We start from the raw sequence: 56,970 nt of genomic DNA, 5'->3' as shown, positions 1-56,970 counted from the left end.
GGCATAGTCAAACTTGCGGAATGCCTTATCTAAGGGCTCAATGAACGAAATTCCCTGATTTCTGTACTCTTCGTCATTGGGCCGCATCCTGATGGTAGAATTAAGAGTAAAGACTTTCCCCGACAGGAGGCCTTCGAATGTTCTTAAGGCAAGACATGGGTATTGATTTGGGAACTGCCAACACCCTGGTTTATGTGAAGGGACAGGGTGTGGTAACAAATGAACCTTCGGTTGTTGCTATTGACGTGAATTCAGGCAAGATCCTTCAGGTAGGCCTGGAGGCAAAGAGAATGGTGGGAAAGACACCTGCAAGCATTGTGGCGACCCGCCCGTTGAAAGACGGAGTCATTGCCGATTATGATATCGCTCTCGCAATGTTGAAGTATTTCATGGGCAGAGCAACGGGCAGACGGCGCTTCGTCAAACCCAGAATAGTTGTCGGAGTTCCTTCGGGTGCGACCGAAGTCGAAAGAAAGGCGATCGTCGATGCCGGTATTGAAGCGGGAGCCAAGAAGGTCTTCCTCATTGAAGAGCCGATGGCAAGTTCAATAGGCGCCGGGCTGAATGTTGAAGAGCCGACAGGAAATATGATTGTCGATATTGGCGGCGGCACAACCGAAATCGCCGTAATATCTCTTGGGAGTATCGTTTTGAGCCAGTCTATAAGGGTCGCCGGTGATGAGATGGATGACTATATTGTCCAGTATATCAAGGAGAAATACCGGCTCTTGATTGGTGAAAAGACTGCCGAGAGAATAAAGATGGAGGTTGGTAATGTTGTTGAGGCAGAAGAGGCCGATAGCTCTTATTCAGAAATCGTAGGTCTCGATCTCAATTCCGGATTGCCGAGAAAGATCTCCGTTTCAGGCGCAGAAGTACGCGAAGCCATTGTAGAACCGGTGGCGAGAATCGTCGAGGCGGTTAAACTCACTGTTGAAAACACGCCTCCAGAACTCATCTCGGATATTGTTCAGAGCGGTATAGTCATTGCGGGCGGAGGGTCGCTCCTCAGTGGCATGAAGGAACTAATACAGGGTGAGACTGGAATCACGGTTGTTGTTGCCGAAGACCCCCTAACCTGTGTAGCCAGAGGCGCCGGTCAGGTTCTTGAGAGAGTCCCCATTCTTGAACGACTCGAAAAAGGCAACCTTAGATAGGAGGAGCTTCGCAGGTGAAGTTCGCCGAGGCGGCAGTAGTGATTCTTATGATCTTTCTCATCCTTCTGACACTTTCAGAAGTATCTGGAGTGAACAGAAAGATGAGTGATTTGCTTGAAACCCTTGCCCTGCCGCTGATAAATATCAGAGTAGACATAGAGAACTTCTTCAGATCGGTATTTCAACTCAGGAGTATCGATCGAGTCATCAGAGACCTGAACAGGTATGCTGAATCTTTCAGCAACAGGTTTCCTTATCCTCTGCCAATGAGAGTCGCATTCTTCAGCTTCGAGCGAAACAACACCGCCATCATGACTACTGATAGAAGCGCGGCTCAGGGAGTTCCTGTTGTTTCGGTCTTTTCTTCGACCATCTATGGTGTTGTGAAGAGCTCGCATGACGGATATGTTATGGTCTCACCATTAACGGCTCCTGGTGTGAGGATTTCCGCCGTAGTACAGAGGGATAACAGAACAGTTGAAGGAGCTGTCTACTCGAGTGGAGGTAAGCTGTACTTCTCTACTTTCGACCCCTATTATCTGGAGAGCGGTGATCAAGTAAGAATCGCTTCGACGGTTCAGGGTTATGGGTACTACAAGACCATGAAGATTGATCTAATCGGCGAAATCGCCGGACTCCACGGAAGCGACTATCTAGTAAATACTCCAGATGTTTTTGGTGATTACTTCGTCTATCTGGAGTGGCAGGAATGACCTGGTTATTACTGATAGTCCCTGCTCTGTACTTTGATCTCGGATTTGGAGATCTCATACCTCTATATCCTGCATATTTGACATTGCTCGTCTTCCTTCCAACCAGAAACATCGCTTTTGTTCTCTCTGTTGCGCTGGTCATTTCATGGATAGTGGGGATGGCTCTGTCTGGAATCAGCATGGTTATAGTGCTCTCATTGATCGTTACATTATCGGCGTTGGCGATTCACGGGAGATATCGGACGCTCAGTTTCGGAGCGCTCACATCGGCAGCTATTGGTCTTGCTGGAGTGTTTTTTTCGGGTACGAGCTTTGGTGTCCTGGTTCCTTTTCTGGCAACATTCTGCATCCTGAGGAGGTTGAGCATTGAAGACTAAGAGTGCCAAGAGGTTTGACCTCTTCTTCGTGCTTTTCCTTCTAGTGATGGGATTGTTTGTATATAAGCTCTACGATTACCAGATAGTCAACCAAGAGAAGTATGCGAAACAGGTAGAGAGTATAAGCCGTAGATCCATTTCCATCCTTCCTCCCAGAGGCATGATTATTGATCGCAACGGAATCCCTCTTGCTTGGGACGCACCTTATTACAGGATTACGAAGAAAGTCGTCTTTCTTCCTGAAGATCTGAAGAGTATGATGGTTGACGCTTCAGAAAACAGAGAGAAAATGGAAAAGCTGATTCGGCGTCTCGAGGTTTTTGGCAGCGTTGAGACAGTCCTACCAGCTTCGGTCGCAGAGAGACTGAATGACTTTCCCGAGTTGGAAGTCTCGGAAAGGATCATTAGGCATTACCAGGATAATCCTGGAATCTCTCACGTAGTGGGTTACATAAAGTCTGATGGGGAACCGGTTATGGGGATAGAGAAGCAATACAACGAACTCCTCAGAGGAACTCCCGGTGAACAGCTCATTCGTGTCGATGCTTTAGGAAGGCAGATTAGCCTCGAAGGCGAAATACCCCCTTTGCCGGGAGATGATCTGAAGATCACAATAGATTCTAAAATGAGTGAATATATCTATAACCTCATAAACGAAACCGGAAAGACCGGCGCAGCTGCTGTAATGAAGACCGACGGAGAGGTTCTCGCTCTTGTTTCAGTGCCAAGCTTTGAAAGCATGTTTTTCACAACGGGGATTTCAAACAGGGATTGGGACCGTCTTAATCTCGATCCTTCGAGACCTCTGGTAAATAGAGCTTTGAGCCCCTTCTCACCAGGCTCTGCGATCAAACCGTTCATTGCCATGGTGGCTCTGGCAGAAGGGAAAGACAGCACAAAGGAGATCGACTGCGGAGGGGTTTTTCAGTACAAAGACAGTCGAGGCGTGGTTCAGGGAGTGTACAGAGATTGGAACCTTTACGGCCACGGAAAGACCGATCTTGCCAAAGCTATAACAGTATCTTGCAACGTTTATTTCTATCAGCTCGGTCTAGAACTGGGAATCAACACGATCAACAGATACGCAGAACTGTGGGAGGTCTTTAAACCTACCGGAATCGATCTTCCCGAGGAGTCAGTCGGCTTGATGCCCTCCCCCACTTGGAAACGTGAGAGGCTTGAGGAAAGCTGGTTCCCTGGCGACACGATTCAGATATCAATAGGCCAGGGTTATCTCAGCATGACTCCGCTGCAGCTGGCAAAGTTAACAGGCGAAATCGCGACTAGAGGGATCGAGATCATTCCTTTTATCGGTTCAAAGAAAGAGAGTAGCAGAGAAGCAATCAATCTGAAAGACAGCGATTGGGATCTTCTCATCAATGCATTGGGAGATGTCATAAGCAAGGGTGGAAGTGCCGCCGATGCGGGAACCGCATACTCTGCATTCAGAGGTTTTGAAGAGACGGCCGCCGGAAAGACCGGTACTGCGGAACAAGGAGGTTCGAAACCGGCTCACTCCTGGTTTACAGGTTTCATGCCTCTTCATGAACCGGAGATAGTTGTTACGGTGTTCGTTCACGAAGGCGGCTACGGATCGGGCCTGGCTTCACAAATCTCAAGAAAGATTATGGATTATTATGTGACAGAATACGCCCGGTAGAATCATTCCACCGGGCTCACAAAACTCAACTCATCTCCCATCTCGAAGAGAATCCTTCTCTCTTCGAAGAAGTAGCCGACCCTATCGATATTCTCTTTTCTGACCGCAAGCGTTGAAATAACCCTATCAGAGTAGTCTACATTTCGAACGGAGAAGTCTCTTCCTTCCACGAACAATCTGCTGAAGTCGTTCCACTGACTGTAGCTCATCTCGGCAGCTAGCTCAACTCCCGGGCAAAACAGAGCTGGCTTTCCTGACCTCAAGGCCTTCAGGGCCGTTTCACCATAGGCGTCTATCAGTCCTCGTATTCCCAGCTTAACTCCTCCGAAGTACCTTATGACTGCCACTGCAACATCGGTCAACTCGAGTCGACAGATCGATCCAAGTATTGGCTGCCCTGCAGAACCATGAGGCTCTCCACCGTCGGAGTAATTAGCCACTTCCCTTCCTGGAAGCGAAATACGATACGCCCAGCAAAAGTGGTCGGCACCTGCGTGATCCTGCGAGACAGCCTTTATTAGTGACTTTGCTTCATCCTCGTTCTCACACCTCTTACTGAAGCCGATGAACTTTGACTTCTTGATGTTTATCTCACTGCTTCCGGTTTCGAGCAGTGATTTCGTACAATCCATTACTCTCCTCTTGAAAACTTATCTATGAAATCCATAGCAGGTCCGAGAATGTAATTGGCATCGGCAAGTGTCTTTTCGTAGACTTCCAGCCTCTTCATGAACTCGTAGAATTCCGGATCTCTGTTGAATGCATCTGCATAAATGGTGAGAGCTTGAGCGTCTCCCATCCCAATTATGATATCTGCTTCCTTCTGTGCAGTTGCCATCATTATCTGCGCTTCTTTGTCGGCCTCCGCCCTAAGCTTCTGAGCCTCTCTATTCCCTTCGGCTCTAATCAATGAAGCTTCCTGCATTCTCTCGGACTTCATTCTTTCGAAGACAGCATTTCTGTTTTCGTCGGGCAAGTCGGCCCTCTTAACACGTACAGATATTATCTCGATCCCAAAGTCCTTCATGTCGTTTGCGGCAAGTTTGGTTATCTCGTCGAGGACATCGGTTCTTTGGCCGGAGATGATGTCATCGTAATCAAGTTTCCCAAAAGTATTTCTTACGTGAGAGTACACAATGTCGTCTATCCGTGTGAGTGCGATCTGTTCTGACTTCATTGTCTCTACGAAACTCCTGGGATCTACTATCCTCCATAGCGCGAAGGTGTCTGTAAGAATCGTCTTTTTATCCCTAGAGTAGATCCTCTCAGCATCAACATCGTAGATCTGAATTCGCTTGTCGAACTTCCTTACAGAGTCGATGAACGGAGTCTTGGTGTAAAGACCGGCCTCGGTAACTGACTCGCGTATTTCGCCAAATCGAAGGACCACGGCCTGTTCAGTCTCGTCAAGTATGAAGAAGAAGCTAGGCAGCATAACTGCCGCAACTATTACCACAATAGCAATCGGAATGATGAATTTATACTTCATTATCTCTCGCTCCCTTCAAGATCAAGGAGTTTAAGGACGCTGCTCTGGTCAAGAACAACGGTCTTACTGGCCTCTCCAAGTACTTTACCAAGCGTTTCCAGATACATCCTGGTTCGAGTAACCTCCGCAGCCTTTTCGTACTCCTGGAGAATCGCAAGGAATCTATCCGCCTCTCCTTCTGCATTGAGAATCCTCTCCTGTGCGTAGCCTTCCGCGACTCTAGTCAATTGAGCCGCCTCTCCTTCTGCCTTGGGAATGAGGTCGTTCTTGTATTTCTCGGCCTCATATATGAGTTTCTCTTTGTCCTGCTTGGCACTGTTCACATCGTCGAATGCGGCGATAACCTGTTTTGGAGGCGCCACCTCTTGCAGGAACACGTTTTTCACCAATATGCCTGTACCGAGCCTCTCAAGTTCGGCCTGGACTCTCTCTGCGGTCCGAATTGAGATTGTGTCTCTCTCGGTTGTGAGAATTGAGTCTATAGTGCTGGAAGCTACTTCCTCCCTAAGCACCGACTCTGTTGTGAACTTCACGATGTCGCCATCATCCACGATATTGAAGGCGAGTTTTGCCGGATCCCCAACATAATACTGGATAACCATTTCCACGGAGACGATGTTTCCATCTCCGGTGAGCATGAGAGACTCATTTGCCAGGGTCTGGTAAGTACCTGTTCTAACGGTTCTAAAACCGATTTCCTGCTTTCTCAAATTCGAAGTATCTACAACGACTACGCTCTCAAACGGAAATGGCAGATGGTATCCAAGTCCTGGACCGACGGTATTTGTATACTTTCCGAATCTCTTGATCAGTCCGACCTGATCGGGCCCAACCAGGAAAAACCCGCTCAAGAAATACACGGCAACGATTGCGACAATAACCAGCAGCACAAAAAGCCCGGACCATAAAAAGCTCTTCTTAGGGCCTCCACCGCCTGTGAAATTATCTTCAGGTTCCTCAATTCTTACGTCAACCATTATCCAACCTCCTTCCAGATTTCTATCTCTGTTCCAAGATCGACGCCTGCAGCCTCTCTTACTTTTCGCTTGATCACTTCAATTAAACTCAAAACGTCTTCCTGGCTGGCGTCTCCTTTATTGACTATAAACCCTGCGTGCTTTTCGGATACTTCAGCGTCCCCGACCCTAAAACCCTTCAAACCTAACTTTTCGATGAAGGAACCTACATAGAAGTCAGGCCTCGGTCTCATAAAAACGCTCCCTGCACTGGGATACTGAAGCGGCTGCTTCTCAAGCCTTTTCGCCAGGATCTCAGACATCCTTCTACTGATCTCAAGCTTCTCTCCTCTTCTAAGAGCGAACTCGGCTCCGAGGATGATTTTGTTGCTGGATCTGAAAATACTGCTTCTGTAAGAAAAACCAGCGGCCTTCCCGTCGATTTCTCTTGCCCTGTTGCTTTCATCCAGATAAGTCACTCTGGCAACGCGATTCCCGAGTTCGCCACCGAAGGCACCCGCGTTCATGAGAATCGCCCCCCCGACAGAACCGGGCAGTCCGGTGAGAAATTCAAGGCCAGTCAACCCCTCAGATAAACAGTGCCAGATTAGAGTATTGACACTGGTCCCGGCCTGAACGAAGACCCTCTCTCCTTCGGACTTCATCAAGTTCAGATTCTTGGTCGAGACTACAACTCCTTCAAAGCGGGCGGGACAGATGATATTTGAACCTCCTCCGATGATTCTGAATTCAATCGCCTCAGATTTCAGAAAGCTCACGATTTCCGCAAGCGACTCAACGGAATACGGCTGAACAAAGACTCTTGCAGGACCTCCTACCCTGATCGTCGTATGCCACTTCAGAGGCTCATTAAGCCTTACATCCGCCCCCAAAGAATAGAGGATATCAAAACAGTCTGTCAGTTCTCTTTTTGCCATTGATAAAGCCTTTCAGTGATCTCCCTACCATTGTGAAGGCTTTGGAGATAGTTCTTCAATTCATACCTCCTTGAGAGAATTGAGTGAACTGCTTCAAGAATGAAGGCCTTCGTAGACTTGTCGGTCGTCTCTCTCCCATACAACTCAGCAAGCGCCTTGACAGCCATTGAGGAATTAGTGCTGCTTAGAGCCATTATGACTTGGTCTCGGAGTTCCGAGTCATTGTTCTCACTAAGCATCAAAGAGAGAAGACCCACTACCTTCTCTCCTTCACCCAGGCGCGCAAGAGCCTCGTAGATAACGACTTGAGACCTCTCGTCACTGAAATCTTTCAGCATCTCATAAAGGTTTGTAACGGTTCTCCTGTCACCTATTTCACCTGCGAGGTCCGCAAGGTACAGCCTGGAGACGGGGTCGATATTCGTTATTCGCATCTTCTCTATGAGAAGCGGAACAACTGCCTCTCCCATCTGCAAGAGCGCATCAAAGCAAATGTGCGCAGTTTCGCTGTCTTCATTGACCAGAAGGTCAAGAAGAGCAGGAATCGCCTCCGTTCCCTTTTCTTCAACTATCCTGTTTATTAGCTCTTCTCTATTCACTAGACGCACCTCATTTCTCAATCTGGAATCTGGCCGCTCATTTCCTCGATCTCTCTTTCTTTAGAGCAGCCATGAAGCTCTTCTATACTCGAAATGGTGTTGGAACCGAACTGCTCTTTTCTGACGACAAAGTGCTTGTCTGCATTCTGAGCAATTTGGGGAAGATGGGTTATAACTATAGTCTGTATCTCCTGCGAGATCTCTCGCAGTTTGTCCGCCACTACCGCTCCCAGCCTCTGCCCAACACCAGAGTCAACCTCGTCAAACACAATCGTTCTAAGATCCAGCTGCTCTCTCAAAGCAGACTCAAGCGCCAGTAAGAACCTTGAGAGTTCCCCTCCGGAGGCCACCTTACCTATCTCCATAAATTTCATTCCGGGATTTGTCTTCACAATCATCGTCACTCTGGAAGTACCGTAGTTTCTCGGTATCTCTTCCTGGCGCAAATGAAACTTCAGTTCTGCACCTTTCATCCTAAGGCTTTCAAGATGAACTCTTATTTGCTCTTCTATCTCCCTGGCCCTGGCCAATCTCTTTTGGTCGAGAATCTCTCCGGTCTTCTTCAATTTGTCAAGCAGATCCTCTTCACGCCTCTTCAGCCTCTCTTTTCTCTCCTCAAGCTCTTGCAGAGACCTCAACTCTTCTTTGAACGTCTCGAGCTTAGAGAGTATTGCATCTGCAGAATCACCGTATTTTCTCTTCAGCCCCTGGATTAAGGTCATTCTGTTCTCAATCGATGTAAACTCTTCATCGTCGATGTCAAGGGAACCTCTCTCCTCTTCGACCTTCGAGTACAGGGAGTCGAGCTCTTCTAGTGCAACTTGGAGATTTTCTCGCCACTCACCATATCCAAAGCTTTCAATTCTCTCGACTATAGTAACTGCATCGTTAAGCGAGTTATAAACAGACAAATCGCCGTCCTTAAGAAGCTCTCGCAGCTCATGAAACGTATCTAAGAGGGCTTGAGCGTTTCTATATCTTGTATACTTCATCTCTACGATTTCATCCTCGCCCGGCTGCAGTCCCGCCTCTTCTATCTCGCTAATCTGGAAACTCAAGAAGTCCTTCTCTCTCTCTATGTGAGCAGGGTCTACACTGAACGATTCGAACTCGCGCTTGACCTTCAAAAACTCTCCATATAGCTCTCTGTAATTTGTAAGGCTCTCTTCGCCTTTCAGCGCATGATCCAAAATTTCGTGGTGCTTAGACTCGTCTAGAAGACTAACACTGCTGTGCTGAGAGTGAACCTCTACCCTGTCGCTGAAGGCAGTCTGAACAATCTGCCTTGGCACCATCCTCCCGTTTATCCTGTAAATCGTCCGTTGCCCAGTGAAACTTACCGTTACAAGGAGGTGATCTTCTTGAATCTCGATTCCCGTTTCTCTCAGTTTCGAGCTCAAAGAATCGTCGACCACAAAGTTTCCTTCAATACTTCCGGCATTAAAGTTATCCCATTGGGGAGGGAATCCTAACACTGTCAAGAGCGCCTTAAGAAAGATAGTCTTCCCTGCTCCGGATTCACCGGTTATTGCGTTCATTCCTTCAGAGAATTCAACGTAGAACTCCCTGAATGTAAGAAAATCCCTTCCTGCCAGCGATAGCAGCATATTTTCCTCCAACTTAGTGTATAGTCCAAGTGGAACTCATACATCAATCTATTATACTATCGATCAACAGTACCTTCAGTGACTCTGCTTTCGGTCCGGCAAGACACCGGCATATCGGCGCCTTGACAGTCCCTGCCACACTCCGTATAATGTTCACTGTGACGAATTCACTGGAGGTTGTTTATAATGAAAAGAACATATCAACCATCAAGAGTTAAGAGGAACAGAACACATGGTTTTCTTGTTAGATCCCGAACGGTTGGCGGCCGAAAAGTGCTGGCAAGTAGACGAAGAAAGGGAAGAAAGAGACTGTCTGTGTGAATCTGAAGGATCAGTCCCTTAGTAAAACAGAAAGACTAAGAAGAAAGGCAGACTTCGACAGAGTCTTCAAAAAGGGAAAGTCAATTGTTGACCCTTTTTTTGTTGTATTGTATGTTAAGAATAGTCTGCCTTTTTCTCGTATTGGAGTATCGATAAAACGGAAATTTGGCAAGGCGCACGTGAGAAACCGACTCAGAAGATTGGTGAAAGAGGTTTACAGGACTAATAAATCAGTCTTCCCCGCGGGGTATGATATACTTTTCATTGCTAGAAAGGATTTATCTGACCTGTTTAAAGAGAGAGAAGTTGGGTACTTTGGCATTATGCTCGTTATCAAACGAATCGCTGAGAAAATTGGAGAAACGTCCGATGAAAAAGATACTACTGTTTCTAATAGATTTCTACAGAAGAAAGATCTCACCTAGAACCCGCCCAAGATGCAGGTTTTGTCCCACGTGTTCAACATACACATATGAAGCTATAGAGAGATTTGGAGCTTTCAAGGGGCTCGTTCTCGGAACATGGAGAATACTCCGATGCAATCCCTTCAATCCAGGGGGCTTCGATGAAGTACCAGATCACTTCACGCTACTGAGGAGGCACGGAAAATGAGAAGAGCGATACTTCTTACTTTGATCTTCATGACACTTTGCACGCTCTCTGTATCGAGCAAAGAACTAGTTACTCAGGAAGGAACCAGTACACTCATAGTCTCAGGCAAAACGCTCAAGGTTACCCTCGACACAGTGAGAGGGTTGATTCTTGGAGTTACGAGTTATGCCGATAACAAAACAGTCGAGTTCTATGTCTACAACGAAAGTCTTGGCAAAGACGGCTTTAACGTATTCGATGCTGAAGGAAACGAGCTTCTTCCAACTTCATTTTCATACAGGGAGGATATCGACGGAAACATAGTTGTGACATTTAATTACGAGCAGGGCAGTAAGTCTTTCATTATTCTCAACAGTCCTTACTATGATTTCAAAGTTCAGTTCGATTTCAACCAGAGAGTAGAGGTCGCTTTGCCGTTCATATCTTACCAAAATCAAACGTTGGGACCCGATTCCTCTTACTATATGACATATGACAAGTTCAGCGGCCAGAAGACGCTGTTTGCAGTAGCGTCGAACCAGGGGACATTTAAGTTCCAGAGATACGAGCTTGAAAGTGGAAGAGGGGTTCTGGAATCTTTTGCAGGCCCAATGAGATTAATACATATTAAGCAGGCCCTTCCAGAACACTACGACGCAATAGTCAAAGATCTCCAAGACTTTGGCGGGGTGACCATTTTCTCATGGATCTACCATGGGATAGTCTACTTCCTCTTCTGGCTTTACCAGTGGTCTGGGAACTTCGGATGGGCGCTGATTATCTTCACTATAGTAACGCGATTCATCCTCTATCCCCTTTATCATATTCAGACGAAGTCAATGCTGATGATGAGGATGCTGCAACCGGATGTTGATAGAATAAAAAAGAAGTACAAGGACCCGAGAAAGCAGCAGGAAGCAATGATGGCACTCTACAAGGAAAAGGGATACAATCCCGCTTCCGGCTGTCTCCCGATACTTCTTCAGTTACCCGTGCTGATTCTTCTCTACAACGCGATTCGGTACTTCAGTGAAGCGATGGCATATTCTCCGGGTTTCTTGATCTGGAAGGATCTATCCGTTGGCAACTTTGTCATGAACATTCCCTTCATAATCATCACGGTCGTTGTGGGAATATATAGTTCGTTGCTGACCGCTCAAGATGCGCGATCTGCAAGATCCGGAGTAATTATGCAGATCATTTTCCCGATTCTATTTGCAACGTTCCCATCAGGGTTGTTGCTGTACTGGACAACCCAGAGTGTGCTACAGCTAATGATTAGCTGGGTTGTTTACAGACGTCACGGAATAAAGGGGCTGACTTTGAGGCAGATGCTCAGTCTGCCAGAAAAACCTGCGAAGTAGACAGAGATGAGCTCAGGAGGTGTTAGTTCGAGATGAAACCAATTGAATACAGAGCCGAGACCGTTGAAGAGGCGATAAGGCTGTCTCAGGCTGATCTCGGTGCCTACGAAGACGAAATGGAAGTTACTATCAAGGAGAAAGGCTCAAAGGGTTTTCTAGGAATTTTCGGATCAAAGGAATCGGTAATAGAAGTCTCTCTTCTTGACAAACACTGGGAAAGGAAACTTCACGACTTCCTTAAGGGAATACTCAAAAGCTTTGACGAAGAGACTTTTTCCGAAGTGAAGCTCGTCGGAAGAACTTACAGAGTTCGAATAGAAGGCGAAGAAGTGGCAAGGCTCATTGGAAAACACGGAAAGACAGTGGCCGCATTGCAGCATATTATGAATATCTATGCAAACAGGATGGCTCCTACCAAAGTTAATGTAACTGTCGACATAGGGGACTACAGACTTGAAAGGAAGAGACTGGTTGAAGAAATCGCTCACAGGACAGCAAAGTCGGCTCTTTCCAAGAGAAGCAAGATCATAATGGAGCCAATGTTAGCCTTTGAGCGCAGACTCGTTCACGAAGTTATCTCGCAGTATGAAGAGCTCAAGAGTTATTCCGTAGGATTCGAGCCATACAGGAAAGTTGTTGTCGAATACAGCGAGAGAAAACACTCTTACGATAGAAAATCTGATCCAAAGAGGAGGCGCTACGAAAGTGTCAGACCGAATTCTGATAGGCAAAGCGCATGAAGTTGAACCACAGCTGTTCGACAATGAAAGTGCAAGGAAGGTCTCCAAGAGAGTATTGATAGGAAAGGCTAAAGGCGCCGAAAACTTCGTCATGAGGTTGTTCACCGTTGGAGAAGGAGGTCATAGTCCTCATCACAGTCATTTGTGGGAACATGAAGTCTTCATTGTCTCGGGTGAAGCGACAGTTGTTACGAATCAGGGCGAGGTCCAGGCATCTGCCGGGAGCTACGTCTTCGTTCCTTCAGGAGTGAAGCATCAGTTCAAGAACACAGGAAAGGGAAATCTCGAATTCATCTGTGTGATTCCATCTTCGGCAGATGAGGAATAGAATAGATACAGTTGATAAATAGAATTTGATGCGAAGGAGGGACCGACATGCCGTTTTACAGATATAAGTGTGAAGACTGTGGAGAAGAAACCGAAGCCTTCCAGAAAATGTCCGATGAACCCCTTACGGTTTGCCCAGCATGCGGGGGCAATCTGAAGAAACTGGTGAACAGCGTGGGAGTTGTTTTTAAGGGTGGAGGCTACTACAGCACAGATTCAAAGAAGTCTCCGACTGTTGATAGCAGCAAGAAGCCTTCAACTTCTACTAGCAAATCAGAATAATTAAAAGACATCTAAGCTTAGGTAAGGCACTGCGTTTGTTGAAAGAGGGGAGAACAATCCCCTCTTAGCTTTTTCATATGCAACCATCGCGATCATTGCCGCGTTATCCGTGCATAGATTAACAGGTGGGAAGAAAGCTCTTATCTTCGACTCTTCCGACAGATCATTCGCTCTCTCTCTCAAGCGAGAATTCGATGCAACCCCACCGGCAAAGGCGACTTCTTTCAGACCCTTACTCTCGGCTGCGTGGAATGTCTTCGTAACCAACGAATCGACTATAGCTTCCTGAGCAGATGCCGCGACATCATAAGCCGAGGCCGACGGGTTCTTCTTCAAGAAGTACAGGACTGAAGTTTTGATGCCACTGAATGAAAAGTCGAAATTACCCTTCTCTTGAAGCGGCCTTGGAAAGTGATATTTGACTTCTCCTTTCTGTGCTGCCTCCTGTATTGCAGGACCGCCCGGATAACCCAGCCCAAGCAGCCGCGCAATCTTATCAAGGGCCTCACCTGCGGCATCGTCTCTTGTCCTTCCTACAAGCTCAATTCTATTCCAGTCTTCAAGCACAAGAATTTCGGTGTGACCTCCCGATACCAAAAGCACCATGAAGGGCGGTCTCAGTTGAGGGTACTCCAGGAAATTCGCATAGACATGACCAAACAAGTGATTCACACCGATGAACTTTTTGTTCATTGCAAGGGCCATCCCTTTTGCAAAAGACAACCCGACCAGCAGAGATCCCACAAGCCCGGGACCCATGGTCGAGGCGAAGACATCTATTTCTTCCAAACTCAAATTCGCCTCATCGAGTGAAGCGGAGACAATCTTGTCAACTATTTCTAGATGCTTTCTTGCTGCGATTTCCGGCACAACCCCGCCGAATTTCCTGTGAACATCTATCTGAGAAGAGACTACAGAAGAGAGAAGATGGCCATCTTCAATGATGGCCACCGCTGTTTCATCACACGAACTTTCAAGAGCAAGAACCTTCATCAGGCAGATTCTCTAGAGATTATCTCCGGAGAAGAGTTATGGACTATGACGTCTTCATTAATGACAACCTTCTCCACGTTGTTCATTGTTGGAATATCATACATTATATCAAGCATTACCTGCTCCATCACGCTCTTAAGAGCTCTGGCGCCAGTCCCTCTCTTCATAGCTCTTTCAGCGATCGCAGACAATGCACCTTCGGAGAATTCCAGCTCGACACCATCAAGCCCCAGCAGTTTCTGGTATTGCTTAATGATAGCGTTTCTCGGCTCGCTCATTATCCTCTTCAGATCCTCAACATCGAGATCATTCAAAGCGGCCAATACGGGGAACCTACCCACAAACTCAGGAATCAAGCCGTATTGAATCAAGTCATCGGGAACGACCTGCTGGAGAACCTCACCAAGCCTAAGTTGATTCTTCCCCTTGACTTTTGCCCCGAACCCCATGGAGGAGTCTAGAACCCTTTGCTTAATTATGCTGTCTAGACCGTCGAAAGCACCACCTACAATAAACAGAATGTTGCTCGTATCTACTTTTATGAATTCCTGGTAAGGATGCTTTCTTCCGCCTTGCGGCGGAACATTCGCAACGGTCCCTTCGACGATTTTCAATAGAGCCTGCTGTACTCCCTCACCAGAAACATCTCTAGTTATCGATGGATTGGGAGATTTTCTTGCTATCTTGTCGATCTCGTCTATGTATATTATCCCGAGTTGTGCCTTCTCCACATCATAGTTCGAAGACTGGAGCAGCCTTAGGACTATGTTTTCAACATCTTCTCCAACGTATCCAGCTTCGGTAAGAGGTGTCGCATCTGCAATCGCAAACGGCACATTGAGAATACGTGCAAGGATCCTTGCTATGAGGGTTTTTCCCGAGCCAGTCGGGCCAACTAGCATAATGTTCGACTTCTCAATCTCGACATCATCTACATCATTGAAGACTCTCTTGTAATGGTTGTAAACGGAGACTGAGATTGTCTTCTTCGCGTTCTCCTGGCCTATCACATAGCGATCCAACTCCTTCTTGACATCTGCAGGAGTTGGGAGCTTCTTACCGGGCGCCTTTCTTGCTTTCTGATCCTGCTGAATTATGTCATGAAATAGTTCGACACATTCATTGCATATGTACCCTTCCGTTCCCGATATTAACTTTTTTACCTGCGGTTCTGATCTTCCACAGAACGAACAATATCTCTCAAACGGCAAAACTTTCCCTCCCATTAATCGGTGCTTTTATTATACACTGTAATAGGATAGCACGCACATAGCACGCACATGGAGGTAATTGATGAAGGCTCTCATTATAGACGGATACACCGATGAACCGGCGGCCTTCGGAGTACCGCCGTACATATCGCCAAGAATCAGGGCTTTGGCCGGCGCCTTTCTGCTTAAGAGATTTGAGACAGACTACCTTACTATAGATCAGGTAAGAAGTGGCAACCATTGGAACCGACCAAACGACTACGATTTTCTTCTAGTATATGGGGGGGTCACAACCTCAGGCAGGTACTTAGGAGGAACCCCGATATCCAGCTCCGAAATATCGAGACTTCTTGAAGCGAATAAGGACCCGGTGAAAATCGTCAGCGGTCCCTTAGTGTCTGTTGGCTATACTCTGAGAGGAGGTACAACCGCCTTTGCTCCTCGCTTTCTAGGAGCAGATCATCTCTTCAGGGACGAATTCGAGCTCGCTGAGCTGCTTGGCATAGATTACGACGGTTCGCGTTATTCGCTGCTGAACAAGCTGTACGAGGCCGGAGCGAATATTATCGTACTTCATCCCTCTTATCCAGATGTAATAGCTGAAATCGACATATCTTCAGGCTGTGAGAGAAGTGACGGCTATTGCTCTTTCTGCACTGAATCTATTCTCTACGGAGGTTTTGAGTGGAGAAACCTAAAGGGGATTATCTCGGAATTTGAAGCGCTGAGGAGGCTCGGCGTAAAGGCAATTAGGTTCGGAAGGAGTGCAAACGTGATCGCGTACGGTTACTACAAGAATAGCGACAAACTCGATACACGTTTAATTGAAGAACTTTTCAAATCAGCCAGACACATACTGGAACCCGAAGTGCTTCACATTGACAACGGAAATCCGATTTTCATTGCCAACCATCCCGTCGAATCGAGATCCGTGCTTGAATCGATAGTCAGGTATAATTCCGCAGGAGACACGATTTCTTTCGGCGTGGAGAGCTTCGACAACGAAGTTCGGGAGAGGAATAACCTCGGAGGAAGCGTTGAAGACATAATGTTCGCTATTGATCTGGTCAATGAAGTAGGTGGTACAAGAGTTGATGGTGTCCCGAAACTGCTTCCGGGTATCAACTTGCTTTATGGTCTTCCAGGACATAGCAGAAACAGTTACGAAGCGGACTACGAAAACCTGGTCTGCATAAGAGACAAGGGGCTACTTGTACGAAGAATAAACATAAGGCAGGTAATGGTCTTTCAGGGGGCAGCGATTGCCAAGATGAAGAGGCCGAAAATCGATCATAGATTGTTCGAAAATCACAAACGGCGTATAAGAGAATCAGTAGACACTTCGATGCTAAGGGCAGTCTTCCCTGTTGGAGCGGTTATACGAGGCGTCCTTCCGGAATACAGCGATGGAATGGTTCACTTTGGCAGACCTCTGGGTACTTATCCTATTCTGGTCGGTACTCCTCTAAGCTTTAAAGAGAAGACCGACTTTGTCGTTATTGACCACGGCATGAGATCTGTAACCGGCCTTCCCGTTGGAACTGAACTGAATGAGCTCGGTGAGAGAGAGCTCCAATATCTGCCCGGAATAGGAAAAGATAGGGCAAGATCGCTAGTTATGAAGAGACCCAAGACGGTAGAAGAACTGGTAGAGATTGTGGGACCCGAAACGCACAAGACACTATCGTTGGTTAGGACAAAACTAGGAGGAAAGCAAATATGAAGCAGAGAGTCGTTTTAGTTACTACAGGCGGCACTATCGCTATGGTAACCGACCCTGTTACAAGGGCTTCGATTCCGGCTCCGGGGTTAAACAAACACGTGGCCAATGTCGAGGGGCTTAAAGAAGTAGCTCTTGTTGAGCACCATGAGTTTTCAAACATCCCAAGCCCTTATATCAACCCGGAGACCATGTGGAACCTCTCTAAGAGGGTGCAGGGGCTCTTAGACAGGGAGGAAGTTTGCGGAGTAGTCATTACTCACGGAACGGACACTCTCGAGGAGACGGCCTACTTCCTCGATCTAACAATAAGGAGCGAGAAACCCGTGATTTGCACAGCAGCAATGAGGAACATCGACGAAATGGGAACCGATGGTCCAAGAAATGTGCTCTCATCTGTCAGAGTTGCTGTCAATCCGCTCGCAGTTGGAATGGGAACCATGGTCTGCCTGAACGACGAAATCCACGCAGCCAGAGAGGTAACAAAGACCTACACCAGCAACGTTGCGACCTTTGACTCTCCTGGCCATGGCCCGCTTGGAATAGTTGACGAAGATTCAGTTATCTTTTTCAGAAAGCCTTTGCTTAGAGCGGTTTTTAACGTTGATAAGATTGAACCGAAAGTCGCCCTTGTCAAGACCTTCACTGGCGATGACGGCTCGATCCTCAGAATTCTGCCCGAGCTGGGCTTCAGAGGATTGGTTCTTGAGACATTTGGGAGAGGCAACGTACCCGTTGAAGTCTATCACGTAGTAAAATACCTAATAAGAGCGAAAGAGTTTCCTGTTATCATTACTTCAAGGTGTTTCAAGGGAAGGGTTCTTGGAGTTTATGGATATGTTGGTGGAGGAAAGAGTCTGGCCGATTTGGGCGCGATCTTTGCTCAGGAGTTGTCCTCAATAAAAGCAAGAATCAAACTGATAGTTATAATGGGGATCACAAGCGAGATGGCGGAAATCGAGAGACTCTTTAAACTCCCTTTGAAGGGGGCATGACGTGGGACGTGAAGTACTGAAGAAACCTCGTTTTCAAGCAGCGGTATTCACATTATTCTATCTTGCAATTTGCTTTGTGGTATTCTCGGTTTCACTAAGAACTGCCGTTATTCTCTTTGCGACTTTCACAGTTGTTCTTTTACTTGAACCCTGGACAAGGTTCGCACAAAAGTATTTTAGAATCAAGCGTTCAATCTCTTTGGGAATTGGACTGACTATTATGTTCGCAGGAATAACTCTTTTGATTGTCTTCCTGACGACTCCTGTCGCAAAGGAGGCCTCGAAATTCTACAATATTGTCAGAGATTTCTTCCCTTCCGTTCAGGAGGCTGAAATTACCTCTTTCGAAGTGAATGCGAACATCGACAGATTTCTTTCGGACGAAGACCTCCTCGCACAGCTTTCTCATGAAGAGATCGACTCGCTCGATCTACTGTCTAAAGATCTGAAGAACTATTTCGTTGACGTAATGAGGCCCATACCTGCAAACCCGGAGGGGTTGGAACAGGATCTCGCTCTGCTTGAGGAGACTCTCAAAGAGCGCAGTGACTATCTTGTGATTGTCAGCAGTAGCAAGTATAAGCAAGCTTCATTTGACGAGATTCATGGCATCGTGGCAAACTATCTGAATCCCGAAGTGGCCGAGTCGCTTTCTGCCATCGTAATGGAGAATGCAATGATAGTCCAGTCACAGGAACTGTGGAAAGATGTAGTGGAATACTTCATGCCGAAAAACATCGATCCGGCAAGACGTAGGGCAACTTATGAAAGCGTAAGGAATTTCCTCATTCAGGTGCAGAACAGCCTTATGAAATTCCTTCCGGGAGTACTGGAAAAGGTGCCCAGTTTCGTAACCACCACGGGGTTCGTTCTTTTCTTCACGATAGTGGGCGCGATCTACCTAAGCTACTACTTTCTGACAGTTAAGGAGTTCGCTCCAAAACTCTATCCGAAGAGGATTCGCGATATTGCTCTCAACTTCCTTTCAGACACGTACAAGAACCTTGAGAGGTACGTGATCTCGGTAGTTCTGATAGCATTGATTGTGGGGATCGTAGTCGGCATTGTGGTTCAGTCGATGGGATTGAAATACAGCCTCCTAATGGGGCTCTGGGCTGCTTTTACTAATCTCATACCCATAGTGGGAGTACCACTTGAAATTGTGCCCCTCGTTCTTCTAGCCGTATCCACACAGAATCTCGTTCTTGTCCTGATACTCCTTGTCGTTTTAGTAATAGTTCACGCGGCGGCCTTCATCCTTTTCCTGGTATTCATGAAGGGCTACAACAGAATCAATCCAGTAATAGTCATTTTGATGATTGTGGTGGCAGGACAGTTGCTCGGGCTTTTTGGCGCGATTGTTGCCGTTCCGTTTGGCATTATATTGAAGATGATGTGGATCCACTTCTTCTCACCGATGCTCGAAGAAGAGGAACAGGGTCAACTCGGCGAGTAAGAGATAGCTACGAACTGCGACTGTCATGATCTACCCGAAGCTCACATAATAAAACATGCATCTCCAAAGGAGAAGAATCTGTATTTCATAGAGATAGCTTGTTTATAAGCAGAGAAAATCAATTCTCTCCCTGCAAAAGCAGCAACGAGCATAAGGAGAGTCGATTTCGGGAGATGAAAGTTTGTGACAAGCGAGTCGATTATCCGGAATCTGTAAGGTGGAAAGATGAATATATCCGTCTGGCCGCTGTCTCCCACGAGTTTCCCGTGTCGTGTCGCAATGCTTTCAAGAGTTCTAACTGTTGTGGTACCCACAGCGACAATTCTCCTGCATTCTGCTCTCGCGTCATTTATCCTCTTTGCCGTTTCCGATGATACCGTGAAGTACTCGCTATGCATTTTGTGCTCATTCAAGACCTCTGATTTCACCGGCCTGAATGTTCCTATTCCAACGTGAAGCGTGATGTACTCAATAGCGACTCCTTTGCTCTCAATGGATCCGAGAAGCTCATCCGTGAAGTGAAGCCCTGCGGTAGGGGCAGCGACTGAGCCCTCCCTCTGCGAATACACAGTCTGATAAGACTCGGGATTGTCCGGATACTTGTGAATATACGGAGGAATCGCAAGGAGACCGGCCTCTTTTATCTCTTCATCGGCAGCTCCATGGAAGTCAAGGACTCTGCTAGAGTCTTCACAGTGTTCTACGACCTTACAAGAGATGCTTCTGAAGATAAGCTCATTTCCCAGCTTGATCTTGGAACCAGGTCTCACTATCGCTTTCCAGAGGCCTGAGCCCAGTTTTTCTATCAAGAGGGCTTCCACACTGGCACCTGTTTCCTTTCTACCTATTAGTCTCGCCGGGACGACCCGACTGTTGTTTAACACCAGAACATCACCCGGACGAAGGAGCTCAGTGATTTCTGAGAAGACTCTGTGTTCAAATAGGCCTGTCTCCCTGTTGATCACCAGTAGTCGAGAGCTGTCTCTCGGATCAGCGGGTTCCTGAGCAATCAATTCTTGTGGAAGATCGTAATCAAAGTCTGAGACTTTCATGTATGTCCTCCGGCCGCACTATCTTTATATCATCAACCAAATGATCCAGGAATCTGTCGTAGGTGACAACCACTGAGTTGTTCTCTCTCGCGAGGAAGATTATCCTATCATCAGCAGGTGAATAGGTCTCGACTTGTGGCAACGAGAGCAGTCTGTTAAGGCTTTCCTGCTGGAAACCGCCGAGAGTATACCTGATGTTGGCATCAAAGACGATCCTGTAAGGGAACAAGGCGATTCTACAAAACGACATTCTAAGGAAGAGGTCATCGATTCTGTTAAGATCGGCATGATCGCTCTTCGAGAATACTATATTGCTTCCATCTACAACTACCGATCTTGCGTGACTAGATAAGAGGACCGTTTTCACATACGGATGCGTGAACTTTAGATTCGCCAGTCCTCTCCTCTCCTGCCTGGACAGATTGGAAATCGCCCCTCTCAACAGCTCGAGTTCAGTGATGTTAGTATACACCGCTTGGCCAACTCTGTAAGCAAGATCGGGTTTCTGGGCTAAATCGTCTCTCTCGTACAGTAGCGCCGCCTCAAGCATGACGAAGTTCTGGATTCCATGTCTGCCGATTGACTTACAGAAGGAAAGCCATTCTTTATAGTCGTCTACCGATTTGATTTCCTTTATGATAGGGCCGGTAACGGGCGGGTTATTTCTGGGATCGATCAAGAAAAGCAAATGACCGATACTGGCCAGAGAAGCTTCCGACAGAGACGAAACATAATCGACCCTTTCTTCAGGTGATTTGTCTCGTTCTCTAAGGATGTCTATTGAAAACTCCATCTCTTCATAAGAGAGAGAGCTCAGATCGGGAATCCGTTTTCTTACCTTTGCGATTGCTGCACTACTCACAGGGTTCTTCTTAAGGTGACTGGACAGTCTTTCGATGTGTTCCTTTCTTTTGCTATAATAAGTATAGAAGCCCTGAGAAGAGGCCGACTGTTTGAGTCTACCCAAAACATCTGTAATCATCACTATTCTCCATTCTACGACAGCTTTCAGCCATAAGTAAGTCTTTGACACGCTTTCCTCTCTATGATATAATGAGTTTTGTGCAAATTACAACATGAAGAGGTGAAGCCCCGATGAAAAAAGAAATGCACCCTGAGATGAAGCTGATTACCGTAAAGTGTACCTGTGGCGCAGAACACAAATTCTTCTCGACAAAGGACAACATAAAGATTGACCTTTGTTCCAGCTGCCACCCCTTCTTCCGTGGAGATGCATCTTCAATGATTCTCGACACTGAAGGAAGAGTACAGAAGTTCAGAAACAAATACGGAGACAATTACTGAGTCAGCGTTCTGCGCTCTCTCAAGTATATAGTCAATTGGAGGTTAGTCATGTGAGTGTGAAAGTGGGTACCGTTGTTGAGGGAAGTGTAACTTCTGTCAAGAAATTCGGAGCGTACGTAAATCTTGAAGGCGGTGAGGAAGGGTTCATTCATATTTCCAAAGTGGCAAGAGAGTACGTGAAGAACATTGAAGACTATCTCAAAGTCGGTCAGAAAGTGGAAGCAAAGGTTCTTGGGACAACGAAGGACGGAAAGTGGGAGCTGTCAATCAAGGATCTCAAGGGCAAGGGTTCAGAAGAAGGAACGACAAGTCAGGACTTCGAAAAGAAATTGGCCAAGTTCATGAGAGATAGCGGCGAGAAGATATCTGCCTTTAAGAGAAGACTCGACAAGAAAAGAGGTATCCGTAAAAGGCCATAATGCAGAATAGTCCAAGAGATATAAAAAGGGAGCGGTGCTCCCTTTTTTGTTTGGCATACCGACCAGTAACAATGTGCAAGAGCACAATACAAGAGCAAGATCGTTCCTAACAAGGTATAATTGGACATAACACCAGAATTTAGGAGGGTATATTGATGTACTTCCTCGAAAGGGTTATGGCGGTACCGAGACTGCCAGAAAAACTGAATAGACTCGAAGAGATTGCGAGAAACCTTTGGTGGAGCTGGAATTACCCTGCTCAGCAAATGTTCAGATACATGGATCCTGAGATGTGGTATCAGGAGAAGAGAAGTCCGGTCCGTTTGCTTCGTAGGGTCAGCCAGAACAGACTTTATGAACTCTCTGAAGACAAAGACTTCGCGGAAATGTACGAAAGCGTAGTAAGGCAATTCGATGAGTATATTGCTGGGAAGGACACCTGGCTTGAAAGGGCCCATGGTGAGCGAAAGAATCAGTGTATAGCGTACTTCTGTGCGGAGTATGGCTTTCATGAATCCTTTCCAATCTATTCGGGCGGCCTTGGAATCCTAGCCGGTGATCATCTTAAGACAGCAAGCGATCTAGGACTTAACTTCGTCGCAGTCGGCCTTCTGTACAGGAATGGATACTTCGAGCAGATGATAGATGAATCTGGATGGCAGCAGAATATGTATCATTCCTATGAGTTTGAAGACTTCCCGGTAATTCCTGCGCTGGATGCTTCCGGTGATGAAGTGTTCGTGAATGTTGATTTTCCCGGAAGAAAAATATGGGCTAAGATATGGAAGGCAGCCATAGGCAGAACGTCGCTTTATCTTCTCGACACCGATATCCCTCAGAACGAGCCCGATGATAGAAAGATCACGGCTACTCTGTATGGTGGAGATCGCGAGATGAGAATAAAGCAGGAAATACTGTTAGGCATCGGTGGAGTTAGAGCCCTAAGAATGCTCGGATACTCTCCAAAAGTCTGGCATATGAATGAGGGTCACGCTGCCTTTTTGTCGGTCGAAAGAATAAGAGAGCTCGTTCAGAAAGACTCAATGGATTTCTCGACGGCTTCTATGATTGTCAAGACGAGCAGTGTCTTCACAACTCACACACCGGTCCCTGCAGGCAATGATACGTTCAGTCTCGACATGATTGACAAGTACTTCCGGGACTTCTGGAGCAAAATGAAGGCCGAAAGAGACGAATTCATGGATCTAGGGATCGAAAAGGTTCCAGGCGGGGGCCAACAGTTCAGCATGACCGTTCTAGCGTTGAGATTGTCTGCGCTCGCCAATGGCGTAAGCAAGCTACACGGAAGAGTGAGCAGAAACCTGTGGAACCACATATATCCGGATTTGCCCGCAGTTGAGGTTCCAATAACCCACGTGACGAACGGTGTCCATATCTGGACGTGGCTCAATCCTAACCTCGTCGAGTTGCTCGACAAGTACCTGCCTAAAGGCTGGCATGAAAAGGTATACGACCCAGAGGTGTGGGAAGGGGTCGATAGCATTCCCGAAAAAGAGATTTGGGAGCTTCACATGTCCCTCAAGTCAAGGGCAAGAGGATTTCTTCAGGGCAGGCTTAAGAAACAGAGAATGAGACTCGGAGAGACGATAGAAGATCTTCTGGAAGTAGAGGAAGCCCTTCCCGAAAATGTGCTCACAGTTGGTTTTGCCAGGAGATTTGCTACATACAAGCGCGCAACTCTTATCTTTAAGGACATCAACAGATTGAAATCAATAATCACTAACTCTGAAAGACCTGTCCAGTTTGTCTTTGCCGGAAAGGCCCATCCTGCAGACGATCCCGGCAAGGAGCTTATAAGAAAGCTTTATGAGATTTCCAGAACCCCCGAGTTCAAGAGTAGAATAATCATCGTCGAGAACTACGATATGAATATCGCAAGGCATCTTGTCAGCGGGGTTGACATTTGGCTCAATACACCGAGGAGACCGCACGAAGCCAGCGGAACGAGCGGTGAGAAGGCAGGCATGAACGGCGTTTTGAATTTCAGCGTACTCGATGGCTGGTGGGTTGAAGGCTTCAATGGGGAAAACGGCTGGGCCATAGGAGACAACAGAGACTACAAGGACCATGAGCTCCAGGACAGAATAGACTCGGTCTCGATATATAGCACTCTGGAGAAGGAGATAATACCTCTCTATTACTCAAGAGACAAAGACGGTGTTGCAAGGCAATGGGCGAAAAGAATGAAGAACTCCATAAAGGAGATTGGGAGTAGATTCAATACTCACAGGATGATCATTGACTATGCGAACAATCTGTATTTCCCCGCTGCAGATCTTTCTGAAGAAGCTGAAAGAGATGGCTTCAAACTCGCCAAGAGCGCAGCCGTGTGGAAAGACAAGTTCAGTTCCAGCTGGAACGCCATAAGGATCAAACCTAACGTGCAGGGAGAATCCTCAGCCAAGTCAGTAAAGGTAGGTCAGGAGATATCTCTATCGGCAAATATCTATCTGGGTACACTCGATCCCTCTGAAGTTCTCGTCGAGATCTTCGTAGCAAAGATGAACGAAGAAGGAGAGCTGGACAGTTTCAGTCTGTACCCTATGAAGCTCGTTAAGGAAGACGTTCATGGAGAATACGTTTACGGAGGAAAGTTCACCGTATCCGAAGAGGGCGATCTGGCCTATACCGTAAGGGTAATTCCAAACCCTGACAAGTTGCCTGACAGATACTTCATACCTGCTGCGAAATGGATTGTATGAAAGAACCCGCCGCCTTTAAGGCGGGTTTTTAATTATTCATAGAGAAATCTGTCAAAGTTCTCTCGAACTCTCCAGAAGAAATCGCTCCCCATAGCAGCGACTTATACAGACCGGGAACGGTCATGATGGCTCTAAGTTCTTCATCAAGGAAGACTCTCTTCCTAGGGTCGTATTCACCGTCCAGAATGGTCTCCGTCGACTCTGAACCCGAAGAAATAAAGCCGACAACCGCATTGTAGACTTCGGCAATCTCTGCTTCTCTTAGTCCCAGCTTTTGGAGCTGTTCGTAAATCTCGTGGCTTTCATTTCCCTCAGCTATCATCCTCAAAACAACATTTATATAATCAGGAAACGTCATCGTCTATTCAGGCACCTCCTAGCATTTCTCTCAATTGAAGAGCGTTATGAATTGCCCTACCCATGTAGCAGTTGTTAAAGAACACATAGACGGGCATATCACGTTTATGAAATTCTAGCACATCGAGGGCAAAACTTCTCAGATCAACTTCCGAATAATCGTAGTTGTATCTTTCGCTCCCGCTACTTCTGAACCAGTTCGAGTTTCTGCCATGGAACCTGAAATAAGCACCTTTGGCACCGGCGCTGGGGATATAAGGAAACAACTCACCGATAGATGGTTCATCGACCGTGACGGGTATTCCTCCAATCCTCTCCAGAGCTTCAAAAGTGGCCTTGTTCGCCCAACTATCGTGTCTGAACTCGAAAGCGAGAAGATTACTCTCTGGATCGAAAGAGTCGGCAACCTCTTCAAGATACATCACGTTTCCTTCATTGAATTTGAAAGACCACGGGAACTGAAAGAGAGTCGGACCCAATTTGCCCTCTTCTCTCATGGGAAGCAAAGCACTAAAGAACTCACTTGAGACTTCCCTTAGGCCCCTTGAATCACCCTTCCATAATTCATGAGTCACCCGGCCAGGCGCCTTCACAGAAAAAGTCATCTCCCCTGGAATCTTCCGTAAAATGCCTGTTATCGTCTTCAGCGATGGCATCCTGTAGTATGTGAAATTCAGTTCAACAGAATTGAACTTCCAGACAGAGTGATAATACCTGAGCATCTGGGAAGAGCTTATTCCTTCGGGGTAAGCAGTTCCTACCCAGTCGGGAAATGAGTATCCGCTCGTTCCCAAATAGATCACTATAGCTCCTCGATTATGTATACAGGATCGTTGTTGTTTATTATTGCAGCGTTGGCCTCATCAACATCGACATGGAATTCAAGCGCATAGCTGGAATGTACTCTGACTAGAACATCGTCGAAGATTACCCTTCTAGTCCCTTCACCTTCCGCGTAAACCATAACGATATCCTTGTCTTTCACACCATAGACTTCTGCATCCTCAGGAGTCATGTGTATGTGTCTTTTTGCCAGCATCACTCCTGAGTTCAGTACAACCGTTCCCTTTGGTCCTACAATCGTGAGACCGGCAGTCCCGGCATGGTCGCCAGAATCCTTTATCGGGGGTTTGATCCCCAGAGAGAAGGCATCGGTTCTGGATACTTCTATTTGTGTTGCCTTTCTTGCAGGCCCCAGTACCCTCACTCCTGTTATTGCTCCCTTCGGACCGACAAGGATCACTTTTTCGTCACATGCAAACTGTCCGGGTTGACCCAGATCCTTTATTGGAGTGAGCTGATGACCACTTCCAAAGAGTCTACCGATGTCTTCCTCACTCAGGTGCAAATGCCGATTCGAAACTCCAGATTTAATCGCAGGTTGCTTAAGCTTCACAAAAACACCTCCAGTTATCTATTCTTCTTGAACTTCTTAGAACCCACGAGCCCTTTTCTCACTTTCAAAGCTACGTTCTTAGGCCTGGTTAGACCTATTGTAAGTGGACCTTTAGCTACGTTTATCCACCCCAGGCCGCATATGTGAAGCTCCTGACCAGTACGAAGCCTGAATTCCTTAGCCTCCCATCTATACTTACCTCTTTTCGATCTATCAAAGGGAGGTCTCAGTATATCGCCGAACCAACTATCCCATTCTTTGGCAGCGGTGTTCGGGTTAGTTTCATGCACCGAGACGCTCTCCGGGACAAAAGTATGAAATATCCCGACTGGATCGCTCTGATTCTTCGCGTCTATCTTCACGAATCCGCCAAGGAAAACCGTTCGAACATCATGAAATTGAAAAGTAGATTTTTTGAGTCTTTTTCTGGCAAGAAGCCTGCTCTGATCCTCGGTACTCATCAAATCCGTCAACCTGTCGTTCGTGAAAATCCCCGGAGTATCGTAAACGGTCACAGCTGAGTTTTTCAGAGTCTTCGAAGCTACCTCTACAGTTGTTCCGGGGAAACGGCTCACTATTATCTCTTCTGAACGCATGAGCCCATTCAGAAGAGAGGACTTTCCAACATTAGTCACTCCTATCGAGACAAACTCCTCCGCTGCGGACTTCAGATAGGCGTAAAGCGAATTCAGTCCGTACTTGCCCAGTACAGAGACGGGTCTCACTCTGCTCACAGGCTCTTTGATAATGTCCGACGCCCACTCCCTTATCTCTTCAACCTTCACCTCTTTGGGAAGGAGATCTATCTTGTTTAAAACATAGTGAACGGAATGGTTCTTGAGTAGTTGAGAAATATCCTTCCTGTAGGTGCCGTCAAAATCGGAGATATCGATTACGTAAATCACTTCTCGCGCAAGCTTCAGGTACTCGTTAAGGTTATCGAGTGTATGTGACACGGAATCATTCTCAGGCAAAGAACTATAGTGCTTTATCAAGAAACACCTTCGGCACATTATCTCCTTGCCAGCCTGGAGCCTCGATTCCAAAACCAATTCAGGTAGGTATCCCAGTTCTTCCGGGTCTTCATGCTGCAGTTCCACACCACATCCGCTACATCTCATCTATCAAGCACCTCCACCTCCGGATGCTTTTTCATTTTGCTTAGAAGAAGACCTTCAGCCATTCTTACAAGCTTCGTCCAGAAGAATTCTCTCTCCGAAATAGGTTCGACCTTTATTGTGTACGCCCCTAGAAGATTACCCATAATCATATCTGTGAAGAGCTGGTCTCCCACTACCACTGTCTTGTATGATGGAATATCAAAGTCCTTAAGCACTCGTTTGGCTTTGAATGTCAGAGGCTTTCTAGCTCGGCTGATTACCCTTATCGAATCCAGCTCATCATCGATTCTGCCGAGCCTGCCCGGCTTGCCATTCGAAATTAGAACGACCTCCATACCCAGTCTTTCCACTCTGCTGAGAAGCAACCGTTTCTCCTTCGAGACCGAGCTTGCTCCCCAGGGCTCAAGTGTATTGTCGAAATCGAAGATCACAAGTTTATAACCGGACTCCTTCAACGCATCAAAATCAATGTCCATAACGCCTTCGGCAAACAAATGAGGCGTGGCCAGCCTTCCCGTTCTGAAGATCCAGCCAATACTGAAGAAGAAGACAAAATAAGCTGCAATCGTCATCTTCCCCAGAAGCCTCTTATACCACTTCTGGCTAATATCGACCAGTGGTGCCACCAAGATTGAATACATCCCCATTCTGTTCCCCGCAATAATATCTGTGAAGAAAAGGTCTCCTATTATTACTGTCTTCTCAGGCCGCGACTTCATATCGCTCAGAACCTTCCGGAGTTCCTTGGTACCGGGCTTCCTCATCGAGTGATAAATCCTGAGTTTTTCCCCAAAGAGGTCTCTTAGGTTCCTCACTCTGGATTGCGGACCGTTTGTGACAACAGCGACCTTCATCCCGGCAGCTATGAGATCGTCGATTACCGACTTATTCCTCATATCGAACGGCTCTCTCCAGACTGCTATCGTGTTGTCGTAGTCAAAGAGAATGGTGTTGTAACCTAGCCTCCGGAGCTTGTCGTAGTCTATCTTCCTCACATTCTCGGCTTTGTCGTTTGGTACGGCACTATCAAGTATGTCCAGGATTCGCACGAATCTCCACCACTTCCAAATCTATCCGCTTCTTGATACTCTGAAGGAAACTCTTAAGTTCCTCCAGCAGATCAGCAGGAACGATGATTTTGAGTAGACCTTCATCTGTAACATGCCTTATATTCATCAGATTGTCTTCTGCTTCCGCGATATAACACAATACGTGGATGTCTTCCGGCCTGATCCTAATAAAGAGATCATACTCCAGTGCTTCATTCATCCGACAACCTCACAGCAGCTCGACAGCCAGACTCGCCAGTTCAGAGCGCTCACCCTTTGTAAGGGTCACGTGGCCCGCAAGCGATTTGTTTGTCAGCCTTGAAGCGGAGTAGGTCAACCCATTACTGTATGCATCAAGGTATGAATTATCAATCTGATAGGGGTCGCCGATCACGACTATCTTCGTGTTTTCGCCCACCCTCGTAATAATCGTCTTGACTTCGTGAGGCGAAAGATTCTGGGCCTCATCGATGATGAAGTATTGATTGGGAATGGACCTCCCCCTAATGTAACTTAAAACCTCTACCTGAAGTTGCTCTCCCTTCTTCATGAAGGCATTCAGGTCCATGTGGCGGTTGTTGAACAACATATAGAGATTGTCGTATATGGGAGTCATCCACGGGTTGATCTTCTCTTCCATCGAACCGGGAAGATAGCCGATGTCCTGGCCCATTGGAATGATCGGCCTTGCCACCAGGAGCCTCTCGTACTTCTTCTCATCCACTACTTTTCTCAACCCGCAGGCAAGAGAGATTAGTGTCTTTCCGGTGCCGGCCATTCCAGGTATGAACACGACCCTTATGCTATCGTCCAATAGAAGCTCCATTGCCATCATCTGCTCGCGGTTTCTCGGTTTTATACCCCAACTGCCAGACTCCATCGATACTTCAAGAGGAACTATCTTCTTCCCGTCCGGTACAACTCTTCCGAAAATCTCTCGTCCGAAATCAACAAACTCATTCGCCCCGACAGGTTCTGGCAGTCTTCCAGTTGAGAGCTCGTCCTTATTTATGAATTCATCCCTGAGAGAAGCATCATCTACTGTCGTTATGCCTGAAAGCTTGTCGTCGATCTCTACCTTGTCATGCAAATAGTCTTCTGCTTTAAGTCCCATAATATCTGCCTTTACTCGCATGTTTATGTCTTTGCTGACTAAAATGACAGGTAGTTTCTCTACGAGATTAAGCTCCATCATGTAAAGCAGAATGGCGTTGTCTTTGTAGTCGTTTGCAGCAAAAGGCGGCAGCTTGCTCTTGAATTCGTTGAACACTGCAATACGCAGTGTACCTCCTGATTCAAGCCTTATCCCCTCTGTGAGTCTCCCTTTCGATCTCAAGGAATCGAGAAACCTGTTAACCTTCCTTGCATTCTGACCGACAGAACCTGAGTTCTTCTTCAATTTATCTATCTCTTCCAGAACGGGAAAGGGAATAATAATGTTATTGTCCTCGAAATTAACAAAGCAATACGGATCGTGAACCAGAACGTTGGTGTCGAGAATGAAATCCTTAATCAAACCTAACCCCTCCACTTCTTTTCATATTTGATCATTTCGAATACTCCGCCCAGTCTCCTAGCCAAGGCAAGGAAGACCTTCGCCGTTACCCTCGCATCGTCCATAGCTCTGTGAGTAGGAACATCTCTTATCTTCAATCTCTTGGCAATATTGGTGAGGCTGTATGGACCTTCGAAAAAAACCTCATGAGCGATGTCAATCGTGTCTATATAGTTGTTTACGAGTGGCAGCACTCCCGTTTCCTTCGATGCGATATCGAAGAAAGTCATATCGTTCACGATGTTGTGCCCAACGAGTGTCGCCCCACCAACATAGTCGCGAAATCTTGGAAAGACCTCTGCCATAGTGGGCTCTTCCGACACATCTTCGTTCTTCAGTCCATGAATCCCAGTTATTTGCGCCGGTATCTTAACAAGTGGATTCACAAGAGACTGGAATGAGAGATTGTGCAGGATTTTGTTCCCATACACCGGGATTGCCGCTATTTCGAGAATTCTATCACCAGAGAGCGGACTGGACCCGGTGGTCTCCGTGTCAATGACTAAGTAGATCTTCTTCATTTCAAACCCTCCGTGAAAATTCTACCATGAGAACTGCTTACACTCCTGACCACTTGTTTACTATACAATTGAGTGAGGTGATCCAATTGAAAGAGCTATCAGTAACTGTAAATCATGATCTGGGCAGTGAGAACGCCAAGAAGAAGTTAATGAGAAGAATCGAAGAGCTTAAGAGTGATTATGAAGGGAAGTTCACTCTGGACTCGTCCTGGAAAGATGATTTTCTCGAGTTTCATCTGAAAGCGGCAGGGATTAAGACCGATGGCTATTTGAATGTCACTGAAAGCGAAGTATCTGTTAGTGGAACTCTTCCCATTTCTCTAGCCGTATTCAGAGGGAAGATCGAAAAGACATTGAAGGCAGAACTTGAGAAGCTTCTAAGTGACGGTGACTGAGAATTGCCGATAGATCTTCACAATCATAGCTTGTTTTCTCCAGACAGCGACACGCCTATAGAAGAGATAGTGAAAGAAGCCACTGGAAAGGGCTTGAAAGTGATAGGCATCTCCGATCATGACGATCTCGACACTTCTTTCCCACTCAGCTACAGGCTCAAGGATCCGGAGAGCTATCTGGAGAGTCTCTCCACCCTAAAAGAGAAATCGAACATAAAGGTTCTATCCGGACTTGAAGTGGGTCTCCAGTCATGCGCTAAGATACCGCCTGATGGAGACTTCGATTACTTCATCTATTCGGTACATGGAGTACCGGGAGTAACTGATCTTTCGGTAGAGAACCTTTGGACGCTCTACCTGGAAGAGGCTATCGAGGCGATTTCGGAAATAGAGAGGCCAGGCTTCTTCGGTCACATAGATTTTCTGAGAAGGTATATTCCAGGTCATAGACCTCTTGATAATCGAATTCTTCTGGACGAATTACTGAAAAGGCTTATTCGAGTTGGAATCGGAATAGAGATTAACACATCCGGCTGGCGGTACCCGTACAAAGAACCGAGTCCGCAGCGCTGGATCGTGGAGAGGTATGTTTCTCTTGGGGGAAGGGTCATAACTGCCGGGTCGGATTCTCACCGCAAGGAGGACGTTGGCAGCTACATACACGACGCCGTCTCTTTGCTAAAGGAGATTGGCGTGAAAGAGATCTTCTACTGTGAAAGGATGGAGTATGTTCCCATCCAGCTCCAGGAGATCTAGAGACTAACTTTCTCTTCCTCTCAGCAGATTCTTGAATTTCATTAAGTTACCAAGCCCGAGAATTCTTATAAATAGAAAGTACACTGCGGTCCCTGCAGTCAGAGTTATCAACGTTGAAATAGATCCCGTTCCAAAGACTGCCTTCCCAAAAAGCATTAGTCCGGACATGACAAGAGAAGCAACGATGATTTTCAGCATGGCCGTTACCTTCGCCTTTTCATATCCGGTCCATCTGAGGAGTGCTGCCGATACGATGACTGTACCGACAATTCCCGCAATACTTGTCGCTAGTGCCACACCCAAAGGTCCTATTGTAAAGCCGAGCAATATATCGAGAACCACATTCACACCAACCATGATCGCAGAGATTATTGTGGGCGTCCTGGGGCTCTTCCTTGCATAATATGCCCTTGATAGAACACCGTAAGATCCATAGAAAGGAAGTCCCAGAGTGTACCCGTAAAGGAGGGTTGTGGTTAAGGCCGTATCTGCAGGAGTGAATGAACCTCTCTCAAACAGAATGCGGACAATCCCTTCGCCGAGAACAAGAAGTCCCAGCGTTGAGGGGATAATCAAAAAGGCGAGAACGGTTAACGCGTCCCATAGAGAACTCCTGAATTTCTCCTTAGAACCTTCTCCGGTAAGTTTTGAAAGTTTCGGAAGCGCTACCGTGGCCACCGCGATTGCGAAGACGCCGAGAGGAAGCTGATAGAGCCGCTGGGCGTATCCAAGACTCGATACGGCTCCCCTCCCAAGCTCAGTTGACACTCTAATATCGACAAAGGAGTTGATTTCGTTGATCGCCGGGGAAATCGCAGAAAAAAGGAACAGGAGCAAGAAATCCCTGACATCGCTTTTGTTGTAGCCTGGCTTGAAGACAAAACCCTTTGATCTTGCGGAGAGAGCGACCACGCCGAGCTGGATGACTCCTCCGACAAGAAATCCGATCGTAGGACCGACAATTGGAGTTGAGAACCTTCCTGAAAGCAAAATTCCAGCGATCGTCGAGAGATTTATGAACATTGGTGAGACTGCCGCAATGAAAAAGGCATCGAGACTGTTGAGAACACCGCAGTAGACTGCCCAAAGAGATACTAGTACAATAAACGGAAAGGAAATCCTTATAAGTTGAGAGGTCAGTTCAAGAGCTGATTGATCGAAGCCTCCGGCAAAGGCTGAGGCAACCCCGTCAGAGAATAAGCTTCCCGCTGCTGAAATCGCGCCCGAGACAATAACTACGAATATGAGAACGGTAGAAGCGAACATAAAAGCTCTCTCTCTCGAGCTCTTCAGCTTCTCGTTGAATACTGGAACGAAAGCCATCGTCATCGCTCCATCTGCAAAGATCTTTCTGAGAAAGAAGGGAATCATGATCGCAACTAAATATGCGTCGTACTGAGCCGACGTGCCGAAATAGCTGGCAAAAAGGGAGTCTCTGACGAGACCCGTAATTCTTGATAACAACGTTGCTATTGCAAAAAGAGCCGTGCTTCTGACCGTGCTAGCCGTCATAGAAACCTCCAGAGAAGATTATAATACATGGTCGAAGGATTGGATAGGAGAGAAGTCTCAGATGTCCAGTCACGAGCGAAGTTGATAACTATGATATACTGAGCATGGCTATTACGAATGATCCTAAGGAGGGAAAGCCCCAAGGCTGCTGAGTATGAAAAAGGTAGCTCTGATATTCGGAACCAGACCGGAGGCAGTGAAGATGGCTCCTGTCTATCTGGCGCTGAAGAATTCCTCTCTTAGGCCTGTTGTAATTGCTACGGCCCAGCACAGAGAGATGCTCGATCAGGTTCTCTCACTCTTCGGCATAAAACCCGACTTTGATCTGAATATCATGCAACAAAGGCAGTCTCTTTCGGGCCTTACTTCCAGACTGATCGAAAAACTCGACGAGATATATTCGCAGAACAAGTTTGATGCAACGCTCGTTCAGGGTGATACCACATCTACTTTCGCGGGCGCTCTGGTATCTTTCTATCATAAGATCCCAGTTGGTCATGTTGAAGCGGGGCTGAGGACCGCCAACGTTTACGATCCCTTTCCTGAAGAAGTCAACAGAAGGCTCAACGGAGTCATTTCAACGTACCACTATCCTCCAACTGAGAAATCAAAGCTGAACCTGCTTAAAGAAGGAGTGCCTGAAGAAAACATGCTTGTTACAGGCAATACTGTCATCGATGCCCTGCTGTGGGTAACAGGCAACAAGTCCAGGCTTACTTCGAGCTTCAGAGAAGCGCTTGGTGTGGAGGGTGATGACTACATTCTAGTAACCATGCACAGAAGGGAAAACTGGGGAAGACCGATGCAGGAAGTTATGAAAGCAATAAAGGACGTCCTCAACGAGTTCCCCCGGATGAAAGTTGTCTTTCCGGTTCATCTCAATCCTGCCGTCAGAGAAGTTGTCTATCCGGAGCTTGAAGAACACGACAGGGTAGTCTTGACTGATCCGCTAGATTACCTTCCCTTCGTTTCTTTGATGGAGAAATCAAAGCTCATACTGACGGACTCTGGCGGAATCCAGGAAGAGGCCCCTGCTCTTGGAAAGCCGACATTGGTACTGAGGCGCACAACGGAGAGACCAGAAGCGATCGAAGCAGGTACTGCCAAGCTTGTAGGAACAAGTAGAGAAGCCGTCTTCATGGAGACAATGAGACTTCTCAGCGATTCACGGGAATATGAGCGTATGGCGAAGGCTAGAAATCCGTTCGGAGATGGTACTGCGTCAAAAAGGATCTCTGATCACCTCTGTAAAAACCTGTAGATCCATTTACCGACTGCTAATCCTCGCTTGCTTTCATTTTAAGCTCCCAGAAGTATTCGTACAGCTCTGAAAGTGAAGAGAATTTTATCTTCAGATGATCAACTAACGCTGAAGTCATTAGAATGTCGTCTATCTCCCGATTGGCAGCGATGTAGAAGTCTCTATATTGAAACCATTCGAGCAGCTCTTCGGAGACTCCTTCTCTCTTCCGTCTTCTCTTGTACTTCTCTCCGAAAACCGAGAAATCGCTCTCTCTCAGAATACGAGTCTTTTCTGTAAACCTCGATGGATTCTTCGCTATTTCTTCATGGATCTTACTCATAGTCTCTCGAGATGGGAAGTAGAATCCCATACCGTACCGGTATCTGTCGGGAAAGAGCTCAAAAAAGTATCCGGGAGAGTCCTTCCAGTCGGGCCCTGGCACCCTGAAAGTGAACCACATATTGGTTCTGTAGGGAGGCTTTCCCTTGTTGCGCCTTGCATCCCGACTTATCCTGCTTATGGTCTTTCCAACCTGAGGTCTCACTTCCATAAAGGGATCAAGCCTTTCCATGAAGGGCGCAAGTTCACTTACAAGTGCCTTGAAGGGTTCAAGCAAGCACACGCGATACCGATCACGGTTTTTATCCATCCAGGAACGGTTGTTGTTCATCCCGAGATCCATGAGAAATGAAATAGTCTCACCTGAAAATCCCGTGAACTGTCTTTCGCTCATCTCGCCTCCGCAATCGAGTGGGAAACGTAACTACCTTTCTCACAGTAGAATACCTCTTTAACTCCAAGCTTACATAGAAGAGAAACGGCCTGTGAATTGTAGCTCCCCACCTGATATGCTCTATGAGAGTCAGAGCCTATAGTCAGTAGACGTCCTCCGAGTTCGAGGTATCTCTCTACCACCCATGATTGAGGGGTAGGGTCTCCGATTCCGTACATCCAGCCCGAAGTATTGACTTCAAGCCCCACATGACAGGATACCAGCTTCATAAGCAGCTGATCCATCTGCGGTCCGGATCTAGGTGGCTTTGCGTAAGGAATATGCCTTCTGAGGAAATCGAGATGGCCAAGAAAACCCGGTTTCTCGATCAAATCAACTGCTAGAGTCGCCTCGCGAAGGTAGATATCCCAAGGGTCCTCAAGAGTCTTCAGATCTGGCCTTCCCGGAACCGTGTGGACTGAGTAGATGAAGAAATCCATCTCCTCAAAAGGCAAGAGAATACCCTGGGACTGAAGACCCAGTTCAAGCCCGGCAAGTATCTTGATGGGAAACTTTCCCTCAAAGCTCTTGATCTCCTTGAGATAGCCCCCCGTTTCTTCGGGCTGCAAGCAGACTTCCTGAGAGACGTAAGGGTCGAAGTGATCTGATATGCCGACGACATGAAGCCCTTTGAGTGAAGCCGACTGAATGACTTCCTCGACCGTATTCCTTCCGTCTGAAAAAATTGTATGATTGTGAATATCTATCATCATAAGGCTCCGCAATCTATACTAGCATATTAGTCAGAAAGCAATTGTACAGCCGCTCTCTTTTCTCTATCGGTTATATGCAAATATATACTAGTTGTAGAAAGATTAGCATGGCCAAGTAATTCCTGCACTGTCTTTATACTTGCTCCTTTTTGTAGCAGTTGTGTAGCAAAACTATGTCTGAATATATGCGGAGTCACTCGCTTCTCTGGATATACAAGTTTCACTTGTGTATTCAGCACTTTTGGAATAACGTTCCTCGCCATCGGCTCCCCCCGGGTCCCGATAAAGACATGATCCTCATACTCGCTGAGCGGGAAATCCTTCCTTATCTGGAGGTAATCCTCAATTATGGCAAGGACCTGATCGTTCAGAGGAACCTCCCTGTCTCTATTTCCCTTTCCGCTCAGTATTCTTACAGCTGGCGAATTGCCCATTCTAAGATCACCGAGTCTTAGTTTGCATACTTCGCTGACTCTCAGTCCACAGAAGTACATCACCGCCACAATAGCCTTGTTTCTCTTGCCAAGATTGGTTTCCTTGAAAGACGATATGATCTTCATTACCTCATCATGACTTATGTAGTCGGGAATTCTGCGTCTCGTCTTAGGGTTCTTTATGAGCTCCGTAGGGACCTTGCCTACCGTACCGCTTATATAAAGAAATGTATAGAATGACCTAATAGTTGAGAGATTCCTCGAGACGGTAGTTGCAGAGGGCCTCTTCCTGGAGTACTTCCCCTGAGAATACTCCTTCACGAAAAGTTCGATGTCTCTTCTCTTCACCACTTTAAAATCGGTATTATGACTCTCTAGAAACAACTGAAAGTGGTGAAGATCCGAAAGATATGCTGCGATAGTATTGAATGACATATTCCTAACATATTCCATATTGTCCTTGAATCTCTCGACGGCTTCGACAAACTCCATACATACCCCCAAATTGTCATACATTATGAGCCATAATAGTCATTATGACTCATATATTGTATTATAACACAGCTCATTCTCTATACGGTGTTCTGTAAGTCTTATTAGAGGCGCATTATAGAATTACATCTCGTATATTGCCCTGTAACGCATTTTTTTGACAGGATGCATCTTGTACTATCCAAACAGCAAGAAACGAGCGCTAAGAGCCGTTTAACGAGTATTTGTCTGTAATGCTCTCTCAAAGCCCGCTCTGATTTCCGATATCATAGCTCTGTATTTATCTGCAAGTCTATACCTCTTTCCCTCTCGCAGCACAAGCTCTTCCTTGATTCCCGAGTAGTGTTTTGAAAGAGCTCCCATTATAGCGCCCAACGCCATTGGTCCTTTGACCAGTTCGCTCTCGTTCATCTCCAGGAACTGGTTTATTTTCCCCACCAGATCGTCTCCGACCATCGGAGAATCGAGCAAGGAGAACAACATGCCAACTGTAGGAAGTTTCAATCTGTTCATTATGAAGTCTTCCAGTTCCTCTTTTGTCCACTCCTTCTGAAGAGAGACTTGAGGCTTTCGAGCGAGTTCCTTTTTGAAGGCAAGAAGCATCAGCTCCATAAACGAAGATATCCTTTTGTCGTAGTCATCGTCAGTTACAAGAATCGAGGCTACCGAACTTACAGGAAGCTCAATCTGCTCTATCATCGCGAACAACATTCCCAGGCGTCCCACAGTCACGAAGGGCCTACCCAGGTCGATAGCCTCAGGCAGTATGAGCAGCGCATTTCTGGCTACACCCTTCGCTTCTTCGAAGCTGGCGCAGATGATGGCTGCTACTCTTATCTGTATATCCTCCCCGACCTTCCAGATACCCGTGATCTTCTCTCTGCCTGAGTATTTGACGTAATCCACAGAAAAGCCGGAGATCTCGGCCAGTCTGTTGACCAGATCTGCGAAGGCTCTCCCAAGACTCTCAGAATCGCCTTTGAATGTTGGGTAGGCTTCCAGCAACCCGTCAATATCACTAATTACCGTCTCCGGTGTCTTGTATTTCGAAAGGAACTCTCTAATGAACCTGCTCCTACTTGAATGCTCACCACCTTCATCACTGAGCTTGCCAAGTATCCTCACAACATCGACAGATGCAATCTGTGCTGGCATAGTATCACCTCTTACATTATACTAACACAAAAAGAATCACGAGTGACATTGTTTATATATACATGTTCTAAGTTTGTATGCGGATATATACTACTTATATAGAATCGTATATTGCTATGCTTTATTATATACATCAAACGTTGCACGGCACTATTAGCAACACGTATACGGTATTATACTGGTATATCTAGTATAATGTTATATTTACTAGCTAGTCGTTGTATATCCGAATACGAAAAGAATGGACTTGCTCCAGGTCTCGCAACAACCATAGATGCAAGCAAATTTCCTGTCTTCAAGCATTCTGTTTCTGTCCTGCCGGCAAGATATGCATGCAAGAATCCTGCGTTGAAGGAATCTCCTGCTCCCGTTGTATCTACTACCTCTGTGGGAAAGGCGTCTACGCGTTTCCCGTCACTGATCTTTGCTCCCTCCGCTCCAAGAGTAACCACAACAACTTTTGGCTCAGTCTTCAAAAAGCCTCCAAGATGTAGCCATTCGCTCTTGTTAACAAGAAGCACTTCGCATTGCGCAGCAAGATCGGCAACTTCTGCACCTCTTTCAAAGGTCACTATCCCTCCCGGGTTATAAGAAAACCTCGGCTTACGGATCTCCTTCAAGAGATTGATTACTTGATCGGGGGCTATCCCCCCAAAATGGTAGAAGTCAGAGGATACATCAACAGGATAATCGACTTCATTAACACCCCTGTATGTGAACAGGTGTCTTTGGCCGTCTGTAGAAACTGCGGAGAAACAGAATCCCGTCTTTCCTTCTATTCGAGCCAGATACCGAATATCCACCCCTTCTCTTGTCAAGGCCTCTATTGCCATGTCGCCGAACCGATCAGTCCCCACTGCACCCTGCAAAAACACGTTCTTTCTCAACCTACTCAACATGATTGCCGTGTTTGCCGCACTTCCTCCGATAGTGAACATCATTTCCTTAATCCTGTTCTCTTCAACATTTTTACTTTCGTTGATGAAGGCGCTGAGATCTATATTCACGTTGCCAACCACAGATAATCTCATATTCTAACCTCAACTCTTTAGGTAATTTTGGCTTTTGCTTCCTTTCACGATTATAATTGTTTATGAGCGTACAAAAAAATGACGTGGGAGGGTTCGTCTATGCTTTCATTTCCAGACGGGTTCATATGGGGTGTCGCAACGGCCGGTCATCAAATAGAAGGAAGCAATGTCTTTTCTGATTGGTACACATGGGAACATCAGGGAAAGGTCAAGAATGGCGACACTTCCGACATAGCTTGTGGTAGCTGGGAGAATCTCGACAGGGATCTGGAGGCTGTTAAGGCTTTGGGTGTAAAGGCCTACAGATTCTCGGTTGAGTGGGCGAGAATTGAACCGAAAATCAACAGATTTGATGACAGTGTACTTGAAAGATACAGAGATTTCTCCAAGGCGCTTACTGAGAACGGAATCCAGCCCATTCTTACTCTCAACCATTTCGTTCTTCCTCAATGGTTCTCGGAGATGGGAGGCTGGGAGAATAAGGAGAACCTGCGTTACTTTCGTCGTTTCGTCTCGAGAATCGTCGAGTCTATGGGCGAGTTCATTCACTACTGGGTCACTGTGAACGAACCGAACGTCTACGCAGTCATGGGCTATTTGACGGGAGAATGGCCGCCGGAAGTCAAGGACATGGGAAGGGCTATGAAAGTCCTCGCTAATCTTCTCTTTGTCCACAGCGAGGCATATGACGAAATAAAGGAGTCGAATCCAACGGCGATGATAGGGGTAGCTGTTAATATGATGCCTTTCTTCCCTCTCAGAAAGTTCCATCCAGGAGACAGGCTGGTGGCAAATTATCTGGACAGAGTCTACAACTACAGTTATCTTGATAGTCTGATGAAGGGCAGTATAGTTAAGCCGCTCGGCGAAGGAGAAGCGGTGCCTGAGATAGAATCAAAGCTCGATTTCCTGGGCATCAATTACTACACGCGAATCTTCGCCAAGTACTCGAAGCCCCTCCCTGAAATCGCAGCGGGTAATGAATTTGAGAAAACGGAAATGGGATATGAGTTCTTCCCGCAGGGGATTGAAGAGGTTGTTCTGAAGGCATATAAGAGGTATCGACTGCCGATAATGATCACTGAGAATGGAATTGCCGACAAATCGGACGCACGACGATGGGAGTATATCGAGAAAGCTTTGTCAGGACTAAGAAACGCTATGGATAAGGGAGCCCGTGTATTCGGTTATCTGTACTGGTCACTTATGGACAATTTCGAATGGAAAGAAGGCTACTCAATGAAGTTCGGACTCTACGAGACGGTTCAGGAGAGTCTCGAATTGAGGCCTAGAGAGAGCGTTGCAAAATTCAGAGATTTCATCAGGGACAGTCTGAAATAGTACCGACGCAGAAAGCTAAAAGGGGTGTTGCCGAGGCGAAATCGCCGATAATTGCTCCATGTGGTATCGAATGCTCTAGATACGCTATCTTCTTGAGGACCGAAGAAAAGCTGAGCTATTGGAGAAGCAGAAATGTAGATTCGGCACTAGTTAGATGCAGCGGCTGCCAAGCGGGTGAAGGACCTTACCGCTTGACAGAAAGCTGCAACATTTTCGATTGTTGTGTAGCAAAAAGAAACCTGAGTCACTGTTATGAATGTGCAGAGTTCCCTTACGATGCCCTTAAAGAACGAGCATCAGCCTATCCACACCACAGATCGGCACTCGGCAGACTCAGGTCGATGAAAGAGAATCTATCAAGAAGACACATCTGATTTTCGATAATAGCTCATGCGCTACTACTGAATCAGAACTCCTAGAAGCTCTTCGATTCCCTGCCGTTTCTCTGAAGAAACTGAGAATACCGGAGGTTTTCCCCAAAAGGCAACTTCCCCGGTTATCGATCTTTTCATCTGGAGCTGGCGACTCTTCGATAGTTTGTCGGCCTTTGTCAGAACCAAGACAAAAGGGATGGAATAGTGCGTAAGCCACTCAAGCATCTGCTCGTCTGCCGGCTGCAACGGGTGCCTTATGTCAACGAGCATAACAACGAGAGAGAGGTCTTCTCTCGATTCAAAATAGTCGGTAATCAGCTTCTGCCACTTCTCTCTTTCCGACATAGAGGCCTTTGCATATCCATAACCGGGGAGATCAACGAAATAGATCTCTCCGTTTACTTCATAGAAATTTATCGATCTTGTCTTTCCAGGAGTCGAACTTGTCTTTGCAAGTTTCCTTCCAAACAAAGCGTTCAGCAAAGAAGACTTGCCGACATTTGACCTTCCTGCGAAGGCTATCTCCCTCCTTAATGGAGGGGGATATTCGCCTTTCGTGTATACGGTTCGGACAAGTTCAGCACTCTTCACCATCACCTTGAATCAAAGCCTCCTCTAGTACTTCGCTTATATTCTCAACAAAGACGAATTCCAGTTTCGACTTTATTTCTTCGGGGACTTTATCGAGATCTCTCTTGTTTGCAAGAGGAATCAGAACCTTCTTCATTCTGGCACGGTAAGCTGCCATCAGCTTTTCTTTCAAACCACCAATGGGCAGTACCTTCCCTCTAAGAGTTATCTCCCCAGTCATTGCAATGTCGTTTCTCACTTTTCTTCCGGTGACGGCCGAGACAATCGCCGTCGTGAGAGTAATCCCGGCACTGGGTCCATCCTTGGGAACGGCCCCTTCGGGAACGTGGATATGGAAGTCCTTCTTCTCGAAGATCTCGTTGAACTTCTCATCTCCACAANNTCTTTGCTGTTTAGACCCATATACTGAGGATTTGCCTTGAGATACTGATATGCTATTGTAGCCGATTCCTTCATAACATCTCCCAGCTGACCTGTTATGATAGTCTTTCCTTTCCCGGAAACGAGCAGGACTTCGATGTACATGATTTCTCCCCCAACCGATGTCCAGGCCAGTCCAGTCGCCACTCCGACCTCTGGATGCTTCCTGAAATCACTCTCTTTGAATAGCGGTGCTCCAAGATACTCTCCCAGTTCATTGACACCGACCGAGATTGAATCAGCGCCCTCAGCTATTTTCAGAGTGGCCTTTCTGATGATTTTCGCCAGATTTCTATCGAGTTCCCTAACTCCGGCTTCTCGTGTGTAATCTCTAATTACGTCTCTTGTTGCGGCCGGTGTTATTTTGAGTCTACCGGCCTTCATGTTGTATTCATCGAGAAGCTTCGGCAATATATGCTCCCTGGCTATGTGATACTTCTCAGACTCCGTATAGCCTGGAATCTCGATAATCTCCATCCTGTCTTTCAGAGCGGCAGGGATCGAATAGAGAACGTTTGCCGTGGTAATGAACAGGACTCTGGAAAGGTCAAAAGGCACTTCCAGAAAATGATCGGTAAAACTGTTGTTCTGCTCGGGATCAAGGACCTCGAGAAGAGCAGAAGCGGGGTCTCCTTGAAAACTGATTCCCATCTTGTCGACTTCATCCAGCACGATTACCGGATTTCTGGTCTTCAGCTTTCTGATCATCTGCATAATTCTGCCGGGAAGCGCTCCTACATAAGTACGTCTGTGGCCCCTTATTTCTGCCTCGTCTCTCATGCCTCCCAACGAGATTCTACCGAACTTCCTTCCCATAGCCTCGGAAACAGACCGACCAAGTGAAGTCTTCCCAACACCCGGAGGCCCAACGAGGCAAAGAATCGGAGCGCGTAGGTTCTTCGAAAACCTCCTGGCCGCCAGGAATTCAAGGATCCTTTCCTTCACATCGTCCAGTCCATAATGATTGTTATCAAGAGTCTTTCTGACGTCCTTGATCACTATCTCATCATCTGTCTCTTCCTGCCAAGGGAGGTTCAACAACCAATCGAGATAGGTTCTCACAACCGTCGCTTCCGGAGAATATGGGGACATCTTTTCCAGTCTCGAGATCTCTTGCTCTGCCTTTTCCTTTACCTCCTGAGGAAGCTCGCCGGACTCGGCCATCTCTTTAAGCTCTTTGATTTCCTCGTCTTCTTCGCCCTCGAGCTCCTCCTGGATCGCTCTCATCTTCTCTCTCAGGTAGTACTCCTTCTGCCCCTGCTCAATCTTCTCCTTAACCCTTTTGTCTAGTTCTTCCTCTAGAGAGAGAATCTCTATCTCTCTTGTAAGTAACTCCATTAGCGTATTGAGACGATCCTTCGCTTCAATTTCCTCGAGAAGACGTTGTTTCTCTTCCAAAGAAAAGGGCACCATTGAGGAAACAAAATCTGCGAACTTGTCTGCATCGGAAGTATCTTCCAGCGCCATTATCGCTTCGTCGGGGAAACGTCTGCTCATCGATACATATCTCAGCGCAAGTTCCTTCACCCTTCGAACCAGCGCCTGAAGCATCTTACTTTTTCTACCCTTGGACTTCAGCTTCTCTGCAACGACGATAAACGTGCTCTCTCCTTCCTCCACTGAAGAGAGCCTGGCTCTTGTCAAACCTTCAACAAGAATCTTGTAGTTCCCATCGGGCATCTTCATCAGCTGTACTATTCTCGCTATCGTTCCAATCTCGAATAGATCCTCGATCTCGGGTTCTTCTTTAGTAATGTCCCTCTGAGAAACGAGAAATACTATCTGATTGAATTTGCCAATTGACTCCTCCAGCGCCGCCAGGGACTTCTCGCGTCCAACATACAACGGCATAACTGAAGAAGGATATACCAACATGTTTGTTCTCGTCGGTATAACCGGCAGTTTGTCGGGTATCTCAATCTTTCGCTCGCTTCCTACAGCAGCCTTTTCAAGCAACTCAAACTTCTGAGCCATCTATTCACCTTCCTTCATTCTTATCTTGATCTATTCTCTTAACCAAACGATCCAAAATGCTCTTCATTCTGCGGCCAAATGGCTTCAATTTCACGGTTCGTTTGATCTCGTCGAAATGCTCCAGTTCAACTATGAGATAAGGCTCGCAGACATAATTAAAGTAAAGTTTAGGCCATTCTACCGCTAGAACCGTATTGCAATTCATTAGATCGTAGAGAGCTAGATCCAGAACCTCTTCTTCGCCGGTAATCCTGTACAGATCAACGTGAATGAGAGCGGGATGCACTCTTGCCTTTTCGACATCGTCGCTTCCGCCAGTCGAGGATCGGCCGGGATAGAAGTTGACAATGTTGAAAGTCGGACTTCTCACGCTATCCTTATCGATTCCCAACCCGCTGGCCAGCGCCTTTACAAACGTCGTTTTTCCACTGCCCAGATCACCGAATAGAAGGACCGTCTCTCCTCCTTCAAGCGCCTCTCCAAGTTCTTGTGCAAAAGTCTCGAGATTTTTCAGCTCTAGTTCGCCCAGTTCATAGATCTCTTCAACGCCTCTTTCCACCTTTTGTACTCTGCCTCCATTGTATCGCCCGAAGGTTCGAAGACAACCTCGCTGATTCTCTTGTTCTTCAAGCTCTCCCGATCCCAGAGATCTGTGCATATTCCTGCAAGCATCGCAGCTCCGAGTGCAGTGGTCTCTTTTATCAAGGATCTATCAACGGGAATATTCAGTACATTTGCCTGCATCTCCATTAGGAAGTTGTTTCGGGTAACACCGCCGTCAACGAGAAGCTTGTTGAGCGTGATTCCCGTTTCTTTTTCCATCAGCTCAAGAATTTCTCTTGTCCTGAAAGCGATGTATTCGAGAACGGCTCTTACTATATGTGCCTTCCTCGTTCCCCTTGTTAGACCGATCATCATGCCTCTCGCTGAGGAGTTCCAGTAAGGAGCTCCCAGCCCTGTCAAGGCACCGGAGAAAAAGACTCCTCCATTGTCATTGACTTCTCTGGCAAGAGGCTCCGTATCTGAAGGGCTTTCAATAATCCCCAGTCCATCTTTCAACCAGCTTATAAGGGCTCCGGTGGCAAATATCGAACCTTCCACAGCGTAGACTGTCTCTTCCGTTGACTTCCAGCCTATTGTCGTAAGCAAGCCATGATCGGAAATCTTCGGTTTGTTTCCAATGTTCATCAATATAAATGAACCAGTCCCATAAGTACATTTCGCGTCACCGGTCTGAAAGGCCGTCTGACCGAACAGCGATGCCTGTTGATCTCCAGCTATTCCCCCGATATTTGGGCCGTAGATCGAAGGACCGAGAAGCTTACTCGATTCCACCACTTCGGGCAGAAACTCTTTCTCCACTCCAAAGAGATTGAGTAGGTCGCGATCCCATTCAAGCTTCTCGATGTTGAACAACATCGTTCTCGACGCGTTCGAGAAATCACAAACATGGAGATTCTCTCTAGTCAGATTCCAGATTAACCAGGAGTCAATCGTACCAAATCTCAATCGCCCTTTTCTTGCCGCCTCTCGAACTACCGGTACATTCTCCAGCAGCCATTCCATCTTCGTCGCGGAGAAATAGGGATCCGGCTTGAGGCCGGTCTTTCGTCTTATCAATTCTCCATGAGACTCTTCGATCTCTCTGCATCTGTCGGCAGTTCTTCTATCCTGCCACACTATTGCGTTGTAGAGCGGCTGATCAGTCACCGAATCCCAGGCAACGACCGTTTCTCTTTGATTTGTGATGCCGATTGCCGCAATTTCCCTGTATGAGATCCTGGCATCCGAGACTACTTTCTCAATTGCACCCATTGTGCTTAAGATGATGTCTCTAGGATCGTGCTCAACCCACCCGGGTTTGGGATAGATCTGCGCAAACTCCTCCTGAGCAACGGCAACTTGATACAGTTCTTCATCAAAAAGAACGGCTTTGCTGCTGCTCGTTCCCTGATCGATAGCAAGAATATACTTCATCTAACCCCTCCTATCTATGAATACGTCTTCTGAAGACGATAGCATCTTCAGGGCAAAGTTCATGGCAAACGTAACAAGCTATGCACTTACCATAATCGATATTGAACCTGCTTACGTCGATTGCTCCAGCCGGGCAGGCCCTCTCGCAAACACGACAGCTCACACACTTCTTCCTATCTATTTTCGGAAACTTTGTTACTAATCTCCTCAATAGGGATGCACCGTAAACACCGATTAAATTTGTCTCGGGGAGAGAGAGTTTTTTCGGCTCGACTTCATCTCCGACAACTTTGTAATTTCCTACTAACCCTTTCTCCCTTGCCAAACGGAGAATTGGGACCTTTGAATTTATCACTCCAAAGAGTTCTGCGATGGCATCATCTAGTGCGAAAACATCTTCTGAAATACCAATTATTCCTGGCCTTATAATCCTCCCGTTCGACGGACCGTTGCCATCCATGCCTTCTACGCCGTCGATTATTGTCAGGGACGGCTTCAAATAGCCGGCCAGATCAAGAAGCATAACCGAGAACTCCTTCATGTTTCTTACTCTGAAATGCCAACCCTGCTTCTTAACACCCGGAACACAGCCAAAAAGATTCTTGACCCCGAATGTGACCTGAGTGAGTGAATGTGTCTTGAGCTTCGGAAGATTCACCAGAAGATCGGTTTCAAGAACCGGCCTGGCAATCTCGAAGCTTCTGTACGTACCATGCTCCAGGACTACAGGAACGGGATCATCGAAATCGACAAGTGGAACGCCCAGGTCTTCGCAGACAGAGGCGATCCCGGATGCGTGGGCAGCGACTGCAGTGCTCACGCTTGCCGGAGAATCCCCGATGCTCACCTTGGCTCCCCTCTCCAGGAAGATCTCTGCAACCGCGCGCACAAAAGCAGGATTCGTGGTTACACAGTTTTCCGGAGATCTTGCCGATAGAAGATTCACTTTCAGAAGAACTTTCTTTCCCTGCAGAGTTTCGTTGAACTCGATCAGGTCCAGCCCTTCGCTAATCTTCTTCCTGCACCTTGCGTATTCTGGGCTGCTTAGGACCGCCACCCTTTTCGTTAGATTCTCGTTTTCCATAAATGATCCTCTTCCTTTTCCTTCTATCATCGACTATGCTGGACACCCCTTCGGGCAGCTTCAGCTCGGAAGAAGCAAGAGTCTCCACAATGACCTCTTCAGGAATTGAGGTGATGGCCCAGAGATCTGTGAGATAAAGTCTCTCTCCAGATCTTATCGGAGCTTTTTGAACTGCTGATTCAAGAGCCTTTCTATACCGTTCCCTGATTTCCTCTTCGGAATGATTTACCTTGTCATCCATCGTGGATCACCTCATGAAAATTATACTCTATACGTTGCCCTTGGTTTGGAAAACAGCTCCCATGATCTGTATAATTCTTCACAAGTTTCTTTTTGACCTCATTCTGAAAACACTCACTTCATTATAAAATCTAAGGGGAGGGAAGTCTATTGGAGTTTGTTGTCCTTGATACTGAAACTACCGGGCTAAGCGTAGAGCGGGGTGCAAGGCTCATAGAAGTGGCTGGGGTGCGAGTGAGAGACTGGAAGGTCTACAGAAACGACACTTTCGAATCACTAATAGACCCCGGGTGCATAATCCCGATTACAATAACTGCCCTGACGGGAATCAGCAATCTCACAGTTAAAGGGAAACCTTCGGTGGCAGACGTATTAAAGGATTTCTATTCCTTCGTGGGCGATTCGACCCTTGTTATCCATAACGCTCTCTTTGATCTCTCGTTTATAAATCACTTCGGCATTAAATCCGGGCTTGGCAAACTGGACAATCCGTATATCGACACGGTAGAAATGTCCAAGACCGTTTTCAGATATGGCAGAAACAATCTGGACATTTTGCTTGCCAGACTGGGCATAATTCCCGAATCGCGGCACAGGGCGCTTGGAGATGCTCTCGCGACAGCAGACGCTTTTATCGCGATGTTAACTAGAATTGGTAAAAACAACGTAACTCGTTTCATACGGAACGCTCACAAGTAACGATTGCAATCTTTGAATATGCGATCGCCTTTTTCCGGTAATTCTGTGGACCACTGCTGGAAAGTCTTTCACGACAAATCGCAGATTTTTCTCACTGGAAAAACCGGTTTCTTAGTCCAAATGATGCTCTTTTCTTTTTTTGAATTATCCATATATTGTGGTAAAATCATTCTTGGACACAATTTATAGAGCCCTTCATCATTAGCAGATTCATGGAGGTATTGAGATGTTGAATGTAAGAAAAAGGAATGGAGCCATAGTCGAATTCGACCTGGAGAAGATAATCAACGCCATGAAGAAAGCATTTGAGGCGACTGAAACACATTTTAACGAGGATATTCTTGAGAGGGTTGCGCTAAGGGTAGTAGCCGATTTTCAGCCGAAGGCCACCGATAATCTGGTGGACATTGAGGATATCCAGGATTCCGTTGAAAGAACTTTGGAGAGTCTAGGATTCGCTGACGTCGCCAAAGCCTATATTCTATACAGAAGGCATCGAGAAAAGCTAAGAGAACTCGATTCTTCCATGCTCGATTTCTCTAAGACAGTCAACAGTTATCTTGACATGCTCGACTGGAGAGTTCACGAGAACTCCACAGTAACCTACTCTATCGGCGGTCTGATTCTGCACAACAGTGGAACTGTGACCGCCAATTACTGGCTGAGGGAGGTATACGATCCCCAAATTGGGAATGCCCACCGCGAGGGGGACATTCACATCCATGATCTATCGATGCTCTCGGGCTACTGCGCGGGTTGGAGCCTGAGACAGCTCATAGAAGAAGGACTTGGTGGTGTACGTGGAAAGGTATCCTCCTCACCTGCAAAGCATCTATCAACGCTCGTTAACCAGATGGTCAATTTCCTCGGAATACTTCAGAATGAATGGGCAGGCGCCCAGGCGTTCTCTTCATTCGACACCTATTTGGCCCCATTTGTAAAAGTAGATAACCTCTCTTTGAAGGAAGTAAAACAGAACATTCAGTCTTTCGTTTTCGGAGTAAACACACCTTCGCGATGGGGAACACAGGCCCCCTTCACGAATGTTACTCTTGACTGGGTGGTTCCATCTAAGCTAAAGAGCGAACCTGCTATTGTCGGGGGCAAAGCTATGAACTTCACATATGGTGATTGTCAGGAAGAGATGAAGATGATTAACCGAGCCTTTCTGGAAATTCTCGACGAAGGTGATGCCAACGGACGCGGTTTCCAGTATCCGATACCCACATATAATATTACAAAGGATTTCGATTGGGACAACGAAGATGCCCAGCTTCTATTTGAGATAACCAGCAAATACGGTACTCCATACTTCCAGAACTTCATAAACTCTGATCTGGACCCGGATGATGTCAGAAGTATGTGCTGCAGGCTTCAGCTCGATAAACGAGAACTGAAGAGAAGAGGGGGAGGGCTCTTCGGCTCGGATGAGTTCACTGGGTCTATCGGCGTCGTTACGATAAACTTGCCGAGAATTGCATACCTTAGTAAGAGCGAAGAAGAGTTCTTTGCACGTCTTTCTAAAATGATGGATTTGTCGAGCAGAAGCCTTGAAATAAAGAGATCGGTAGTGGAGAAACTGAACAGTGAAGGCCTTTATCCATACACAAAGAGATATCTGAAGAACTTCGATAACCATTTTTCTACGATTGGCTTGATAGGAATGAATGAAGCAAGTATGAATGCCCGATGGATCAGAAAGACTATAGCCGAAGAAGAGGGCTATCAGTTTGCATTGAGAGTGCTGGACTTCATGAGAAACAGGATGATCGGCTATCAGGAGACAACCGACCATCTCTACAACCTTGAGGCGACACCGGCCGAATCAACGGCTTACAGGCTCGCCAAGATGGACAAAGAGAAATTCCCTCAAATACTTACTGCTGGAAAGGACAACCCGTATTACACAAACTCCTCTCACTTACCGGTAGACTACACAAGAGATATCTTCGCAGCGCTTGATCTGCAGGAGGAACTCCAACAGAAATACACAGGCGGCACCGTATTCCATGCTTTCCTTGGGGAGAGAATCTCCGACTGGCAAACCACCCGGCAGCTGGTAAAGAAGATTGCAGAGAATTATAGAATTCCGTATTTTACTATATCGCCAACCTATTCTGTCTGTCAGAACCACGGATATATAAGAGGTGAACAGTTCACATGTCCCGAATGCGGAAAGCCAACCGAAGTGTATTCAAGGATTACAGGCTACTACAGACCAGTTCAGAACTGGAACACTGGAAAACAGGAAGAATTTAAGACGAGAGAGACTTACAGAATTAGGGGAGAGAGAGTAGATGAATTTCGCAGGAATGGAGAGGGTCAGTCTAGTGGACTATCCGGGCAAAGTAGCCCTGACACTGTTTACCTCAAGCTGTAATTTCGACTGTGCTTATTGCCACAATCCTGAACTGAAGAAATCGGTAGAGGAGAAAGTTGGTGAATCAGAGGTCTTCAAGTACCTTGACAGCAGAGCGGCTCTCATTGATGCGGTTGTTATTACCGGGGGGGAGCCTACACTCAGGGCAGATGATCTGATTCCATTTGTCGAAAGACTGAAGGCCCAATTTCCGACTGTGTTGGTTAAGCTCGATACCAATGGCTGGAATTCAGGCATTCTCAGGGAGTTCCTGAATGTCATCGACTATGTCGCAGTTGATCTCAAGTCTCTGAACTATGAGCCTCTTTCTACTGTAAATCTGAAGCAAATCCAGAAGAGTATTGAATTGGCAAAGACTTTCTCCACTCATGAGATAAGGATCACAATGTTTCCACCTTACGTTCCCGAAAAGGATTTCGAAGAGCTCGCGAGGATTTGCAGCGGAGCGTCGTTGGTTTCCATTCAGCAGTATAGACCGGTTAGGGGTGTCTGCGAGACGACCCCTTATGCAGGCTCTGTGCTAAAGAGATTCGCAGATTTGCTCTCTGATCGAGTTGAGAATGTGACTGTCAGGGAGTAGGTATTGCGAAGGAATAACAAAACCGGCCGGTTGATTCCGGCCGGTTATATTTGTTCTGCGTTAGTTGTTCATTGGACGTAACTGGAGGCGAGAGAACAAGAGTTATCTCAGCTCGAAATAGAACTTGAATCCATCTCCTCCAAAGAATACTTGAGGCTCCACTCCAACTCCCAGTGGTGTTCTCCACTCGAAACCTATTCCTATCGACAGACCGAGAGTGGCGTTGTCGCCCGCGGCCGCCATCAAGTAGAGCTTGGGAATGAAGACGCTCATATCATCGGAAGGAGCAATGCCGAAGCTCTCAGTGAGAGGGACTCCTGCCTGAAGTATCTCCAGCGCATAGAATCTAGGATTAAATGCATTGGGGTTCCAGCCCTTGAGATCGGTGCTTCCACCCAGGTAGAAACGCCTGGTGACCGGCGCAACTCCGAAATAAGTCACACCTGCTCTTGTCTCACTCTCGATATAAATTCTTCCAATGATCCTGTACCAGTAATTTACAGACGCCTTCTGCTGGAGATAGCATATTCCTTCCCCAAATCCAAAGGAAAGATTTGTCTGCCCGTAGAGATTACCTCTCTTCTCCTGATAATTGTCTTCATCCCCAAAGGCAAAGGCTCCTGTTAGTATTGATACAGAGTAGTCGTTTGAATCCGTAGCCTCAAATGTTGCACTTTCATAGGTGTAAGAGAGTCCAGCAACGTAGTCTCCAAAGGGATATGTCGCACCCAGATCTACAGAACTAAGAGAAAGAATAGTGTCTGCTTGCCACGGAACATCTTTAAACAGAGTCACTTCAATGAAGGGATTGATTCCTGTTCCAAAGACGCTAAGGGTGCTTGCGCCAAATCTCAATCCCCCCCAGAAGAACTCGGGTTGGGGAAGGAACCCGAGGATTTTCTTGTCGGTCAATCTGAGAAACCGAACCCCGCCATAGAGATTAACACCGGTACCGAGGAGATTTCTCTCCCCCAAACCCATCGACATGTACTTGCCGAAATAGGGATAGATTGTCGAGCTCTCCTGAACCGTAATCACCAGCTTATAGTCGCCATTTGAGTCTCTAAGCTGAAAATATACGTCTGTAAAGAGACCGCATTCTTCCAGATTTCTCTTTGCCCTGTAGACTCTCTCGATATCCAATTCTTCACCGATCTTGAGCCCGGAAATATTGATCACCACTTGTGGAAGTGTCTTATCAACACCTGTTACTTCAATTTCAACGATTTTGTTGGCAAAAACCGTCAGAGAAAAGAAAATGAATATTACCGACAGAAGTATTCGCTTCATCTCATCACCTCACTCAAGCAACGCGTTGACTTTCGTCACAGCACTATCGAAAGCCGATTTTGGCTCTGAAACCCCTTTTCTTACCTGCTCAACAGCGTCGTAAAGAATATTCCTGATCTCAATAATATTTGTGTGAACCGGCCTGGGTCTGGCAAACTCTATCGAGTCTATTGGAGCCTTCAACTGCGGGAAGCGCTGCCAGATAAGCTGTATCTCAAGAGAACTCATTGCAGACTTCAGAACCGGCATGTATCCCGTTCCCTCATACCAGAACAATGTGTTCTTCTCTGAAACCATCCATTTGATGAAGGTCCAGGCGGCCTGAAGCTTCTCTTCTGAGAGTCCGGCCATTATTGCAAGAGAACCTCCTCCAAGCGTTGTGGTTTTCTGCTTACCTTCAGGAAGAGGGGCTACTCCCAGACTCCAGGGTATGTTCTCGAGAGCGTACCGAATTCCTCCACTCGTCATGGGGCCCATCGAGATTCTCCCCATTGTGAAGGACTGTATTCCTTCATCGATGGTCAAGTCCACCGGAGACAAACCCTCGACGAACCAACGCCTCCACGTTTCCAGAGCCTCGACTCCCTCAGGAGAGTTGATTACACACTCGGTCATATCTTCATCGAAAATCTCTCCTCCGTTCTGCCAGACAAGAGGTTCAAACTGATAGAACATGGTGTCTACACCCCATAAGAGACCATACTGAGAGGGTCTGGAATCCAGAGATTTTCTTATTGTGAGTCTTCTGGCGTATTCCTCGAGTTCCTCCCAGTTCTGAGGAGGTCTGTCTGGATCAAGTCCCGCTGCTCTGAAATGATCCTTGTTGTAAAAAAGCATAAGCGCACTGATGTTGAAAGGAAGCGCATATGGCTTTCCGTCACGAACTATTGTCTGCCAGAAGCTCTGGACAAAGTCATCGGGGTCAAGCGTAGGATCGCCGGCCAGAAGATCTGTGAGATCCTGGAGAGAATGGTCTTTTGAAAATATCTGGATGTGCTCGATGTTAACCTGTGCTACATCCGGCCCTTTTCCAGCCAGCAAAGCCGCCTTTAGTTTCGTAACGGTCTCATCGTACGAGCCCTGAAAGATTGCCCTTACAGTGATGTCCTTGTTTGCCTTGTTGAAATCAGATACGAGTTTGTCGATAATCGGCTTCTGATAATCGGACATCGAGTGCCAGAATGTGAGCGTGACAGCTCCCATTCCCGTTAGTGCAAAGATCATCAAGATAACTACCATGGTCACTCTTTTCATCTGTTCCTCCTTATCGCTATCCTTTTAGTCCCGTAAGGGTTATTCCCTTCACGAATTGCTTCTGAGCGATGAAATAGGCTATCATGATCGGAAGCGTAGCCACTACAGTTGCGGCCATAAACTCTCCCCACTGTATTCCCCCTTCAGACTTGAACATTGCTAGTCCCAACTGAACAGTTCTCATCTCAGGTTCGCTAATAATCAAGAGGGGCCAGAAGTAGTTGTTCCATGACCACATGAAAGAAAAGACTGCGATTGTTGCTATCGCGGGTTTTGTGAGAGGCAAAAAAACATTGAACAGAGTTCTTAAAGGACCGCAACCATCGATTATCGCAGCATCCTCTAGATCCCTTGGAATCGTGAGAAAGAACTGCCTCAGAAAGAAGATCGAGATCGCAGTGGCTGCGTGAGGAATAATGAGGCCAAGGTATGAGTTGTCCAGATTGAGTCTCATTACAACGAGATACTGCGGAATCATTACGACTTGCTGAGGGATCATCATAGTTGCCAGAAAGATGTAGAATATCACTTCTCTGCCCCTAAATCTCATTCTCGCAAATGCAAAGGCCGCTAGAGAGGCCGTCACAAGTTGCAAGAAAGTGGTTCCCAGCGCTACGATAGTGCTATTGAGAAGGTATCTTGCGAATGGAACTTTCGTGAAAACACTAACATAATTCTTCAGTGTGAACTCCTTCGGGATAAGAGAAAAGGGATCCATGAGAATCTCTCGCAAATCCTTAAAGGAGGTCATGAAAGACCAGAAAAACGGGAAAATCATCACAACTGCACCGGATATCAACACGAAGTACTTCAGAATCCTTCCAATCCTCTTACTCATAATGAACAGTCCTTTCAATTGTCTTTACCTGGAATGCAGTCAAAAATATCACAAAAAGGAAGAGAACAAAGGCCATTGCGGACGCATAGCCAAACCTGTAATAGGAGAAGGCCTCTCGATAAAGCCGAAACACGACAACGGAGGTTGTGTTAAGCGGTCCGCCGTCTGGAGTCATAACCATAATCGGTCCAAAGACCTGGAAGGAGCTTATGCTGAACATTATGAGAAGGAAGAACGTTGTCGGTGAAAGAAGCGGAACGGTGATCTTTCTCAACATCTGGAACCTGTTAGCTCCACTCAACGCCGCCGCTTCATAGTAAGTGGTCGGGATATTCTGAAGACCGGCCAGATAGACAACCATGGCATATCCGATATTCTGCCATATTCCCATTAGAATTATCACGAAAAGCGCTACGCTCGGCCCCTGCAGAATTCTGGGAAGCTGAATGCCTGTCCAGTTGAAAAGAATTTGAATTACGCCCTGAGGATTAGTTAACCAGTTGATGTAATCCCCGCCAAACAAGGAGATGATATGATTCACATAACCGAGTTCCGTACTGAACAGAAAGCTGAAGCCCATACCGGCAGCTATGGGCGATGTTACTACCGGAAGGAAGTAAATCATTCGAAAGAACCCTATACCCTTCATCGTCGAATCGTTCAGAAGATTGGCAAAGAGAAAACCGATAAGGAGCGAAAAAGGGAGAACGCCGAGAATGTAATAAGCGGTGTATAACATTGAGTCCCAGAATTCGCTCGATGAGAGAATCTGTGAGTAGTTCCTCAAACCCACGAAAGTCATTGTCGGAGACAGGTCCCACTCAAAAAAGCTAATGGCAAATGAGTAAATCAGTGGATATAACAGAAAGAAACCAATAATTGCACCTGCAGGTGCAATAAATATGTAAGGAGTAGCTTTCTTCACCTGTAGACCCCCATAATGCTATTGGTCAAATACTGAAACACCAGCCCTTCCTTGAACGCCCACAAATTTCAAAATCCTGAAGACTCAACTAACTTGAGAGTCTAGTCGCACCGACATAAATACCACCCTGTCGTAGATGAAAGCCTAACGTCTTTTACAATGGGAAAATTCTCTTTGAGCTCTTCGAAGGCTTTCGGAACGAAGTTTCTGTAATCGCTTCTTTCGAAGAACTCGACAACATAGACCAAGAGATTTCTATTCGGAAAGAACTCATGAACCAGAACCTCTTTCCTGCATATTCTGCGACTCTCTCTATAAAACTTCTCCCTGCCGTCAATCTTATGACCGTGTACAACATAAGATGCAACGAGAAGATCAAAACTATTGTCTTCAAAGGGAAGCTTCTCAAAAAAGTCGCCTTGAACGACTTTGACTCCGCTTTCCTTAAGATTATGCTTCGCTATCGCTACCATGGGAGTCGAAGCATCAACAGCCGTTACTCGGTATCCCAGTTCGTCGAATGCTTTGGCAAGTGCACCTGTTCCGCAACCGATATCGAGAACGCTCTTGATGTCGTCGCCAAGTAGAGAACGATGTTCTTTCAAAAGGCTTCGATAATTCTTAAGCTGCGACTTGAAAGCAACGTTATAAAATGGGGCAATTAGTGAAAACAGCAAGACATGAGCTTTGTTTCCCATCTATCCTCCTCACTTAGATAATATCAGAAATTCTCCAGAATTCGGCAAAGCTAGATTTGTTGTTGACATTGTTAGCTGCAACCAGTATAATATATATGATTACTGCATATATAGGAGGTGACAATATGCCATTTGGATCTGGTCCTGTGAGGTTTAGAGACGGTTCCTGCAGATACTACGGCTTCGGCCCTGGATATGGAGCGGGATACGGAAGAGGAATGGGATACGGTAGGGGATTTGGACCCGGAAGAGGTTTCGGTTATTATGGACCATACGCCTACGATCAGGAGATTTCACCTGAGATGGAGAGTCAGGAACTGAAGGAGTATCAAGCGATGCTTAAGAGAGAGCTTGAGATGATCGGCGAAGAACTCAAGGAAATAGAGAAGAGATTGGAAACGCTTGAAAACACAAACAGTACTGAAGAGGAGGAGTGAGAATATGCCGTGGAGAGATGGAACTGGACCCGAAGGTTATGGGCCGATGACCGGCTGGGGCATGGGAAACTGTGCTCCCGATGATCAAGTGTCGAGGCCGACACCCGCAAGGAACTACTACCGACCATTTCCGAGGAGAAGACTTTTTCTCGGAAGAAGGATGGGTTTTGGGGGAGGATTTGGAGCCGGAAGAGGCATGGGCTATCGCTTCAGGAGATGGTGGTAGGCCTTGGTTATTGCCGTACTAAGTGGCAAGGGAGGCACAGGAAAGACAACCCTTGCCACAAACCTCGCATACGCAATATCTGAAGAGTTTGATGTTCAACTTCTGGACGCAGACGCAGAAGAACCCGATGTACATCTGTTTTTTA

At 46.7% G+C, this 56,970-nt stretch carries 62 protein-coding genes and 1 pseudogene (1 of these 63 cut by a window edge); 28 read left to right on the top strand and 35 right to left on the bottom strand.

The window, feature by feature from the left end; translation table 11 throughout:
* Positions 1-137: 137 nt before the first annotated feature.
* Genes B3157_RS05255 through B3157_RS05240 form a run of 4 tightly spaced genes read left to right on the top strand, consistent with a single transcriptional unit; the run spans position 138 to position 3,907 of the window.
* On the top strand, positions 138-1,157 hold the full coding sequence (locus B3157_RS05255; RefSeq protein WP_102819365.1) for a rod shape-determining protein: 1,020 nt from the start codon (positions 138-140) through the stop codon (positions 1,155-1,157).
* Between the two features lie 14 nt (positions 1,158-1,171).
* Positions 1,172-1,870: a hypothetical protein gene (locus B3157_RS05250; RefSeq protein WP_292589372.1), complete on the top strand. Its 699-nt coding sequence runs from the start codon at positions 1,172-1,174 to the stop codon at positions 1,868-1,870.
* Positions 1,867-2,247, top strand: a complete 381-nt coding sequence (locus B3157_RS05245; protein ID WP_102819363.1) for a hypothetical protein — start codon at positions 1,867-1,869, stop codon at positions 2,245-2,247. Before B3157_RS05250 ends, B3157_RS05245 begins: the two co-directional genes overlap by 4 nt.
* Positions 2,237-3,907: a penicillin-binding transpeptidase domain-containing protein gene (locus B3157_RS05240; RefSeq protein WP_292589370.1), complete on the top strand. Its 1,671-nt coding sequence runs from the start codon at positions 2,237-2,239 to the stop codon at positions 3,905-3,907. Before B3157_RS05245 ends, B3157_RS05240 begins: the two co-directional genes overlap by 11 nt.
* Before the next feature lie 2 nt (positions 3,908-3,909).
* Here the strand turns inward: B3157_RS05240 and B3157_RS05235 are convergent, their stop codons facing one another.
* From B3157_RS05235 to B3157_RS05210, 6 genes are read right to left on the bottom strand one after another with little or no spacing between them, the layout of a single operon-like run.
* Positions 3,910-4,539: an IMPACT family protein gene (locus tag B3157_RS05235; protein WP_292589367.1), complete on the bottom strand. Its 630-nt coding sequence runs from the start codon at positions 4,537-4,539 to the stop codon at positions 3,910-3,912.
* The gene (hflC, locus tag B3157_RS05230) at positions 4,539-5,396 is read right to left on the bottom strand and encodes a protease modulator HflC (protein WP_292589365.1); all 858 of its coding nucleotides are present in this window, start codon (positions 5,394-5,396) and stop codon (positions 4,539-4,541) included. Before hflC ends, B3157_RS05235 begins: the two co-directional genes overlap by 1 nt.
* A complete protein-coding gene (hflK, locus tag B3157_RS05225) occupies positions 5,396-6,373 on the bottom strand; it encodes an FtsH protease activity modulator HflK (protein ID WP_292589363.1) in 978 nt (325 codons plus the stop codon). Before hflK ends, hflC begins: the two co-directional genes overlap by 1 nt.
* On the bottom strand, positions 6,373-7,290 hold the full coding sequence (murB, locus tag B3157_RS05220; RefSeq protein ID WP_103134017.1) for a UDP-N-acetylmuramate dehydrogenase: 918 nt from the start codon (positions 7,288-7,290) through the stop codon (positions 6,373-6,375). The genes hflK and murB overlap by 1 nt, the downstream gene beginning before the upstream one ends.
* A complete protein-coding gene (locus B3157_RS05215; RefSeq protein ID WP_102819358.1) occupies positions 7,272-7,889 on the bottom strand; it encodes a HEAT repeat domain-containing protein in 618 nt (205 codons plus the stop codon). Before B3157_RS05215 ends, murB begins: the two co-directional genes overlap by 19 nt.
* 17 nt (positions 7,890-7,906) lie before the next feature.
* Positions 7,907-9,496: a DNA repair protein RecN gene (locus tag B3157_RS05210; RefSeq protein ID WP_292589360.1), complete on the bottom strand. Its 1,590-nt coding sequence runs from the start codon at positions 9,494-9,496 to the stop codon at positions 7,907-7,909.
* Positions 9,497-9,682: 186 nt separating this feature from the next.
* On the opposite strand from B3157_RS05210, the gene rpmH reads away from it, so the two are divergent.
* Genes rpmH through B3157_RS05175 form a run of 7 tightly spaced genes read left to right on the top strand, consistent with a single transcriptional unit; the run spans position 9,683 to position 13,121 of the window.
* Positions 9,683-9,817, top strand: a complete 135-nt coding sequence (gene rpmH / locus B3157_RS05205) for a 50S ribosomal protein L34 (protein ID WP_102819356.1) — start codon at positions 9,683-9,685, stop codon at positions 9,815-9,817.
* A complete protein-coding gene (gene rnpA / locus B3157_RS05200) occupies positions 9,814-10,242 on the top strand; it encodes a ribonuclease P protein component (RefSeq protein ID WP_292589356.1) in 429 nt (142 codons plus the stop codon). The genes rpmH and rnpA overlap by 4 nt, the downstream gene beginning before the upstream one ends.
* Positions 10,187-10,429 carry a membrane protein insertion efficiency factor YidD gene (gene yidD / locus B3157_RS05195; protein ID WP_292589354.1) on the top strand — a complete coding sequence of 81 codons (243 nt, stop codon included), beginning with the start codon at positions 10,187-10,189 and terminating at the stop codon, positions 10,427-10,429. The genes rnpA and yidD overlap by 56 nt, the downstream gene beginning before the upstream one ends.
* Positions 10,426-11,772, top strand: a complete 1,347-nt coding sequence (gene yidC, locus B3157_RS05190; protein ID WP_292589351.1) for a YidC/Oxa1 family membrane protein insertase — start codon at positions 10,426-10,428, stop codon at positions 11,770-11,772. The genes yidD and yidC overlap by 4 nt, the downstream gene beginning before the upstream one ends.
* A gap of 32 nt (positions 11,773-11,804) precedes the next feature.
* Positions 11,805-12,512, top strand: a complete 708-nt coding sequence (gene jag / locus B3157_RS05185) for an RNA-binding cell elongation regulator Jag/EloR (RefSeq protein ID WP_214060932.1) — start codon at positions 11,805-11,807, stop codon at positions 12,510-12,512.
* Entirely contained in the window at positions 12,478-12,840 is a 363-nt protein-coding gene (locus B3157_RS05180; RefSeq protein WP_292589348.1) for a cupin domain-containing protein, read from the top strand. The genes jag and B3157_RS05180 overlap by 35 nt, the downstream gene beginning before the upstream one ends.
* Before the next feature lie 47 nt (positions 12,841-12,887).
* Positions 12,888-13,121: an FmdB family zinc ribbon protein gene (locus B3157_RS05175; RefSeq protein WP_214060930.1), complete on the top strand. Its 234-nt coding sequence runs from the start codon at positions 12,888-12,890 to the stop codon at positions 13,119-13,121.
* Here the strand turns inward: B3157_RS05175 and tsaD are convergent, their stop codons facing one another.
* Together tsaD and clpX are read right to left on the bottom strand one after the other, a co-directional pair.
* Positions 13,122-14,114 (bottom strand): tRNA (adenosine(37)-N6)-threonylcarbamoyltransferase complex transferase subunit TsaD, encoded by a 993-nt coding sequence (gene tsaD, locus B3157_RS05170; RefSeq protein ID WP_292589346.1) that lies wholly within the window; start codon positions 14,112-14,114, stop codon positions 13,122-13,124.
* The gene (clpX, locus tag B3157_RS05165) at positions 14,114-15,340 is read right to left on the bottom strand and encodes an ATP-dependent Clp protease ATP-binding subunit ClpX (RefSeq protein ID WP_349680365.1); all 1,227 of its coding nucleotides are present in this window, start codon (positions 15,338-15,340) and stop codon (positions 14,114-14,116) included. Before clpX ends, tsaD begins: the two co-directional genes overlap by 1 nt.
* Positions 15,341-15,407: 67 nt before the next feature.
* On the opposite strand from clpX, the gene B3157_RS05160 reads away from it, so the two are divergent.
* From B3157_RS05160 to B3157_RS05150, 3 genes are read left to right on the top strand one after another with little or no spacing between them, the layout of a single operon-like run.
* Positions 15,408-17,048: a radical SAM protein gene (locus tag B3157_RS05160; RefSeq protein WP_292589342.1), complete on the top strand. Its 1,641-nt coding sequence runs from the start codon at positions 15,408-15,410 to the stop codon at positions 17,046-17,048.
* Positions 17,045-18,040 (top strand): asparaginase, encoded by a 996-nt coding sequence (locus tag B3157_RS05155; protein ID WP_292589340.1) that lies wholly within the window; start codon positions 17,045-17,047, stop codon positions 18,038-18,040. Before B3157_RS05160 ends, B3157_RS05155 begins: the two co-directional genes overlap by 4 nt.
* A gap of 1 nt (position 18,041) precedes the next feature.
* On the top strand, positions 18,042-19,496 hold the full coding sequence (locus B3157_RS05150) for an AI-2E family transporter (protein WP_292589338.1): 1,455 nt from the start codon (positions 18,042-18,044) through the stop codon (positions 19,494-19,496).
* A 41-nt stretch (positions 19,497-19,537) separates the two neighbouring features.
* On the opposite strand, the gene queA is transcribed toward B3157_RS05150, so the two are convergent.
* Together queA and B3157_RS05140 are read right to left on the bottom strand one after the other, a co-directional pair.
* On the bottom strand, positions 19,538-20,548 hold the full coding sequence (gene queA / locus B3157_RS05145) for a tRNA preQ1(34) S-adenosylmethionine ribosyltransferase-isomerase QueA (protein ID WP_214059799.1): 1,011 nt from the start codon (positions 20,546-20,548) through the stop codon (positions 19,538-19,540).
* Positions 20,529-21,581: a ribonuclease gene (locus B3157_RS05140; protein ID WP_292589335.1), complete on the bottom strand. Its 1,053-nt coding sequence runs from the start codon at positions 21,579-21,581 to the stop codon at positions 20,529-20,531. The genes queA and B3157_RS05140 overlap by 20 nt, the downstream gene beginning before the upstream one ends.
* A gap of 62 nt (positions 21,582-21,643) precedes the next feature.
* Between B3157_RS05140 and rpmE the strand changes: the two genes are divergently transcribed.
* The 3 genes from rpmE (at position 21,644) to glgP (ending at position 24,995) form a co-directional block, all read left to right on the top strand.
* On the top strand, positions 21,644-21,853 hold the full coding sequence (gene rpmE / locus B3157_RS05135; RefSeq protein ID WP_099829009.1) for a 50S ribosomal protein L31: 210 nt from the start codon (positions 21,644-21,646) through the stop codon (positions 21,851-21,853).
* 50 nt (positions 21,854-21,903) lie between these two features.
* Entirely contained in the window at positions 21,904-22,272 is a 369-nt protein-coding gene (locus B3157_RS05130; protein WP_214059798.1) for a S1 RNA-binding domain-containing protein, read from the top strand.
* Positions 22,273-22,427: 155 nt separating this feature from the next.
* Positions 22,428-24,995, top strand: a complete 2,568-nt coding sequence (gene glgP / locus B3157_RS05125) for an alpha-glucan family phosphorylase (protein WP_292589330.1) — start codon at positions 22,428-22,430, stop codon at positions 24,993-24,995.
* A 28-nt stretch (positions 24,996-25,023) separates the two neighbouring features.
* On the opposite strand, the gene B3157_RS05120 is transcribed toward glgP, so the two are convergent.
* The 8 genes from B3157_RS05120 to B3157_RS05085 are packed head-to-tail and all read right to left on the bottom strand — an operon-like array spanning position 25,024 to position 30,994.
* Positions 25,024-25,353, bottom strand: a complete 330-nt coding sequence (locus B3157_RS05120) for a hypothetical protein (protein ID WP_292589328.1) — start codon at positions 25,351-25,353, stop codon at positions 25,024-25,026.
* Positions 25,354-25,360: 7 nt separating this feature from the next.
* A complete protein-coding gene (locus B3157_RS05115; RefSeq protein WP_099829005.1) occupies positions 25,361-26,155 on the bottom strand; it encodes a DUF72 domain-containing protein in 795 nt (264 codons plus the stop codon).
* Entirely contained in the window at positions 26,155-26,748 is a 594-nt protein-coding gene (gene pduL / locus B3157_RS05110) for a phosphate propanoyltransferase (RefSeq protein WP_292589325.1), read from the bottom strand. The genes B3157_RS05115 and pduL overlap by 1 nt, the downstream gene beginning before the upstream one ends.
* A gap of 14 nt (positions 26,749-26,762) precedes the next feature.
* Positions 26,763-27,869 (bottom strand): GTPase, encoded by a 1,107-nt coding sequence (locus B3157_RS05105; RefSeq protein WP_292589323.1) that lies wholly within the window; start codon positions 27,867-27,869, stop codon positions 26,763-26,765.
* Entirely contained in the window at positions 27,866-28,918 is a 1,053-nt protein-coding gene (locus B3157_RS05100; protein WP_292589321.1) for a YqeG family HAD IIIA-type phosphatase, read from the bottom strand. The genes B3157_RS05105 and B3157_RS05100 overlap by 4 nt, the downstream gene beginning before the upstream one ends.
* Positions 28,896-29,138 (bottom strand): DUF4911 domain-containing protein, encoded by a 243-nt coding sequence (locus tag B3157_RS05095; RefSeq protein WP_103134002.1) that lies wholly within the window; start codon positions 29,136-29,138, stop codon positions 28,896-28,898. The genes B3157_RS05100 and B3157_RS05095 overlap by 23 nt, the downstream gene beginning before the upstream one ends.
* Positions 29,139-29,147: 9 nt before the next feature.
* A complete protein-coding gene (locus tag B3157_RS05090) occupies positions 29,148-30,434 on the bottom strand; it encodes a PhoH family protein (RefSeq protein WP_292589318.1) in 1,287 nt (428 codons plus the stop codon).
* Positions 30,435-30,436: 2 nt separating this feature from the next.
* Complete coding sequence (locus tag B3157_RS05085; protein WP_099828999.1) at positions 30,437-30,994, bottom strand: 3'-5' exonuclease; 558 nt, start codon at positions 30,992-30,994, stop codon at positions 30,437-30,439.
* 86 nt (positions 30,995-31,080) lie between these two features.
* Between B3157_RS05085 and B3157_RS05080 the strand changes: the two genes are divergently transcribed.
* Both B3157_RS05080 and B3157_RS05075 read left to right on the top strand, forming a co-directional pair.
* On the top strand, positions 31,081-31,389 hold the full coding sequence (locus B3157_RS05080; protein WP_292589315.1) for a polyhydroxyalkanoic acid system family protein: 309 nt from the start codon (positions 31,081-31,083) through the stop codon (positions 31,387-31,389).
* Positions 31,390-31,392: 3 nt separating this feature from the next.
* Positions 31,393-32,145: a histidinol-phosphatase HisJ family protein gene (locus tag B3157_RS05075; RefSeq protein WP_292589313.1), complete on the top strand. Its 753-nt coding sequence runs from the start codon at positions 31,393-31,395 to the stop codon at positions 32,143-32,145.
* A 3-nt stretch (positions 32,146-32,148) separates the two neighbouring features.
* Here the strand turns inward: B3157_RS05075 and murJ are convergent, their stop codons facing one another.
* Entirely contained in the window at positions 32,149-33,657 is a 1,509-nt protein-coding gene (gene murJ / locus B3157_RS05070) for a murein biosynthesis integral membrane protein MurJ (protein ID WP_292589311.1), read from the bottom strand.
* Positions 33,658-33,811: 154 nt separating this feature from the next.
* Here murJ and wecB point away from each other — a divergent pair, with 154 nt between their 5' ends.
* The gene (gene wecB / locus B3157_RS05065; protein WP_292589309.1) at positions 33,812-34,918 is read left to right on the top strand and encodes a non-hydrolyzing UDP-N-acetylglucosamine 2-epimerase; all 1,107 of its coding nucleotides are present in this window, start codon (positions 33,812-33,814) and stop codon (positions 34,916-34,918) included.
* Positions 34,919-34,934: 16 nt separating this feature from the next.
* Here the strand turns inward: wecB and B3157_RS05060 are convergent, their stop codons facing one another.
* The 5 genes from B3157_RS05060 to B3157_RS05040 all read right to left on the bottom strand — a co-directional run bounded on the left by B3157_RS05060 (position 34,935) and on the right by B3157_RS05040 (position 39,497).
* Positions 34,935-35,633: a DUF2461 domain-containing protein gene (locus B3157_RS05060; protein ID WP_292589307.1), complete on the bottom strand. Its 699-nt coding sequence runs from the start codon at positions 35,631-35,633 to the stop codon at positions 34,935-34,937.
* Positions 35,630-36,382 (bottom strand): PHP domain-containing protein, encoded by a 753-nt coding sequence (locus B3157_RS05055; protein ID WP_214060731.1) that lies wholly within the window; start codon positions 36,380-36,382, stop codon positions 35,630-35,632. Before B3157_RS05055 ends, B3157_RS05060 begins: the two co-directional genes overlap by 4 nt.
* Before the next feature lie 29 nt (positions 36,383-36,411).
* Entirely contained in the window at positions 36,412-37,311 is a 900-nt protein-coding gene (locus B3157_RS05050; RefSeq protein ID WP_292589305.1) for a tyrosine-type recombinase/integrase, read from the bottom strand.
* Between the two features lie 213 nt (positions 37,312-37,524).
* Positions 37,525-38,466, bottom strand: a complete 942-nt coding sequence (locus B3157_RS05045; protein ID WP_214078186.1) for a hypothetical protein — start codon at positions 38,464-38,466, stop codon at positions 37,525-37,527.
* Between the two features lie 173 nt (positions 38,467-38,639).
* Positions 38,640-39,497 (bottom strand): carbohydrate kinase family protein, encoded by an 858-nt coding sequence (locus tag B3157_RS05040; protein ID WP_214078185.1) that lies wholly within the window; start codon positions 39,495-39,497, stop codon positions 38,640-38,642.
* A 99-nt stretch (positions 39,498-39,596) separates the two neighbouring features.
* Between B3157_RS05040 and B3157_RS05035 the strand changes: the two genes are divergently transcribed.
* Entirely contained in the window at positions 39,597-40,838 is a 1,242-nt protein-coding gene (locus tag B3157_RS05035; protein ID WP_292589301.1) for a glycoside hydrolase family 1 protein, read from the top strand.
* Complete coding sequence (locus tag B3157_RS12860; protein WP_414674284.1) at positions 40,805-41,212, top strand: DUF3795 domain-containing protein; 408 nt, start codon at positions 40,805-40,807, stop codon at positions 41,210-41,212. Before B3157_RS05035 ends, B3157_RS12860 begins: the two co-directional genes overlap by 34 nt.
* A 24-nt stretch (positions 41,213-41,236) precedes the next feature.
* Here the strand turns inward: B3157_RS12860 and yihA are convergent, their stop codons facing one another.
* From yihA to B3157_RS05000, 6 genes and pseudogenes are all read right to left on the bottom strand, one after another.
* The gene (gene yihA / locus B3157_RS05030) at positions 41,237-41,809 is read right to left on the bottom strand and encodes a ribosome biogenesis GTP-binding protein YihA/YsxC (protein WP_349680364.1); all 573 of its coding nucleotides are present in this window, start codon (positions 41,807-41,809) and stop codon (positions 41,237-41,239) included.
* Positions 41,790-44,197, bottom strand: a pseudogene (gene lon / locus B3157_RS05020) (endopeptidase La). The gene yihA and the pseudogene lon overlap by 20 nt, the downstream one beginning before the upstream one ends.
* A gap of 4 nt (positions 44,198-44,201) precedes the next feature.
* Positions 44,202-44,756 carry a tRNA (adenosine(37)-N6)-threonylcarbamoyltransferase complex ATPase subunit type 1 TsaE gene (gene tsaE / locus B3157_RS05015; protein WP_292589299.1) on the bottom strand — a complete coding sequence of 185 codons (555 nt, stop codon included), beginning with the start codon at positions 44,754-44,756 and terminating at the stop codon, positions 44,202-44,204.
* The gene (gene glpK, locus B3157_RS05010; protein ID WP_292589297.1) at positions 44,714-46,174 is read right to left on the bottom strand and encodes a glycerol kinase GlpK; all 1,461 of its coding nucleotides are present in this window, start codon (positions 46,172-46,174) and stop codon (positions 44,714-44,716) included. The genes tsaE and glpK overlap by 43 nt, the downstream gene beginning before the upstream one ends.
* 10 nt (positions 46,175-46,184) lie before the next feature.
* On the bottom strand, positions 46,185-47,258 hold the full coding sequence (locus B3157_RS05005; RefSeq protein WP_214061419.1) for a DUF362 domain-containing protein: 1,074 nt from the start codon (positions 47,256-47,258) through the stop codon (positions 46,185-46,187).
* Positions 47,182-47,499, bottom strand: coding sequence for a hypothetical protein (locus B3157_RS05000; protein WP_214061420.1), 318 nt, complete (start codon positions 47,497-47,499; stop codon positions 47,182-47,184). Before B3157_RS05000 ends, B3157_RS05005 begins: the two co-directional genes overlap by 77 nt.
* A gap of 149 nt (positions 47,500-47,648) precedes the next feature.
* Between B3157_RS05000 and B3157_RS04995 the strand changes: the two genes are divergently transcribed.
* The 3 genes from B3157_RS04995 to B3157_RS04985 all read left to right on the top strand — a co-directional run bounded on the left by B3157_RS04995 (position 47,649) and on the right by B3157_RS04985 (position 51,157).
* Positions 47,649-48,197: a 3'-5' exonuclease gene (locus tag B3157_RS04995; protein ID WP_214078179.1), complete on the top strand. Its 549-nt coding sequence runs from the start codon at positions 47,649-47,651 to the stop codon at positions 48,195-48,197.
* Positions 48,198-48,423: 226 nt separating this feature from the next.
* Positions 48,424-50,577, top strand: coding sequence for a ribonucleoside triphosphate reductase (locus tag B3157_RS04990; RefSeq protein WP_292589292.1), 2,154 nt, complete (start codon positions 48,424-48,426; stop codon positions 50,575-50,577).
* A complete protein-coding gene (locus B3157_RS04985) occupies positions 50,495-51,157 on the top strand; it encodes an anaerobic ribonucleoside-triphosphate reductase activating protein (protein WP_292589290.1) in 663 nt (220 codons plus the stop codon). The genes B3157_RS04990 and B3157_RS04985 overlap by 83 nt, the downstream gene beginning before the upstream one ends.
* A gap of 102 nt (positions 51,158-51,259) precedes the next feature.
* On the opposite strand, the gene B3157_RS04980 is transcribed toward B3157_RS04985, so the two are convergent.
* The 5 genes from B3157_RS04980 to B3157_RS04960 all read right to left on the bottom strand — a co-directional run bounded on the left by B3157_RS04980 (position 51,260) and on the right by B3157_RS04960 (position 56,162).
* The gene (locus B3157_RS04980) at positions 51,260-52,447 is read right to left on the bottom strand and encodes a POTRA domain-containing protein (RefSeq protein WP_292589288.1); all 1,188 of its coding nucleotides are present in this window, start codon (positions 52,445-52,447) and stop codon (positions 51,260-51,262) included.
* Between the two features lie 9 nt (positions 52,448-52,456).
* A complete protein-coding gene (locus tag B3157_RS04975) occupies positions 52,457-53,701 on the bottom strand; it encodes an ABC transporter substrate-binding protein (RefSeq protein ID WP_292589286.1) in 1,245 nt (414 codons plus the stop codon).
* A gap of 16 nt (positions 53,702-53,717) precedes the next feature.
* Positions 53,718-54,539, bottom strand: coding sequence for a carbohydrate ABC transporter permease (locus B3157_RS04970; protein WP_292589284.1), 822 nt, complete (start codon positions 54,537-54,539; stop codon positions 53,718-53,720).
* Positions 54,532-55,464: a carbohydrate ABC transporter permease gene (locus B3157_RS04965; protein ID WP_214078174.1), complete on the bottom strand. Its 933-nt coding sequence runs from the start codon at positions 55,462-55,464 to the stop codon at positions 54,532-54,534. The genes B3157_RS04970 and B3157_RS04965 overlap by 8 nt, the downstream gene beginning before the upstream one ends.
* Positions 55,465-55,565: 101 nt before the next feature.
* The gene (locus B3157_RS04960; RefSeq protein WP_292589281.1) at positions 55,566-56,162 is read right to left on the bottom strand and encodes a class I SAM-dependent methyltransferase; all 597 of its coding nucleotides are present in this window, start codon (positions 56,160-56,162) and stop codon (positions 55,566-55,568) included.
* A gap of 125 nt (positions 56,163-56,287) precedes the next feature.
* Here B3157_RS04960 and B3157_RS04955 point away from each other — a divergent pair, with 125 nt between their 5' ends.
* The 3 genes in view from B3157_RS04955 to B3157_RS04945 are tightly spaced (at most 4 nt apart) and all read left to right on the top strand, a layout consistent with a single transcriptional unit that may run on beyond the window.
* Entirely contained in the window at positions 56,288-56,599 is a 312-nt protein-coding gene (locus tag B3157_RS04955) for a DUF5320 domain-containing protein (RefSeq protein ID WP_292589278.1), read from the top strand.
* A 4-nt stretch (positions 56,600-56,603) separates the two neighbouring features.
* The gene (locus B3157_RS04950) at positions 56,604-56,825 is read left to right on the top strand and encodes a DUF5320 domain-containing protein (RefSeq protein ID WP_214061055.1); all 222 of its coding nucleotides are present in this window, start codon (positions 56,604-56,606) and stop codon (positions 56,823-56,825) included.
* Between the two features lie 3 nt (positions 56,826-56,828).
* Positions 56,829-56,970, top strand: partial view of an ATP-binding protein gene (locus B3157_RS04945; RefSeq protein ID WP_292589275.1) — the 5' end (the start) only. It continues 710 nt past the right edge of the window; only the first 142 of its 852 coding nucleotides appear in the window; its start codon is at positions 56,829-56,831; the stop codon falls past the right edge of the window.

The organism is Mesotoga sp. UBA5557, from assembly GCF_002425715.1.
Classification (GTDB): Bacteria; Thermotogota; Thermotogae; order Petrotogales; family Kosmotogaceae; genus Mesotoga.
This window is presented reverse-complemented; position numbering and strand designations above follow the sequence as displayed.

Bases quoted from the DNA above. Each gene is read 5' to 3' on its own strand.
- B3157_RS05050 (WP_292589305.1), bottom strand. From the start codon at position 37,311: ATGGAGTTTGTCGAAGCCGTCGAGAGATTCAAGGACAATATGGAATAT.
- yidC (WP_292589351.1), top strand. From the start codon at position 10,426: ATGAGAAGAGCGATACTTCTTACTTTGATCTTCATGACACTTTGCACG.
- hflC (WP_292589365.1), bottom strand. From the start codon at position 5,396: ATGAAGTATAAATTCATCATTCCGATTGCTATTGTGGTAATAGTTGCG.
- B3157_RS05210 (WP_292589360.1), bottom strand. From the start codon at position 9,496: ATGCTGCTATCGCTGGCAGGAAGGGATTTTCTTACATTCAGGGAGTTC.
- B3157_RS05235 (WP_292589367.1), bottom strand. From the start codon at position 4,539: ATGGATTGTACGAAATCACTGCTCGAAACCGGAAGCAGTGAGATAAAC.
- B3157_RS05085 (WP_099828999.1), bottom strand. From the start codon at position 30,994: ATGAAGAAGATCTACTTAGTCATTGACACGGAGACCACCGGGTCCAGT.
- B3157_RS04980 (WP_292589288.1), bottom strand. From the start codon at position 52,447: ATGAAGCGAATACTTCTGTCGGTAATATTCATTTTCTTTTCTCTGACG.
- murB (WP_103134017.1), bottom strand. From the start codon at position 7,290: ATGGCAAAAAGAGAACTGACAGACTGTTTTGATATCCTCTATTCTTTG.
- B3157_RS05105 (WP_292589323.1), bottom strand. From the start codon at position 27,869: ATGAGATGTAGCGGATGTGGTGTGGAACTGCAGCATGAAGACCCGGAA.
- B3157_RS05005 (WP_214061419.1), bottom strand. From the start codon at position 47,258: ATGGAAAACGAGAATCTAACGAAAAGGGTGGCGGTCCTAAGCAGCCCA.
- B3157_RS05245 (WP_102819363.1), top strand. From the start codon at position 1,867: ATGACCTGGTTATTACTGATAGTCCCTGCTCTGTACTTTGATCTCGGA.
- B3157_RS04970 (WP_292589284.1), bottom strand. From the start codon at position 54,539: ATGAGTAAGAGGATTGGAAGGATTCTGAAGTACTTCGTGTTGATATCC.
- queA (WP_214059799.1), bottom strand. From the start codon at position 20,548: ATGAAAGTCTCAGACTTTGATTACGATCTTCCACAAGAATTGATTGCT.
- tsaD (WP_292589346.1), bottom strand. From the start codon at position 14,114: ATGAAGGTTCTTGCTCTTGAAAGTTCGTGTGATGAAACAGCGGTGGCC.
- B3157_RS05175 (WP_214060930.1), top strand. From the start codon at position 12,888: ATGCCGTTTTACAGATATAAGTGTGAAGACTGTGGAGAAGAAACCGAA.
- wecB (WP_292589309.1), top strand. From the start codon at position 33,812: ATGAAAAAGGTAGCTCTGATATTCGGAACCAGACCGGAGGCAGTGAAG.
- clpX (WP_349680365.1), bottom strand. From the start codon at position 15,340: ATGGGAGGGAAAGTTTTGCCGTTTGAGAGATATTGTTCGTTCTGTGGA.
- hflK (WP_292589363.1), bottom strand. From the start codon at position 6,373: ATGGTTGACGTAAGAATTGAGGAACCTGAAGATAATTTCACAGGCGGT.
- B3157_RS05155 (WP_292589340.1), top strand. From the start codon at position 17,045: ATGAAGCAGAGAGTCGTTTTAGTTACTACAGGCGGCACTATCGCTATG.
- B3157_RS04985 (WP_292589290.1), top strand. From the start codon at position 50,495: ATGAATTTCGCAGGAATGGAGAGGGTCAGTCTAGTGGACTATCCGGGC.
- B3157_RS04990 (WP_292589292.1), top strand. From the start codon at position 48,424: ATGTTGAATGTAAGAAAAAGGAATGGAGCCATAGTCGAATTCGACCTG.
- B3157_RS04960 (WP_292589281.1), bottom strand. From the start codon at position 56,162: ATGGGAAACAAAGCTCATGTCTTGCTGTTTTCACTAATTGCCCCATTT.
- B3157_RS05055 (WP_214060731.1), bottom strand. From the start codon at position 36,382: ATGATAGATATTCACAATCATACAATTTTTTCAGACGGAAGGAATACG.
- yidD (WP_292589354.1), top strand. From the start codon at position 10,187: ATGAAAAAGATACTACTGTTTCTAATAGATTTCTACAGAAGAAAGATC.
- B3157_RS05160 (WP_292589342.1), top strand. From the start codon at position 15,408: ATGAAGGCTCTCATTATAGACGGATACACCGATGAACCGGCGGCCTTC.
- B3157_RS05095 (WP_103134002.1), bottom strand. From the start codon at position 29,138: ATGAATGAAGCACTGGAGTATGATCTCTTTATTAGGATCAGGCCGGAA.
- B3157_RS05000 (WP_214061420.1), bottom strand. From the start codon at position 47,499: ATGGATGACAAGGTAAATCATTCCGAAGAGGAAATCAGGGAACGGTAT.
- B3157_RS05040 (WP_214078185.1), bottom strand. From the start codon at position 39,497: ATGAGATTATCTGTGGTTGGCAACGTGAATATAGATCTCAGCGCCTTC.
- B3157_RS05060 (WP_292589307.1), bottom strand. From the start codon at position 35,633: ATGAGCGAAAGACAGTTCACGGGATTTTCAGGTGAGACTATTTCATTT.
- rpmH (WP_102819356.1), top strand. From the start codon at position 9,683: ATGAAAAGAACATATCAACCATCAAGAGTTAAGAGGAACAGAACACAT.
- glgP (WP_292589330.1), top strand. From the start codon at position 22,428: ATGTACTTCCTCGAAAGGGTTATGGCGGTACCGAGACTGCCAGAAAAA.
- B3157_RS04950 (WP_214061055.1), top strand. From the start codon at position 56,604: ATGCCGTGGAGAGATGGAACTGGACCCGAAGGTTATGGGCCGATGACC.
- jag (WP_214060932.1), top strand. From the start codon at position 11,805: ATGAAACCAATTGAATACAGAGCCGAGACCGTTGAAGAGGCGATAAGG.
- B3157_RS05045 (WP_214078186.1), bottom strand. From the start codon at position 38,466: ATGCCAGCACAGATTGCATCTGTCGATGTTGTGAGGATACTTGGCAAG.
- B3157_RS05255 (WP_102819365.1), top strand. From the start codon at position 138: ATGTTCTTAAGGCAAGACATGGGTATTGATTTGGGAACTGCCAACACC.
- B3157_RS04975 (WP_292589286.1), bottom strand. From the start codon at position 53,701: ATGAAAAGAGTGACCATGGTAGTTATCTTGATGATCTTTGCACTAACG.
- glpK (WP_292589297.1), bottom strand. From the start codon at position 46,174: ATGAAGTATATTCTTGCTATCGATCAGGGAACGAGCAGCAGCAAAGCC.
- murJ (WP_292589311.1), bottom strand. From the start codon at position 33,657: ATGACGGCTAGCACGGTCAGAAGCACGGCTCTTTTTGCAATAGCAACG.
- B3157_RS05120 (WP_292589328.1), bottom strand. From the start codon at position 25,353: ATGACGTTTCCTGATTATATAAATGTTGTTTTGAGGATGATAGCTGAG.
- B3157_RS04955 (WP_292589278.1), top strand. From the start codon at position 56,288: ATGCCATTTGGATCTGGTCCTGTGAGGTTTAGAGACGGTTCCTGCAGA.
- B3157_RS05035 (WP_292589301.1), top strand. From the start codon at position 39,597: ATGCTTTCATTTCCAGACGGGTTCATATGGGGTGTCGCAACGGCCGGT.
- rpmE (WP_099829009.1), top strand. From the start codon at position 21,644: ATGAAAAAAGAAATGCACCCTGAGATGAAGCTGATTACCGTAAAGTGT.